The 57,671-nt window shown below is 70.4% G+C and carries 45 protein-coding genes and 1 pseudogene (1 of these 46 running past the window's edge); 23 read left to right on the forward strand and 23 right to left on the reverse strand.

The window, feature by feature from the left end; translation table 11 throughout:
* Both OOJ91_RS08765 and OOJ91_RS08770 read right to left on the reverse strand, forming a co-directional pair.
* Positions 1-66, reverse strand: partial view of a hypothetical protein gene (locus OOJ91_RS08765; protein WP_266244140.1) — the 5' end (the start) only. The gene continues 639 nt to the left of window position 1, outside the view; only the first 66 of its 705 coding nucleotides appear in the window; the start codon lies at positions 64-66; its stop codon lies off the left edge, out of view.
* Positions 63-848, reverse strand: coding sequence for an SDR family NAD(P)-dependent oxidoreductase (locus tag OOJ91_RS08770; RefSeq protein WP_266244141.1), 786 nt, complete (start codon positions 846-848; stop codon positions 63-65). The genes OOJ91_RS08765 and OOJ91_RS08770 overlap by 4 nt, the downstream gene beginning before the upstream one ends.
* A gap of 35 nt (positions 849-883) precedes the next feature.
* Between OOJ91_RS08770 and OOJ91_RS08775 the strand changes: the two genes are divergently transcribed.
* Entirely contained in the window at positions 884-1,399 is a 516-nt protein-coding gene (locus OOJ91_RS08775; protein ID WP_266244142.1) for a MarR family winged helix-turn-helix transcriptional regulator, read from the forward strand.
* Between the two features lie 169 nt (positions 1,400-1,568).
* Here the strand turns inward: OOJ91_RS08775 and OOJ91_RS08780 are convergent, their stop codons facing one another.
* The 3 genes from OOJ91_RS08780 to OOJ91_RS08790 form a co-directional block, all read right to left on the reverse strand.
* On the reverse strand, positions 1,569-2,816 hold the full coding sequence (locus OOJ91_RS08780) for an MFS transporter (protein ID WP_266244143.1): 1,248 nt from the start codon (positions 2,814-2,816) through the stop codon (positions 1,569-1,571).
* On the reverse strand, positions 2,813-3,223 hold the full coding sequence (locus tag OOJ91_RS08785; RefSeq protein WP_266244144.1) for a MarR family winged helix-turn-helix transcriptional regulator: 411 nt from the start codon (positions 3,221-3,223) through the stop codon (positions 2,813-2,815). The genes OOJ91_RS08780 and OOJ91_RS08785 overlap by 4 nt, the downstream gene beginning before the upstream one ends.
* A 221-nt stretch (positions 3,224-3,444) precedes the next feature.
* A complete protein-coding gene (locus OOJ91_RS08790) occupies positions 3,445-3,906 on the reverse strand; it encodes an Lrp/AsnC family transcriptional regulator (protein ID WP_266244145.1) in 462 nt (153 codons plus the stop codon).
* A 111-nt stretch (positions 3,907-4,017) separates the two neighbouring features.
* Here OOJ91_RS08790 and OOJ91_RS08795 point away from each other — a divergent pair, with 111 nt between their 5' ends.
* Positions 4,018-4,899, forward strand: coding sequence for a PhzF family phenazine biosynthesis protein (locus tag OOJ91_RS08795; protein WP_266244146.1), 882 nt, complete (start codon positions 4,018-4,020; stop codon positions 4,897-4,899).
* An 85-nt stretch (positions 4,900-4,984) separates the two neighbouring features.
* On the opposite strand, the gene OOJ91_RS08800 is transcribed toward OOJ91_RS08795, so the two are convergent.
* From OOJ91_RS08800 to OOJ91_RS08810, 3 genes are all read right to left on the reverse strand, one after another.
* Positions 4,985-5,470 (reverse strand): DoxX family protein, encoded by a 486-nt coding sequence (locus OOJ91_RS08800; protein WP_266244147.1) that lies wholly within the window; start codon positions 5,468-5,470, stop codon positions 4,985-4,987.
* 80 nt (positions 5,471-5,550) lie between these two features.
* A complete protein-coding gene (locus OOJ91_RS08805) occupies positions 5,551-5,985 on the reverse strand; it encodes a YdeI/OmpD-associated family protein (protein ID WP_266244148.1) in 435 nt (144 codons plus the stop codon).
* A 28-nt stretch (positions 5,986-6,013) separates the two neighbouring features.
* The gene (locus tag OOJ91_RS08810; protein ID WP_266244149.1) at positions 6,014-6,406 is read right to left on the reverse strand and encodes a VOC family protein; all 393 of its coding nucleotides are present in this window, start codon (positions 6,404-6,406) and stop codon (positions 6,014-6,016) included.
* 131 nt (positions 6,407-6,537) lie between these two features.
* Here OOJ91_RS08810 and OOJ91_RS08815 point away from each other — a divergent pair, with 131 nt between their 5' ends.
* The 5 genes from OOJ91_RS08815 to OOJ91_RS08835 all read left to right on the forward strand — a co-directional run bounded on the left by OOJ91_RS08815 (position 6,538) and on the right by OOJ91_RS08835 (position 14,651).
* Positions 6,538-7,434, forward strand: a complete 897-nt coding sequence (locus tag OOJ91_RS08815; protein WP_266244150.1) for a sigma-70 family RNA polymerase sigma factor — start codon at positions 6,538-6,540, stop codon at positions 7,432-7,434.
* Positions 7,431-7,856, forward strand: coding sequence for a VOC family protein (locus OOJ91_RS08820; protein WP_266244151.1), 426 nt, complete (start codon positions 7,431-7,433; stop codon positions 7,854-7,856). Before OOJ91_RS08815 ends, OOJ91_RS08820 begins: the two co-directional genes overlap by 4 nt.
* Positions 7,857-7,927: 71 nt before the next feature.
* Entirely contained in the window at positions 7,928-8,764 is an 837-nt protein-coding gene (locus tag OOJ91_RS08825; RefSeq protein WP_266244152.1) for a maleylpyruvate isomerase family mycothiol-dependent enzyme, read from the forward strand.
* Between the two features lie 638 nt (positions 8,765-9,402).
* Positions 9,403-13,314, forward strand: a complete 3,912-nt coding sequence (locus tag OOJ91_RS08830) for a Pls/PosA family non-ribosomal peptide synthetase (RefSeq protein WP_439117032.1) — start codon at positions 9,403-9,405, stop codon at positions 13,312-13,314.
* Positions 13,311-14,651 (forward strand): M1 family metallopeptidase, encoded by a 1,341-nt coding sequence (locus OOJ91_RS08835; protein WP_266245316.1) that lies wholly within the window; start codon positions 13,311-13,313, stop codon positions 14,649-14,651. The genes OOJ91_RS08830 and OOJ91_RS08835 overlap by 4 nt, the downstream gene beginning before the upstream one ends.
* Positions 14,652-14,729: 78 nt before the next feature.
* Here OOJ91_RS08835 and OOJ91_RS08840 read toward each other — a convergent pair whose 3' ends face one another.
* Positions 14,730-16,031, reverse strand: a complete 1,302-nt coding sequence (locus OOJ91_RS08840; protein WP_266244154.1) for a low temperature requirement protein A — start codon at positions 16,029-16,031, stop codon at positions 14,730-14,732.
* A 277-nt stretch (positions 16,032-16,308) separates the two neighbouring features.
* Between OOJ91_RS08840 and OOJ91_RS08845 the strand changes: the two genes are divergently transcribed.
* Positions 16,309-18,453 carry a hypothetical protein gene (locus tag OOJ91_RS08845; protein WP_266244155.1) on the forward strand — a complete coding sequence of 715 codons (2,145 nt, stop codon included), beginning with the start codon at positions 16,309-16,311 and terminating at the stop codon, positions 18,451-18,453.
* Positions 18,454-18,619: 166 nt separating this feature from the next.
* Here OOJ91_RS08845 and OOJ91_RS08850 read toward each other — a convergent pair whose 3' ends face one another.
* A complete protein-coding gene (locus OOJ91_RS08850; protein ID WP_266244156.1) occupies positions 18,620-19,309 on the reverse strand; it encodes a DUF998 domain-containing protein in 690 nt (229 codons plus the stop codon).
* A 218-nt stretch (positions 19,310-19,527) separates the two neighbouring features.
* Here OOJ91_RS08850 and OOJ91_RS08855 point away from each other — a divergent pair, with 218 nt between their 5' ends.
* From OOJ91_RS08855 to OOJ91_RS08885, 7 genes are all read left to right on the forward strand, one after another.
* Positions 19,528-20,304, forward strand: coding sequence for an alpha/beta fold hydrolase (locus tag OOJ91_RS08855; RefSeq protein WP_266244157.1), 777 nt, complete (start codon positions 19,528-19,530; stop codon positions 20,302-20,304).
* A 124-nt stretch (positions 20,305-20,428) separates the two neighbouring features.
* A complete protein-coding gene (locus OOJ91_RS08860; RefSeq protein WP_266244158.1) occupies positions 20,429-23,266 on the forward strand; it encodes an ATP-binding protein in 2,838 nt (945 codons plus the stop codon).
* A gap of 512 nt (positions 23,267-23,778) precedes the next feature.
* On the forward strand, positions 23,779-25,029 hold the full coding sequence (locus OOJ91_RS08865) for a hypothetical protein (RefSeq protein WP_266244159.1): 1,251 nt from the start codon (positions 23,779-23,781) through the stop codon (positions 25,027-25,029).
* 19 nt (positions 25,030-25,048) lie between these two features.
* A complete protein-coding gene (locus OOJ91_RS08870; RefSeq protein WP_266244160.1) occupies positions 25,049-28,240 on the forward strand; it encodes a DUF6603 domain-containing protein in 3,192 nt (1,063 codons plus the stop codon).
* Entirely contained in the window at positions 28,237-30,765 is a 2,529-nt protein-coding gene (locus tag OOJ91_RS08875; protein ID WP_266244161.1) for a hypothetical protein, read from the forward strand. The genes OOJ91_RS08870 and OOJ91_RS08875 overlap by 4 nt, the downstream gene beginning before the upstream one ends.
* Positions 30,762-36,101, forward strand: a complete 5,340-nt coding sequence (locus OOJ91_RS08880) for a hypothetical protein (RefSeq protein WP_266244162.1) — start codon at positions 30,762-30,764, stop codon at positions 36,099-36,101. The genes OOJ91_RS08875 and OOJ91_RS08880 overlap by 4 nt, the downstream gene beginning before the upstream one ends.
* Positions 36,101-37,780 carry a hypothetical protein gene (locus OOJ91_RS08885; RefSeq protein ID WP_266244163.1) on the forward strand — a complete coding sequence of 560 codons (1,680 nt, stop codon included), beginning with the start codon at positions 36,101-36,103 and terminating at the stop codon, positions 37,778-37,780. The genes OOJ91_RS08880 and OOJ91_RS08885 overlap by 1 nt, the downstream gene beginning before the upstream one ends.
* Before the next feature lie 97 nt (positions 37,781-37,877).
* Here OOJ91_RS08885 and OOJ91_RS08890 read toward each other — a convergent pair whose 3' ends face one another.
* From OOJ91_RS08890 to OOJ91_RS08900, 3 genes are all read right to left on the reverse strand, one after another.
* Positions 37,878-38,183, reverse strand: a complete 306-nt coding sequence (locus tag OOJ91_RS08890; protein WP_266244164.1) for a hypothetical protein — start codon at positions 38,181-38,183, stop codon at positions 37,878-37,880.
* 71 nt (positions 38,184-38,254) lie between these two features.
* Positions 38,255-39,676, reverse strand: a complete 1,422-nt coding sequence (locus tag OOJ91_RS08895) for a dihydrolipoyl dehydrogenase family protein (protein WP_266244165.1) — start codon at positions 39,674-39,676, stop codon at positions 38,255-38,257.
* Position 39,677: 1 nt separating this feature from the next.
* Positions 39,678-40,238 carry a hypothetical protein gene (locus OOJ91_RS08900; RefSeq protein WP_266244166.1) on the reverse strand — a complete coding sequence of 187 codons (561 nt, stop codon included), beginning with the start codon at positions 40,236-40,238 and terminating at the stop codon, positions 39,678-39,680.
* 55 nt (positions 40,239-40,293) lie between these two features.
* Here OOJ91_RS08900 and OOJ91_RS08905 point away from each other — a divergent pair, with 55 nt between their 5' ends.
* Positions 40,294-40,959, forward strand: coding sequence for a TetR/AcrR family transcriptional regulator (locus OOJ91_RS08905; protein ID WP_266244167.1), 666 nt, complete (start codon positions 40,294-40,296; stop codon positions 40,957-40,959).
* Positions 40,960-41,013: 54 nt separating this feature from the next.
* Here OOJ91_RS08905 and OOJ91_RS08910 read toward each other — a convergent pair whose 3' ends face one another.
* From OOJ91_RS08910 to OOJ91_RS08920, 3 genes are all read right to left on the reverse strand, one after another.
* Positions 41,014-41,817 carry an NAD-dependent epimerase/dehydratase family protein gene (locus OOJ91_RS08910; RefSeq protein ID WP_266244168.1) on the reverse strand — a complete coding sequence of 268 codons (804 nt, stop codon included), beginning with the start codon at positions 41,815-41,817 and terminating at the stop codon, positions 41,014-41,016.
* Between the two features lie 8 nt (positions 41,818-41,825).
* Positions 41,826-42,206 carry a MarR family winged helix-turn-helix transcriptional regulator gene (locus tag OOJ91_RS08915; protein WP_266244169.1) on the reverse strand — a complete coding sequence of 127 codons (381 nt, stop codon included), beginning with the start codon at positions 42,204-42,206 and terminating at the stop codon, positions 41,826-41,828.
* Between the two features lie 251 nt (positions 42,207-42,457).
* The gene (locus OOJ91_RS08920; RefSeq protein ID WP_266244170.1) at positions 42,458-42,865 is read right to left on the reverse strand and encodes a hypothetical protein; all 408 of its coding nucleotides are present in this window, start codon (positions 42,863-42,865) and stop codon (positions 42,458-42,460) included.
* On the opposite strand from OOJ91_RS08920, the gene OOJ91_RS08925 reads away from it, so the two are divergent.
* Positions 42,864-43,001: a hypothetical protein gene (locus tag OOJ91_RS08925; protein WP_192580493.1), complete on the forward strand. Its 138-nt coding sequence runs from the start codon at positions 42,864-42,866 to the stop codon at positions 42,999-43,001. The two genes, OOJ91_RS08920 and OOJ91_RS08925, sit on opposite strands and share 2 nt — an antisense overlap.
* Here the strand turns inward: OOJ91_RS08925 and OOJ91_RS08930 are convergent.
* Positions 42,979-43,695, reverse strand: coding sequence for a DUF899 family protein (locus tag OOJ91_RS08930; protein WP_266244171.1), 717 nt, complete (start codon positions 43,693-43,695; stop codon positions 42,979-42,981). The genes OOJ91_RS08925 and OOJ91_RS08930 overlap by 23 nt on opposite strands.
* Before the next feature lie 137 nt (positions 43,696-43,832).
* On the opposite strand from OOJ91_RS08930, the gene OOJ91_RS08935 reads away from it, so the two are divergent.
* The gene (locus tag OOJ91_RS08935) at positions 43,833-44,753 is read left to right on the forward strand and encodes an RNA polymerase subunit sigma-70 (protein ID WP_266244172.1); all 921 of its coding nucleotides are present in this window, start codon (positions 43,833-43,835) and stop codon (positions 44,751-44,753) included.
* 28 nt (positions 44,754-44,781) lie between these two features.
* On the opposite strand, the pseudogene OOJ91_RS34555 reads toward OOJ91_RS08935, so the two are convergent.
* Both OOJ91_RS34555 and OOJ91_RS08945 read right to left on the reverse strand, forming a co-directional pair.
* A pseudogene (locus OOJ91_RS34555) lies at positions 44,782-44,895 on the reverse strand (3-isopropylmalate dehydrogenase); the annotation flags it as partial.
* 181 nt (positions 44,896-45,076) lie between these two features.
* Positions 45,077-47,776 carry an RICIN domain-containing protein gene (locus OOJ91_RS08945; protein WP_266244173.1) on the reverse strand — a complete coding sequence of 900 codons (2,700 nt, stop codon included), beginning with the start codon at positions 47,774-47,776 and terminating at the stop codon, positions 45,077-45,079.
* 620 nt (positions 47,777-48,396) lie between these two features.
* Between OOJ91_RS08945 and OOJ91_RS08950 the strand changes: the two genes are divergently transcribed.
* The 3 genes from OOJ91_RS08950 to OOJ91_RS08960 all read left to right on the forward strand — a co-directional run bounded on the left by OOJ91_RS08950 (position 48,397) and on the right by OOJ91_RS08960 (position 51,352).
* A complete protein-coding gene (locus OOJ91_RS08950) occupies positions 48,397-49,491 on the forward strand; it encodes a LacI family DNA-binding transcriptional regulator (RefSeq protein ID WP_266244174.1) in 1,095 nt (364 codons plus the stop codon).
* 743 nt (positions 49,492-50,234) lie between these two features.
* Positions 50,235-50,720: an SRPBCC family protein gene (locus OOJ91_RS08955; protein WP_266244175.1), complete on the forward strand. Its 486-nt coding sequence runs from the start codon at positions 50,235-50,237 to the stop codon at positions 50,718-50,720.
* Entirely contained in the window at positions 50,717-51,352 is a 636-nt protein-coding gene (locus OOJ91_RS08960; RefSeq protein ID WP_266244176.1) for an SRPBCC family protein, read from the forward strand. Before OOJ91_RS08955 ends, OOJ91_RS08960 begins: the two co-directional genes overlap by 4 nt.
* A gap of 69 nt (positions 51,353-51,421) precedes the next feature.
* On the opposite strand, the gene OOJ91_RS08965 is transcribed toward OOJ91_RS08960, so the two are convergent.
* Positions 51,422-54,118, reverse strand: a complete 2,697-nt coding sequence (locus OOJ91_RS08965; RefSeq protein WP_266244177.1) for an AAA family ATPase — start codon at positions 54,116-54,118, stop codon at positions 51,422-51,424.
* Positions 54,119-54,229: 111 nt separating this feature from the next.
* Complete coding sequence (locus OOJ91_RS08970; RefSeq protein ID WP_323178472.1) at positions 54,230-54,706, reverse strand: VOC family protein; 477 nt, start codon at positions 54,704-54,706, stop codon at positions 54,230-54,232.
* Between the two features lie 95 nt (positions 54,707-54,801).
* Between OOJ91_RS08970 and OOJ91_RS08975 the strand changes: the two genes are divergently transcribed.
* The gene (locus OOJ91_RS08975; RefSeq protein ID WP_266244178.1) at positions 54,802-55,602 is read left to right on the forward strand and encodes a helix-turn-helix transcriptional regulator; all 801 of its coding nucleotides are present in this window, start codon (positions 54,802-54,804) and stop codon (positions 55,600-55,602) included.
* Positions 55,603-55,844: 242 nt separating this feature from the next.
* On the opposite strand, the gene OOJ91_RS08980 is transcribed toward OOJ91_RS08975, so the two are convergent.
* Complete coding sequence (locus tag OOJ91_RS08980; RefSeq protein WP_266244179.1) at positions 55,845-56,273, reverse strand: carboxymuconolactone decarboxylase family protein; 429 nt, start codon at positions 56,271-56,273, stop codon at positions 55,845-55,847.
* Positions 56,270-56,734, reverse strand: coding sequence for a MerR family transcriptional regulator (locus OOJ91_RS08985; RefSeq protein ID WP_266244180.1), 465 nt, complete (start codon positions 56,732-56,734; stop codon positions 56,270-56,272). The genes OOJ91_RS08980 and OOJ91_RS08985 overlap by 4 nt, the downstream gene beginning before the upstream one ends.
* Before the next feature lie 92 nt (positions 56,735-56,826).
* Here OOJ91_RS08985 and OOJ91_RS08990 point away from each other — a divergent pair, with 92 nt between their 5' ends.
* Positions 56,827-57,333 carry an Lrp/AsnC ligand binding domain-containing protein gene (locus OOJ91_RS08990; protein WP_266244181.1) on the forward strand — a complete coding sequence of 169 codons (507 nt, stop codon included), beginning with the start codon at positions 56,827-56,829 and terminating at the stop codon, positions 57,331-57,333.
* Positions 57,334-57,671: the final 338 nt, after the last annotated feature.

The following is a 57,671-nucleotide window of genomic DNA, read 5'->3' on the forward strand; positions in this document are numbered from 1 at the left end:
GATCGCGATGGGCGGCAGCGGTGGCCCGGCCTGGGGAATGCGGGGGGCCGCGACTGTTGTGGTCATAGGGTCATTCCTCCGGTGATGTCGAGGGTGGTGCCGGTGGTCCAGGACGAGGCGTCCGAGGCGAGGAACACCACGGCCTCGGCGATGTCAGCGGGGGTGCCGATGCGGCCGAGCGGCACCTGCGCCGCGACGGCCTCCCGTTGGGCTGCCGACATCCGGCTGCGCAGGGTCGCGGTATCCACGATCGACGGTGCGACGCAGTTGACCCGGATGCCCGCGTCGGCGTACTCCTTCGCCAGGTGTTCGGTGAACATGACAACGCCGGCCTTGGCAGCGGCGTAGGCGGCATTCGCCCGCGAGGGGCGGCGGCCGGCGCTCGAGGCCACCGTGATGATCCGCCCGCGCTGACCCTCGATCAGGCCCGGCAGGGCTGCCTGCACGGTCAGGAACACCGAGGTCAGGTCCGTTTCGATAACCTCGCGCCAGCGGTCGGGCGTGAGGGTGGCGGTCGGTGTGGGCTGGCCGGCTCCACCGGCGCAGACCACGAGGATGTCCACGGCCCCGAGCTCCCCCGCCACCTCGGACACGACCGATTGCAGATGCCCGCCGTCGCGCACGTCGCCGACGTGGGCGACGGCAACCCCGCCGGCGGCGCGGATATCGGCCACCACCCGCTCCAGAGAGCTTTCCGTACGACCGTGAAGCGCGACGGACGCTCCCCTGGCGGCAAGCGCGCGGCTGATCTCGGCCCCGATCGAGCCCGACGCTCCGGTCACCCAGGCGACACGTCCCCGCAACGAATGAGTGTCTGACAGACTAGTTCTCATCACAGAATCATTCATATCACAGAACTATTCTGCGCTGCTAGGGTTACGGGGTGGATCACGACAACCTGGCGACCGGGGCCTGGCGAGGATCGCCAGAGCGTCTCGGGTTCCTGCTGTCCCAGGTCGGCGGACTGGCATCCGCCCGGTTCGCGGAGCGGCTGGCCGACCTCGACCTACAGCCCTCGGATGTCGGCATCCTCCGCCTGATCGCTCGCGACCCCGGCCTGAGCCAGCAGGCGCTTGCCGACAAGCTCGGCGTGGTCCCCAGCCGGGTCGTCGCCCTCCTCGACGCCCTGCAGAAGAAGGGCCTGGTCGTGAGGCAGCGCAGCACGAAGGATCGCCGCAATCACGAGTTGAGCCTCAGCGACGCGGGCCGAGCCGTGATGGCGCGGATGCGCGAGATCGGCGCCGCGCACGAGAACGACGTGGTGCACAGCTTGACCTCGGACGAACGGCGAACGCTCACCACCCTGCTCCTGAAGATCGCCGAGAGCCACCAGCTGACCCCCGGCGTGCATCCCGGGTACGCAGGGCCAGCCACCAAACCCTCCCGCCAGCGCCCCTAGGTGTTCTGCCCAGGTTGGGGACGCGGCTGGCGGGTGGTCCGCCGAGCGCGGTGTGGTTGCACGTCGAGCGCGAGGATCGACTGCTCGGCTTCTACCGCGGCGCCTGCGGATCCACGGATGCGCAAATACCCACAGTCGAAGGTCGGCGTGAGACCGAGAACCTCGCCGATCAGCACCGCTCCATCGTCGCTTCCTCACTGTTGGTGATCTCGTACGACCGCGCTTCCGGCAGTTTCCACGACACGATCAGCGTGGCTGCCAGCGCACACAGACCGCCGAAGACGAGTGCCGGTCCGGCGCCCACAGCCGATGCGAGCAGGCCGGCGCGGGCGTCGCCGATGGCCGGCCCGCCGTTGCCGACGATGCCGTTGGCGGCTGCGATGCGGCCGCGGTGCTCGTCGGGGGACGCCAGTTGCACAAGGGTTCCGCGAGGGATGCCGAAGAGGATGTCGGCCGCACCCCAGGCGATCATGCAAACGTAGGCGGCGAGCAGGCCGGGTGACAGTCCCAGGCCGACGACCGCGACACACCAGAGCACGGCGGTCACGGTCATGCTCGCGCCCGGGCGGTTGGCCCGGGTGATGCCGCCGGAGGCGAGGGCGGCAGCGACGCCCCCCACACCCAGACAGCTCATGAGAATACCGAGGGTTCGCGCGTCACCACCGAGGGACTGGTTGAGGGCCGGCATGAGTCCGATCGGAAAGGCGAGCACGGTCAACGCCATGTCGATACCGAACGCCGACAACAGTGGTCGGTGCCGGCCGACGAGCTTGAGGCTGGACAGCATCGCGGACAGGTGCGGCTCTGGTGGCGCATTGGCGATCAGGGTGGGGAGGCCGGCGATACCGATCAGTCCGAAGACGTAGGACACCACGTCGATGGCATAGCAGGAACGCAGGCCCCAGGTCGCGACGACGACGCCGGCCAGGACGGGCCCTGCCAGCGCGGTCAACTGCCAGCTCAGAGTGTTCAGGGCGCGGGCGGCCGCCACCTGGTCGCGGGGAACGAGCAGCGGCAGGATGGCCTGCCGGGCGGGCTGCCCCAGGGACGTCACCGAGGCTTGCATGACGACCACGACGTACAGCAGCCACACCTGTCGCCACCCTGCTAACGCCTGCACCGCAAGCAGAGCCACCAGAAACGCGTTGGCCAGCGAGGACGCGAACATGATGGTGCGTCGGTCCCGGCGGTCGGCCAGGGTCCCGCCCAGCGGCGTCAGAACGAACAGCGGGATTGCGCGCAGAAGAGCCAGCAGACCGGTGGCCGCGGGCGAGTGCGTGATCTGCCATATCTGAAAGAGCACCGCGAAGGTCGTCATCGCCGAGCCGACGCCGCTGGCGAGCGAGCCGGCGTAGAGGCGTGCGAAGGCAGGGCTCGAACGCAGCGGGCGCAGGTCGACGACCAGCTTGCGGATCACGGAAGTTCGTCGGCGAGGCGGTCGGCGAATGACCTCTCGCTCAGGGCGTTCGTGAGCAGCCGACCGACGTTGACGAGAGCGCCCCCGAGTTCCTCGTTGAGTGCGGTGACTGCCCGCTCGGTGGCCTCCCACTCCGCGCGGGCGAAGGCGACCGAGTCGACTCCGGCCGCGGTCAGCGAGATCATCTTCGTGCGGGCGTCCTGACCCGGCCGGGAGGCCACGAGGCCGGCCTCGACCATCGCGGCTATGCGCTGACTCATCGTCGCGTGGGTGACCCCGTGGGTCGCGGCGAGCGACTTGATCGTCATGCCCGGGTGGTGCTCCAGCGAGAGCAGGACCGGGCTCCAGTTCGAGCGGAAAGACTCCAGGCCGCGCTCCCGGTAGAGCTGCAGGATCGCCTGGTCCATCGTGCTGAGACCACGAAGCAGAGGGGATATGAGACTCCGCCACTGAGCCTCGCCGGCAGTTGTCATGCCGCCATTATAATGGCGGCATTACAGCCCCCACAAACCGCGCCGGCGCCGTGGAAACCGGAGGTGCAGGCTCCGACGCATCGGGCACAAGCAAGCATGTGGGCCGTCCGCTGGGTGCTGGCCCGTTGTGTGCCGGTTGTTGCATCTGGCCTGGATCACTCGTGCCGTGCGTCGACCGGAAGCGGCGGCGGCGGATTGTCCGCCACGATCTCGTACACGAGGTCGGTAGCGATCGAACCGATCCGGGCCAGATCGGAGGTGATCGCCTCAAGATCCTTCATGCTGGTGGCAACGATCTCCATCAGGTAGCAGAACTCACCGGTCACCCGCAGGCACCGCACGATCTGCGGGTGCCGCTGCAGCGCACTCGATACCTTGTCGTAGAGCGAGCCGTGCACCTTCATCCGCACGATCGCACGCAGCGAATAACCGAAGGCCTCGGCATCGACACGGGCCTCGTACGACATGATGATCTTGTTTTCCTCGAGGGTGCGCAACCGCGCCCGCGTGGCCGAGACGCTGAGCTGGATGGCGCCCGCCAACTCGGCGAGAGTCGCCCGACCGTTACGTTGCACGGCCGCCAGCAACGCATGATCCACAGCATCCAGATCCCGCACGGGCCCCTCGTTCGCTATCCGATGATATTGCCGCAGATGTAGCGGCGGCAGCCACGAGATTCCGCAGATCCGGCCTGCCGTCGAGGACGATAGCGACCGAGACTGATAGCCATGACCCGCTTCTACCTCGTCGACGTCTTCGCGGACCGTCCCCTGACCGGCAATCCGTTGGCGCTCGTACCCGATGCCGACGACCTGTCCACGCCGCAGATGCAAGCCATCGCCCGCGAGTTCAACCAATCCGAGACCACGTTCCTGCTGCGGCCCGATGAGGAGGGAGTCGACTGGCGTCTGCGGTCGTTCACCCCAGCCGGAGCCGAGGTCGACGGCGCCGGGCACAACGCGCTGGGCGCCTGGCTGTGGCTGGCCGAGCAGGGCCTGACCGGCGACCAACAGGCCGTGACGATGCGGCAGCGGATCGGCGCCGAGATCCTCCCGGTCGAGATCCTTCGCGCGCCGGGCGAGCGGATCCGCATCGTGATGGATCAGGGCGCGCCCGAGTTCGGCGAGCACCTCACCGACGGCGAGCGGCTGACCGCCGCCCTCGGGCTCGAACCTCGGCACCTCTCCCCCGATGCCGCCGCCCAGGTGGTCTCCACCGGCGTCGCGCACCTGCTCGTCCCCCTCGCCACCCGCGAGGCGGTCGACGCGGCCGTCGCCCACAGCCGCGACCTGGCCCTGCTCCTGGCCGAGGCCGGCGGCGAAGGCTGCTACCTCTACACCACCGCCGACGACGACCAGGTTGCCGCGTACACCCGGTTCTTCAACCCCACCGTCGGTATTGCCGAGGACCCGGCGACCGGCACGGCGGCCGGCCCGCTCGCCGTCGCGCTCGTACGGTCGGGGCAGGCGCCGGCCGGCTCCCCCGTGCTCATCGAGCAGGGCCACCGGCTCGGGCGCCCCAGCCGCATCCGGGTGGATGTGACAGGCGACCGGGTGCGCCTGTCCGGCTCTGGGCTGGTCACGGCGCACGGAGAACTCCGCCTGGTGTGACCGACGACGAGGAGAAGCTGCGTCGTCTCCGGCCGTGAGCGCCGAGCAGCTGCGCCCTCCAGCCGCTCGACGACCGCCGCGGACGTCACCTGCGAAGGACCGGACCTGACCGGCCGTGCGAGCCTACCGACCTGCGATCACTGACGCGCTCGGATCCCGTAGGTGCGGTGGGCGGGTTGTCACCGGGCGCTCGCAGGAGTTCTCGCCAGTCGGCAGGCCAGTTGGCCAGCGCGAGAATGGTCATGATGACGAGGTGGGTCGGCGCTGCCCAGCTCTCCCCCGCCGGGTCGTGGTTGACGATGTGGGTGGTGGCCGCCCCGGTGAGCACGAACATCAGCGTCGCGGCACCGAGGAAGCGAGTCCGTCTGCTGGGGATCACGAGCAGGAGGGCGGCGACGCCTTCCAGGGCGCCGACGACGAACCGCATCCAGGACGGATACCCCCAATCGACGAACTTCACTGAGTACGCCGAGCTGAAGATCGTGTCGCCCGGCCAATACTTGGTGACGGCGCCCAACGCGAACTCAGCGGCCAGAAACCAGTACACACCGGTCATGAAGCGCTTGAACATGTTTCTCCCGTTCGGGAAGGTGGACAGAGTTGAGCCTCCGCGCGGCGACTGCCTCGCCGGCGGAGCCTCGCTATCGGGATTCAGCCGCGCAGGGCGGCGATGGCCTTCTCGATGCGCCGTTGGCGCGTCTCGGACTTCTTCGCGCTCTCGATGGCGCGGACGTGCTCGCGCTTGTGGCTGTAGGCGAGCTTGTCGTAGGCGGCGCGTGCGTCCGGGTTGTCGTCCAGGGCTCGGGCGAAGTCCGCGGGCTCCACGACGACCCGCGGCTCGGTGTCCAGCTCGACCTCGACCTCGACTGCGTCGCCGATCGCGACACCCGCGGCCTGCCGGTTGGCGTTGCTGAGGCCGAGCAGGTGGCGGCCGCGCATGATGGCGACCCGACTCGTCCAGGAATGCCCGTTGACCGTGATCCTCACCGGCGGCCGCGCGCCCCCGCCGAGCGCTACCACGACCTCGGGCGGGACTTCCAGCCCGCGCATGGGCTCGGGCGGCTCGACGAGGGTGCGAAACTTCACGACGTGCTCCTTACCGACGGTACGGAGGTCAGGAGGCGTAGGTGGTGACCTTCCACAAGTAGCCGTCCGGGTCGCTGAAGTACCCGAAGTATCCGCCCCACTGGGCAGCGGCCGCCGCCCTGACCACGCTACCGCCGGCGCTCGCCGCGTTGCCGATGATCTCGTCCACCGCCTGCCGGGAGTCGGGGTTGAGGTGGAACGAAGCGCCCCGGAAGCCGGATCCCTCCGCGGGAACGCCGGCGTCCTGCGCCGCCGCCTCCCATTCGTAGAGCGCCAGCTGCTGAGATCCCTCGCCGAGGCGGAATGAGACGAAGTTGCGGGTGTCCTTGTCGATCGTGAAACCGAGGGCCTCAGCGTAGAACTTCTTGGCGCGGTCCAGATCCTTGACGCCGAGCATGATAGCGCTCACCGGCAGTGCCACGATTCTCTCCTTGCGATGTCGCTTGGCTGGACGAACTGCAGGCCGAACATCGGTGCTGGGCCTGGTCTGTCACACCGGCTCGGGTTAGCCGGTCAATGGGTATGACCGGCCCGGACGGAGGAACGTGACAGATGGCTGAACAAGAGTGGCTGAGCGAGCGGTTCGCCGAGCACCAGGACCGCTTGCACGCGGTGGCCTACCGGATGCTCCGCTCGCGCAGCGACGCCGAGGACGCGGTGCAGGAGGCGTGGCTGCGGGTCAGCCGCGCCGAGACCGACCAGGTGGAGAATCCGGCCGGGTGGCTGACGACGATCGTCGCCCGGGTGTGTCTGAACATGCTCGAAGCACGCCGGTCCCGGCCTGAGGAGCCCGCCGGGGCGCTGCCGCCCGAGCCGGCCGGACCGCAGCGGAGCGCGCACCCGACCGGTCCCAGCGACCCGGAGAACGAGGCGCTGCTTGCCGATTCAGTCGGTGTCGCGCTGATGGTCGTGCTGGACACGCTCAGTCCCGCCGAACGGCTCGCGTTCGTCCTTCACGACGTCTTCGACGTGCCGTTCGGCGAGATCGGCGCCGTCATCGACCGCACCCCGGTGGCGGCCCGGCAACTGGCCAGCCGAGCCCGGCGACGGGTGCAAGGAGCAGCCGCCGCGTCCGACGCCGCACGGTCCCGCAAACGGGACATCATCGCCGCCTTCCTGACCGCCTCCCGCAACGGCGACTTCGAGGCACTGCTCGCGCTGCTCGACCCGGACGCCGTGACCGGCGAGGCCCGCGGCGCCCACGCGGTCGCGGGCTTCTTCGCCGGACGAGCCCAGGCCGCCCGGCCCGCACTGGTCAACGGAGTTCCCGCCGCCGTCTACGCACACCGCGGCCTACCGAGGGCCGTCATCACGTTCGCCATCAACAACGACAAGATCACCTGCATCGCCATCGAAGCCGACCCGGACCGCCTCCACGAGCTCGACATCGTCTTTCTCAGCACCGCGGACACGTCACGCCCGCACCCGAGCGGCGAGAACGAAGCATGACCGGCACGATTCTCACGCTTGCGTACTGGACGCTCGCCGTCCACGACCTTGACGCAGCGCTCGATTTCTACCGCGACGTGCTCGGCTTCCAGACGCGGGATGACGTCGAGATCGAGGGGATGCGATCGGTAATCGTCAGCCCGCCGACGCAGCCGGACGTACGAATAGTCCTCGAACCACCCGGCGGGAACCGGGGCGCCCGGGCGGCCGAACGGCGGACCATCACGGACCTCATGGCCGACGGCCTGCTGTGCCGCCTCGTCTTCGTCACCGACGACTGCGACGCCACCTTCGAACATGTCGAGGCCGCCGGCGCCGACGTGATACAAGAGCCGATCAACCAACCCTCCGGCGCCCGCGACTGCGCATTCCGCGACCCCTCCGGAAACATGCTGCGCTTCACCCAACCCCACGGCCGCTGAGCCCTCCCGGTCAGCGTGCTCCGCTCGACCAGTTTCCGCCGCGCCAACCTGTACGACAGCGAGGTGACATTGTGATCGAAGCTCCCTGGCTCGGCCCCCGCATCGACCTGCGACCGCTGTTGGCCAAGCAGCAGTCCGCGTTCCTCACGCTCCTCGAACAACTCGACGACAACGATTGGACACAACCGACCATCTGCCCTGGCTGGGCGGTCCGAGATGTCGCCGCCCACGTCCTCGGAGACCACCTCGGCCGGTTGTCCACTCACCGAGACGGTAACCATCCACTGAAGCCCGGGGACGGCGAACAGTTCCCCGCTTTCCTGCACCGCATCAACGGCGAATGGGTCACGGCGGCACGCCGTATCAGTCCTGCCCTGCTCATCTACTTGCTGTCCACCGTCGGCGATCAGATCCGTCGGTTCTGGCACAGCGTCGACCTCGACGCCCTCGGCTGGAACGTCAGCTGGGCCGGACCCGATCCGGCACCCTTATGGCTCGACATGGCCCGCGACTTCACCGAGTACTGGACACACCACCAGCAGATCGCTGAAGCCACTGGCCGAGCCGGCCTCACCCAGCCCGAATACCTCGGTCCTGTGCTCGACACCTTCATACGAGCGCTGCCACACACCCTGCGTGACCTCGACACCACCACGGGATCCACGCTCCAGGTCACCGTCACCGGACCAGCCGGAGGAACCTGGACCTGCACCCGTGGATCGACGCGATGGGCAATCACACGCGGGCGTCGACCCACCCCGGACGCGACAGTCGTGCTCGACAGCGACACGGCGTGGCGGTTGTGCACCCGCGGCATCTCGCCGCGCCAGGCCGCACAGCGGGCCCACACCGAGGGGAACCAACAGCTCACCGACGCAGCCCTCAACATCGTCTCGATCATCTATTGAGGGGTCGTCAGGGGCTGTCGACGGAGGCACGCGTCGGCGGGGTCGGGGCAGTGGTGGGTGGGATGCAGATCCACCCACCGCTGCCGACGCGTTGTGGCGGATTTCGTGTCGCAGGGACCCCGGTTGAGGTTCAGGACCAGTAGGCAGGGGTCGAGGTCGACATCGGCGTCCGGCGTAGTCGGAGTGCAGGACATGGCTTCGACCAGCTCGGCGTAGGTCAGGTCACCCGCGCCGTCGACCACCGCCGCGGGCCGGCGCCGGATTTGCGCGACGATTCGATGCCACAGTGGACCCTTCCCCACGGGCGATGTGTGCGGATGGCGATGGCCTGACTCGTGAAGGGCTCCCTGGGGTCTTGCGGATGAACACCGGCAGGCGCTCGGAAGGACCTTGATCACGGGCGCGTTCACCCTGGTGAACACCACGGCCCACCGGCCAACGCTGTACCCGAGTGTGCTCGGCCGGCGGCATGTCGCGCCGATCGACGTTCCCGCAACGAGTCCGTGTGGTGGTGGACACGAACCCGTCGCCTGCGGCCGGGTGCGACGTAGCGTTGAGGGCTGCCCAGGGCCGATCCGCAGACGGCATGCCTGGTCGACGCCGATCCGCGAGACGAAAATGGTGAACGCCGGGTGCCCGTGACGAGTGAACCCCAGGTGGTCGCGCTACCGCCGTCAGCTGCCGCACCGACGATCCCTGCGGTGTTCCGATCCGCCTCGGCCCCGGCCCGCCGCACGCTTGTCGACATTCTCGACGACTCCGCGGGCGCGCACGGAGACGCCTGTGCGCTCGACAGCGGTGCCACCGCGCTGACGTACCGCGACCTGGCCGGTGAGGTCGAGGCCGTCCGCAGGACGCTTGCCGGGCACGGCATCGGTGTCGGCGACCGCGTGGGCGTCCGGATCTCATCCGGTACGGCCGAGCTGTACCTGGCGATCCTCGGCGTTCTCGCGGCGGGTGCTGCCTACGTGCCTGTCGACGCGGACGATCCCGAGGAACGCGCCGAACTCGTCTTCGCCGAGGCGGGGGTCGTCGCAGTGCTTGGTGACGGCCTGGCGGTGTCGCTGCGTCGTACCCCCGTGGGTCGGGTCGGTAGGCCCGGCCCGGCCGACGACGCCTGGATCATCTTCACCTCCGGCTCGACGGGCACCCCGAAGGGTGTGGCGGTCAGCCACGGCGCGGCTGCGGCTTTCGTGGACGCCGAGGCGCGGTTGTTCCTCGCCGACGAGGCAAGCGAGGCGATCGGCCCGCAGGACCGGGTCCTGGCCGGGCTGTCGGTGGCCTTCGACGCGTCCTGCGAGGAGATGTGGCTGGCGTGGCGGCACGGCGCGTGTCTGGTGCCGGCCGCGCGGTCGCTGGTCCGCAGCGGCGTCGACCTCGGTCCCTGGCTGGCCGAGCAGCGCATCTCGGTGGTGTCGACGGTCCCGACGCTTGCCGCGCTGTGGCCGGTCGAGGCGCTGGAGGAGGTCCGGCTGCTGATCTTCGGTGGCGAGGCCTGCCCACCGGAGCTGGCGCAGCGCCTGGCCGTCGAGGGCCGCGAGGTCTGGAACACCTACGGGCCGACCGAGGCGACAGTGGTCGCCTGCGCCGCGCGGATGACAGGCGAGGGACCGGTCCGCATCGGGCTGCCGCTGGCCGGCTGGGAGCTCGCCGTTGTCGACGGGTCAGGCGCTCCGGTGGCGATGGGCGAGACCGGCGAGCTGGTCATCGGCGGGGTGGGACTCGCCCGCTACCTGGACCCGGGCAAGGACGCCGAGAAGTTCGCGGCGCTGCCCTCGCTCGGCTGGCAGCGGGCGTACCGCAGCGGTGACATCGTCCGGGCGGAGCCCGAAGGGCTCCTGTTCGTCGGCCGCGGTGACGAACAGGTGAAACTCGGCGGACGCCGCATCGAGCTGGGTGAGATCGACGCCGCGCTGCAGGCGCTGCCCGACGTCGCCGGCGCCGCCGCGGCGGTGCAGCGCACCGCCGCGGGCAACCAACTACTGGTGGGGTACGTGGTTCCGCACGACGGCGTCACCTTCGACGCGGCGTCGGCGGCGCTGCGGATCCGTGAGCAACTGCCGGCCGCGCTCGTGCCGCTGCTGGCCGTGGTGGATGCGCTGCCGACCCGGACGTCGGGCAAGGTGGATCGGGCCGCGCTGCCGTGGCCGCTGGCCACCCCCCAGGACACCGCGGGTGACCTGACCGCGACGGAGGAATGGCTCGCCGGTGGTTGGGCGGAGATCCTTGGCGTACGTCCCACCGAGGCCGATGCGGACTTCTTCAATCACGGCGGCGGGAGCCTGAACGCGGCGCAACTTGTGGCGTGGATCCGGCGCCGGCACCCGCGGGTGTCGGTGGCCGACATCTACCTGCACCCGAAACTGTCGCGGCTCGCGGCGGTGCTCGACGCGCTCGACACCACGGCGGCGACGCGCCGGGAGGTCCGGCCGACGCCGAGGCGTGCCGGGTTGATCCAGGCCGCGATGGTGGTGCCGATGCTGGCGCTGGTCGGGCTGCGCTGGCTGACAGTCCTGGCCGCCCTGGGCAACGTCCTCGCCCTGCTCGCGCCGGCGCCCTGGGCACCTGTCGTGTCCTGGTGGTGGGTGGCGCTGGGCTGGCTTGTGCTGTTCAGCCCGCTCGGCCGGATCGCAGTGGCCGCCACCGGAGCGCGACTACTACTGCGCGGGGTACGCCCCGGCAGCTACCCACGCGGTGGCGGCGTGCACCTGCGGCTGTGGGCCGCCGAACGCCTCGCCGAGCTGACCGGTGCGACAAGCGTCGCCGGGGCATCCTGGATGATCACGTACGCCCGGGCCCTCGGCGCGCAGGTCGGGGCCGACGTCGACCTGCACTCCGCGCCGCCGGTGACCGGCCTGCTGAAGCTCGGGCGCGGCGCGGCGATCGAACCGGAGGTCGATCTGTCCGGCCACTGGGTCGACGGCGATGTCGTCCGCATCGGCAGGGTTCGCGTCGGCGCCGACGCCCGGGTCGGGTCCCGCAGCACCCTGATGCCTGGCGCTCGGATCGGCAGGGGCGCGCGCGTCGCCGCGGGCTCGACGGTGGCCGGCGCCGTGCCGGCCAACCAGCACTGGGCCGGCTCACCTGCCGCGGCAGCAGTAGCCAAGGATTCAGACGGGTGGCCCGGGCAGCGTCCCCCACGATCGCGGATGGGTGCACGCCTCTGGCCGCTCGCGTACGCGATGACAGCCCAGTTGTTGGGGCTGGTCCCGGTCGTGGCCGCCCTGCCGGCACTCGCCCTGATCGGGTGGACGCTTGCCGTCCGACCAGCGGTCGGCGCGGTGCTTGCCGCCGTCGCGGTGGCGACCGTCGCCTACGTCGTGGGCTACGCGCTGCTGGTACTCGGGGCCGTCCGGGCGCTCAGCGTCGGCCTGCGCGCCGGATACCACCAGGTGCAGGGGCGGGTGGCGTGGCAGGTGTGGACGACCGAGCGGTTGATGGGGATGGCCAGGGTCGGGCTGTTCCCGCTCTACGCCAGCCTCTTCACGCCGGTGTGGCTTCGACTGCTGGGCGCCACGGTGGGGCGCGGGGTGGAGGCATCCACGGTGCTCGCACTGCCGGCGATGACAACTGTCGCCGACGGGGCCTTCCTGGCCGACGACACAATGGTCGCGACGTACGAGCTGAGCCACGGGTGGTTGCGGGTAGCCCCGGCCCGCATCGGTAAGCAGGCGTTCCTCGGCAATTCGGGAATGGCGGCGCCCGGGCGGTCGGTGCCGAAGCGGGGCCTGGTCGGGGTGTTGTCGTCGGCGCCGTTCAAGGCGAAGAAGGGGTCGTCGTGGCTCGGCGCACCGCCGATGCCGCTGCGCCGGACTGTGGAAGCAGCCGACACCAGCCGCACCTTCGACCCGCCATTCCGGCTGAAGCTGGCCCGGGCCGCGATCGAGCTGTGCCGGATCGTTCCGGTGATGTGCGCCGGTGCCCTGGCGATCGGCGTCCTGGCCGTACTCGCGCTCGTCTGGCGGACCGCCGGGTGGTGGGCGGCCGCGTTTACCGCCGGGCCGGTGCTGCTGGGCGCCGCGATCGTCGCCGCCGCCGCCGCGACGGCCGCGAAGTGGCTGCTGGTCGGGCGCTTCCGGGTCGCCGAGCGCGCGCTGTGGACCTCCTTCGTCTGGCGCAACGAACTCGCGGACACGTTCGTCGAGGTCCTCGCCGCGCCGTGGCTGGTGCGCTTCGCCACCGGCACGCCACTGCTCACGGCGTGGCTGCGCACGCTCGGCGCGAAGATCGGCCGGGGCGTCTGGCTGGAAACCTACTGGCTGCCCGAGTACGACCTGGTGCGACTCGGCGACGGCGCGACTGTGAACCGCGGTTGTGTGGTGCAGACCCACCTGTTCCATGATCGGGTGATGAGCATGGACGAGGTGACACTGGGCGTGGGCGCCGCGCTGGGCCCGCACGGCATCGTCCTGCCGGGCGCGAGCATCGGCGCGCGGACCACAGTCGGGCCCGGTTCGCTGGTGACCCGCGGCGACGCTGTGCCGTGCGACAGCCGGTGGTGGGGCAATCCGATCACCACCTGGTCGGCGCCAGCGGCACGGTCGGCATGAATCCGAACGTGTCGGCGTCGAGCGGCGCAACGCCAGGCGCCGCCCACTCCGGCGACTCCTACCTGCCCGAGCACGGCAACGGCGGCTACCGGGTGCTGCACTACGACCTGGACCTCGACTACCGGGTCGTGTCGAACAGGCTCGCTGGCCGGGCGGACATCACCGCGGCGGCGGTGCAGTCGCTCTCCCGGTTCACCCTCGATCTCGGTCGGCTGCGCGTGCAGGACGTCCGGGTGGACGGGCGCCCGGCGAAGTACCTGCACCGGCCGGACAAGCTGCAGATCAAACCCGAGCGGCCGATCGGCGCCGGGGACACCTTCCGGGTGGAGATCCGGTACGCGGGAAAGCCGGTGCCCATCTCCGGCCGGTGGGGCGAGCTGGGGTGGGAGGAACTCACCGACGGGGTGCTCGTGGCCAGCCAGCCGAACGGATCGCCGTCGTGGTTCCCGTGTGACGACCAGCCCGGCGCCAAGGCCACCTTCCGCGTGGCGGTCACGACCTCCTCCCCGTACACGGTGCTGGTGACTGGTGATCCGGTGCTCCAGCGCCGTGGCGCGGGCGGCACGACGTGGGTGTACGAGCGCCGCGAGCCCACCTCGCCGTACCTGATGAGCGTCCAGATCGGACGCTACGAGGTGGTGGATCTGGGGGTTGGTGACGTGGTGCAGCGCGCGGCGATTCCGCCCGCGCTGCGCAGGAACGCCGCCCACGACTTCGCCCGCCACGGCGAGATCATGTCGGCGCTGCAGCGGCTCTTCGGGCCGTACCCCTTCAAGCAGTACGTGGTCGTGGTCGCCGACGACGACCTGGACGATCCCGTCGAAGCGCAGGGCATGGCGGTCTTCGGAAGAAACCACGTCGACGGGCGGCGCACTCACGAGCGGCTCGTCGTGCACGAGCTGGCCCACCAGTGGTTCGGCAACAGCCTCACGGTGGCCGACTGGCGGCACATCTGGCTCAACGAGGGCTTCGCCACGTACGCCGAGTGGCTGTGGTCAGGCGTCTGCGGCGACCTGCCGACGGACGCCCTGGCCACGCGGTGGTACGCGTGGGTCGCGGCTCGCCCGCGCCACGTCGTCGTCGCGGATCCCGGCGTCGAGCGGATGTTCGATCCGCTTGTCTACAAGCGCGGCGCGCTGACTGTGCACGCCCTGCGCAAGAGGGTAGGCGACGAGTCGTTCTTCGCGCTGCTGCGAGCCTGGGTCGCCGAGCACTCACACGCGACGGTGACGACCGGGCAGTTCAGGCTGCACGCTCAGCGCTTCGCCCGCGAGCCCCTGGACGATCTGTTCGCCGCCTGGCTCGACAGCCCGACGCTGCCTCCCCCACCGCGCTGACCACGTCGGCCGCGACCACCCCGCACGTTCGTGTGGGTCAGGCGACGGACCCTTGCGCCGGCCGCGGCGTGTCTGCGTTCACTGTCGCAGATTGGGCGGGTGCGGCCGTTCGGGCGGTCTTCCCCTGGCGTGGATGGCGTCGGTGGCGGCGATGCCGGCGAGGACGACGACTGTGGTGACGGCCACGGCCAACGGCGGCAGGAACATCATGACTGGCGAGGCGGCGGCGAGCGCGATCGCGCCGAGGATCCGTGAATGCGACACCCGGTCGAACACCGCTCGTTCCACCAGGGCTCGTCCGATCAGGAACAGCATCGGTCCGCCGAGGACAACGAGAATCCACGCCGCGTTGGTGTGCCCGAACGGGTGTTCGATCACGATTTCGTATCCGACGGCGACGGCGACGATTCCGGCCACCATGAGGACGTGGGCGAGGAACGCCTGCCGAATGAGGTGAGCAGGCTCAGCGGCAGCTTTGATCGCTTCGGGCAACAGCTGGCCCGCCCGGAAGAGGTAGACGCGGAACAGCAGCACGGTGGTAATGAATGCGACCGCGAAGGCCGCCGCGGCGCCGACGTGCCGGAAGGATGTGTCGCTGTAGGCCGAGCCGGTCGTCAGAATCAGTTCGCCGAGAGCGATGATGAAGAATTGTCGGTAGCGCTCGGACAGATACTCGGCCAGGACCGGCCACTGCTGTTGGGTCGGACGGGACCACGGCGCGGGATAGAACAGCAGCAGTGCCGCGCAGTCGATGGCGATCGCGAGCGTCCACAACAGCCCGCGGGCCAGGCCCGTCCCGATCGCGCCGGCGATCCACGGTACGGCCGACAACGTGAACCAGAAGAACACCCCGGCCGCCCGACGTTGCGCCTCGTGGCCGCGCAGGATCGGCACGATGATCAGCCCACGGATGATGTGGACCCCGACGTACGCGCTGGCGAAGGCCAGACCGCTGTCACCGAACGCGTGCGGCACCGCGACCGCCATCACCAGCGCGCCGAGCATGGCCGTGTAGACCAGCAATTGGAGCTGCGGCCTCTGCGGATCGTAGAGATCGGTGACCCACGCCGTGACGAACCACAGCACCATGAAGGCCAGCAGCAACAGCAGCGTCTCGCCGGCCTCGACGAGGACGACCCGCCGCTCGGTGAGTTCCTCGACCAGTCGCTGTGAGACCCGATTGAGAGCAAAGACGAAAACCAGGTCGAAGAAGAGTTCCAGCAGACTTGGTCGCTGCGGTTGCCCCGGCTTTCGCAGCAGCGCTGCTGCCCTTGTCGACATGGGCCGCCCATTTCTGCCGGCTTCGCCTGTCCGAGTATTGGTACCACGCTCGGGAGGTCGTCGAGTCGATACCCGAAAGAATGCCCGTGGACCACACACCTTTCGAAAGTCGTCGCGATCCCTTCTTTCCGCTGCGCGCGTCCGCCACCCCCGCGACCGGCGGTGATTCCGCGCTGGCCGCCGGCACGCCCACCCACAGCTCACGGTTGTTCCTCCCTGCACGGGGTACGCCCGCTGCGCCATGCGGGCGCCGTCGGATCAGCCGAGCGGGTCGGTGTGCGCCGCGTACACGCCGGGGGGCCGGTACCGGATGGATCAGCGAGGGGCGGGCGGGCGCGCTGGGGCTGGCGGCCTGGTGCAGCTTCGGGTGCACGGGGTGTCCGCCATCGGCCCGGACGACCTGCTGGATCGACCGCACGTGCAACAGGTGGCAGGTGACCACCGCGGCGGCTTCTACCGACCCCGCCCGGGTAACCACGAGGGTGGCGACGCGGACGGCGTGACGCTGGAGGCGTACCGCTGGAACAACCTGCCTGCTGGCACCGCGGCGCGAACCCTGTCGATGGTGATCCTGCTGCCCTTCATGCTGATCAACCTCGCCATCTGGATGCGTCCGGCCGGTGCGCGCTCCGACCCGGTGATCAAGGCGCTGTGCCGGTTGTTGGCACTCACCCTCACCGGGATGTACGTGCTGAGCATCGTCGGGATCGCGCTTGACGTGATCGCGTGGAAGTGCATGTCCTCGCCCGAATGTCTGGCCGGACGCAGTTGGCTCTCCTGGCTCGGGGGCCGTCCGGCGGGACTGCGCCTCGCGGTGCTCGCGCTCGCTCCGGCTGCGGCAATCGGTCTGCTGTGGGGGCTCAGCGCTCGCCCGACACTTCCGTTCTCCGTCTCCGGTGCCGCCAACCAGACCTTGTCGGCGCACCGGCTCACCGCCGTCGGCCGCTGGGACAACGAGCCGCTGGTCGGCCGACTGCGCTCGATTCACGTCGCGGCGGCCTTCGCCACGCTGGACCTCAGCCTGCTCGGCGCCCGGGCCGCTCAGGGTCTCTCGATCGGCACCGTCGCGCTGACGGCGGGTGCCGGGCTTCTGCTGATCACGTGTGCGATCCTGCTCTGCACTCCACCCCTGACAGCGCCCGCGGACAGGCGGCTCGACCGCCTGGTCAGCGTGCTGCGCACGATCGCCCTCGGCCTGACCGTGCTGGTCTGGATCCACGTTCTGTTCAGCTCCGCCTCCTGGCCGGAGCGCAACGGGCTACCCGGCTACAACCTGACAGTCGTCGGGCTGTTCATCGGCCAGGCGGTGTTGCTGGCTGCCCTGGGGGCGGTGCTGTTCTGGCACCGGGATCGACAGCCGGACGGAGCGCTGTCGCTCGGGTTCGGCGCCCTGGCGGCGTCCGTCGCCGCGATCAGCCTGGCGCTCACCTTCTCCGCCGAACTCGCCTATCGGGTGTCCGATGTCCTGAACAGAGGCGCACCGACCGCTGAGGCGCTCGTCACCAGCCCTCCGCGTGCCTGCATCTGGGCGATTCTCGGCTTCACGCTTGCGGTGCTGGCGACGCTTGTCGTCGCCGGCGTGGCATCGCTGGTGTCCCGACCGGGACGGAAACGCGCCGCGGCGTCGATAGTCGCTCGTGACTTCCCGGACGCGCCGAACGATGCCGGGCCACGGCTGCGGCAGGTGCGCAAGGCCATCGCGCACGCCCGGTTCACCGAGCGGCTGGTGCCGCTCGCGGTGCTCTACGCCTGCCTGGCCGGAATCGGCATGACGATGGTCGCGCTCGGCCTGCTGCCGACACCTCCGGGCGACCTGATCCAGCGGTACGTGGGACTGCCGGCCAGCTTCGTGGACTTCGGCATCGGTGTCGGCAGCTACCTGATCGCCGCGATCATCGTCGGACTGGTCATCGGCGGGATCTTCGCCCACCGCACCCCCGGATTCCGCCGGTACGTGGGCGTGCTGTGGGATCTGGGCACATTCTGGCCCAGAGCCGCGCACCCGTTCGCACCCCCCTGCTACGCCGAACGGGCCGTTCCCGAACTGACCTGCCGAATCACCCACCTCGTCGATTCCGGCAATACGGTGGTGCTCAGCGGACACAGCCACGGCTCCGTCCTGCTCGCCGCGACAGTGCTTCAGCTGCCGCCACGGGTCACCGAACGGATTGCCCTGCTGACCCACGGCTCGCCCCTTCGCCGGTTGTACGCACGGCTCTTCCCCGCGTACGTCAACGACGAGGTGATTCACGAGGTCGCCGACCGCGTCGACTGGCGGTGGGTGAACCTGTGGCGGGACACCGACCCCATCGGCGGCCGCGTTTTCCCCCCGCCGCGAACCGACGAGGCACCCGGCGCAGCCGGCCGGGAGGCGACTGTGGACCGACGGCTTCGCGACCCACACGACGTCATCGCTCCGGCTGGCGACCTCTTTCCACCAGCGGTCAAGGGACACAGCCCCTGCGAATCCGACGAGGCGTTCGACGAGTGGGCGAGGAACCTCGCCGACCGCATCCGCTGAGCAGGCACTGACCCACACTCGGACCGTTCGCCCGTTGGTGGCCCACCGGGCGCACGGGTCTGGCGCAACGTCACCAGCGGCATACGGGGTTGGCTTCGCCGGCATCGCCCAGAAGCCGGCTTGTCCGAGCCCGGTCCTGAGCGACCCCGACGACGGTAGGGATGCCTCAGCCGCCGAGCGTGTCGCGCCGCAGTCGCAGCGTGACGGCCGTCAGCCAGAGCCAACCGAGTCCTATCGCGGCGGTGAAGGCGATGTTGACGGGTGCCTTGCCGGCTCCCGAGGCGATGCCGACGAACGCGGCCAGAAAGAAGACACCCATGCAACGGCTGAGGACTGCCCAGCCGCGGTGTCCGCCCCGGCTGAAATGACGGGCCATGACGAAGCAGGCGACGACGAAGCCCACGAAGCCCACGAAACCGCACAGCAGATGCAGCAGACCGTGCCAACTGACCGGACCAGGTCCATCGGGCGTACCGGCGGGAAACCCGAAGGACGGGTCGGCGGTGAATGCGGCGGCACCGATGAAGCTCACCCCGTAGAGCGCGATGAGGCGTGGTGCCCACCGGCCGCCCGGCTTCCCGCGTAGGCAGTCGCGGACTCCGACCGCGCCGAGGATGGTGAGCACACCGGCGAGCAGGAAGTTGGTGACCTGGATCCACCCCAGGGCGCCATTACTCAGAAGGCTCACCGCGTGCTGCCGGATGTCGAAGCCGTCGCGGAGGATCGCCTGGGCCGTGGCGACCACGACGTACAACGGGCCAGCGAGGGCCCCGTACGACAGCAGGACGCGGGCGCCTCTCGAAGACGTGGCGGGGAAGAACGTCCGGATCCGGGCCGGCGCCAGGGTCTGGTTCATGGACTGCTCCTTAGGTCGACAACGATCATCGAATTGGCTGAGGTTCGCCACCCAAGCCTCGTCCGGCGACGGATCCGGGTCATCCGTACGGACCACGGAACCCGCCGCCTACGGGGCTGGGGAGCACCCAGACCGATCTCCGTGGTGACCACGGATGCCATCGACCCCGCCGACGTCCAGGCTCATTCCAGGCAATCCGACGTCAAGGAGACAACAACGTGAGCAGGACAATCTCAGCCGACGGAACCAGCATCGCCTTCGACCGAGTGGGACAGGGCCCCGCACTCATCATCGTCGGCGGTGGACCAACCGATCGATCCGCCAACAACCAACTGGTCGAATTGCTGGCTCCGAACTTCACGGTGTTCAACTACGACCGGCGCGGACACGGCGGCAGCGGCGATACCAGACCGTACGCCGTCAGCCGTGAGTACGAAGACCTCGAAGCGCTTATCCACGAGGCCGGCCAGGCCGTCCACATGTACGGCACGTCAGGCGGCGGCATGATCGCCCTGGAGGCGGCCGCGCGTGGGCTCGCCATCAACAGGCTGGCGGTCTGGGAACCTCCGTACATCGTCGACGACAGCCGCGCTCCGGTGCCCGCCGACTACCAGCAGCAGCTCGTCGACCTGCTCGCCGAGAACCGCCGAGGAGACATGGTCGAACTGTTCTTCACCACAGCAGTCGGCATGCCCGCCGAGCATGTCACCCCGATGCGTCAAATGCCGTTCTGGAAAGACACCGAAGCTGTCGCACACACCCTCGTGTACGACGCGATGATCACCGGCGACTTCTCCCTACCCGCCGAACGAATCGCTAACGTGCCGGTACCAACCCTGGTGGTCGATGGCGGAACCACCCCGTGGCTCACTGCGGCCGCTGGCGCTCTGGCAGACGTCGTCCCCAACGTGCGACGAGCCACCCTGTCCGGCCAACCACACAACGTCGACGCCGCCGCCATCGCACCGACGCTCGCCGAGTTCCTCGTCGACTGAAGGCAGGTGGCCGTCTCGGGCAGCACACCCGCCAACTCCCGAGCAGCAGGACGCGGGCTGACGAGCCCGCGCCCTGCTGGGCGTCAGGACCGAAATCTCGGTAGACGTCCGTCATGATGATGCGGTGCAGACGCCACCTGTCCCCGCGATAACCGCGCGCGAGGCCGAGGTTCTCGACGCGCTCGCGGACCGTTTGTCGAACGCCGAGATAGCGGCCGACTTTCACCTCTCGGTGCGCACTGTGGAGAGTCACGTCGCGTCGCTCCTTCGCAAGCTGGGTGCCCAGACTCGCCGCGACCTGGCGACGCTGGCCCAACGTGCCCGGACGACACGCGCCGTGGTCGAACCCATCTCGCCCGGCCGAACGACGCCCGTTCCGGCCGCCGCGACCGAGATCCTCCGGTCCGAGCCCGAACCCGCGTCGCCAGCGCCCCGGGTGGTCGGGCTGCCGCGCGTGGCCACCACCTTCGTGGGCCGCGGTCAGGAGCACGACGATGTTCTCCGGCAGTTGGCACACAACCGCCTCATCACACTCCTCGGTCCCGGTGGCGTCGGCAAGACCCGCCTGGCGGCGGTCATCGCGGAAAGCGCCGCTCCGGCATTTCCGGCTGGCTGCGCCTTCGTGGATCTGGTTCCCGTCCGGGACGGTTTCGTCGCTCAGGCCGTGGCCGCGGCATTCGGGGCGACCGCACGTGCCGGTGTGGCACTCGAAGACGTCATCTGCGAACGCCTCGGTCGGGAACGGGTCCTCCTGGTCCTGGACAACTGCGAGCACCTGCCTGACGCGGTGGCAGGCTTCGCGGAGCGGATTCTGGCAGCCTGTCCGGGAGTACGGCTGCTTCTCACCAGCCGCGAACGCCTCGGGGTGGCCGGCGAGCAGGTTGTCGCTGTGGCGCCGCTGCCGTTGGGTTCCGACGCCGAAGCGCTCTTCCAGGATCGCGCCACCGCTGCGGATCCTGAGTTTGCCGCCGACCCTGCGACGATTTCCGAAATCTGCGCCCAGCTCGACGGCATACCGCTGGCCATCGAGCTCGCCGCCGCCCGCAGTGCCTCGCTTGGCGCGAACGGCCTGACCGCCGGGCTGCACGACCTGCTGCGCCTGCTGGCGGGCGGGCGCGGCGGCAGCGAGCGCCATCGTTCCCTGAGCGCCATCATCGGCTGGAGCCACGAACTGCTCACCGATGAGGAGCAGCGGCTCTTTCGCCGGCTCGCCATCTTCCTCGGCCAGTTCGACCTCGACGCGGCCGAAGCAGTTGCCGGCGACCTCGGCCGGGGGGCCGTAGCCGACGTCCTTGGGCATCTCGTCGACAAGAGCCTGATCGTGCACCAGCGTGGCGGCGCGGGCCGATGGCGCATGCTGCAGACGGTACGTGCATTCGCGGCCGACCGACTGTCGGCGAGCGCCGAACATACCGACGTACGCGTGCGGTACCTGAATTGGGCGAAAGCGTCGGCTACTCAACTAGAAGCGCAACTGGGCGGCGATTGGCGTCCAGGCTTCGACGCGATCGTGGACGACCTGCGCGTGGCGCTGATTGACAGACCAGACAACTGCACGACGGTAGCGCACCAGTTGGCGCGGAGCCTGGGACACCTCAGTTACGCGCGGAGATTTATCGCGGACTCGCTGTCCCACTACCTACTGGCAGCAGAACTCGCCCCGACTCCCATCGAGGCCGCCCGAGATCTACGGGACGCGGCAGCTTGCTCCCTGGACACCATCTCTGGTGACCAGGTCTTCCAACTGCTGTTGGCTTCGGCAGAGCGGTCCGCAGCGGGAGGCGACGGCAACGCCCAGGCCACCGCCATGGCCCGCGCGGTCGAGATGGCCGGCCGCTTCCCGGCATCGTTTCCTGAGGACATCGCGCATCATCGGCTGCGCCGCCTGCTCGACGACGCGATCGCCGTCGGAGACCAACGACAACCGGTTGTCGCGGCAAGCATCGCCGCTGCCGCTGTCTGGATCGCCAACGAGGAGAAGTTCAACCCCGACCCGGAATTGGCCGCCGTCGCCGAGGCCACCGCGAAGGCAACAGGCGACCCCGTCCTCATCAGCGCGAGCCTCGACGGGGTCGGCACCGCGGCCTCCCTGGCCGGTCGCCGCCGGGAGGCTCACCAACTGACCCGCCAACGCCTGGAACTGATCGAGGCGATGGACCGCAACGCCCCACACTCGGCAGTGGAGATCATTGACACCCTCCACGTGGCGACGACCGATGCGATCGCCATAGGTGACCTGCGCGCGGCAATGGCAGCCGCCCGACTTATCGAGAATGACGACCTCATCGGTGACCACCCGTACCTGGCAGCCAGCCGGCTCATCCCGACGTTGGTGCTGATCGGGGAATTCGACAAGGCTCTGCGGAGTGCCACTCGAATGTGGGACGGCTGGGAGCGACTCGGCCGTCCGGCTGCGGGATGGCTCACGCCTGCCGTCGCCGCAATCGCCCTCGCACACGGACTGCGGGGCGACATGGGTCGGTTCAGGTTGTGGCGTTCGCGCACCGCCGACGTCGCCGGTGCGGCCTACGCCGCACAGGTCCGACTGACGTCGTTCGGCACCTTCGTCGACGCCCGGGTGGCGATCCAGCTCAACGACAAGCTTGACGCGGTGGAGAAGGTGAAACGAGCGTTCGCCGCGTTCCCACGCGGGCGGTATGAGGCTTATGCCCAGGCCGCTGGCGCGGAACTGGCCGTGATAGCCGGGCTACCCGACGCCGCCGAACGGTTGACGGCCGCTGCGGCCGCCACGACGGAGAGCTATTGGGCCGCCGCCTGCATAGCCCGCGCTAACGGTCGCTACCACAACGACCAGGACGCTCTCATCGCATCGGTCGACGGATGGGAACAGATCGGCGCACGGTTCGAACGCGCCTGCACCTTGCTCCTGATCCCTCATCGGGCCGCCGAGGGCCGGGCCGAACTACTTTCGCGCCAGATGCCAACGCCGCCGCAATCCTAGATGTGGTCAAATCCGTGGAGAAATAGCTGGGGTTCACCGCTCTCAGAGCGGCCGGCGCGGTGGCGACGACGTGCAGGTCGGGTTTGATCTGGGTAGTGGTGGCGTGTCCCCGGCGGTAAGGGCGTCCGGCGTAGGCGCGGGCTACCCCGTAGCCGAAGTGCCGCTCGACCCAGGTAAGGGTGGTATGACGCCGCCAATACTTTTCGTGAGCAGGAATAGCGGTTTGGTCAACTGGGGTCGAAGCTCTCCGGCCCGCTCCGTTATCCAATGACCGAGATGAACGTGCAGCCGTCAGATTGAATCTCGCCACTCATGTCCTCGTGAGCAGGTCAGTCAGTCGACGTGGGCGCAGGCCGTATCGCTCGCGATCTTCGGCGCTGAGCTCCACCACGCCGTCGGCGCCGGAGTCGGCCATCCGACCGGCCACAGGATGGCTCGTGCCGCACCACCGCGGGCAAGATGGCACTCGAGATCTCCGCCGGCCGCACCGCCGATGAGGGGAGGAGCCGCCGATGGCAGTGACCAAGTTCTTCGTCCTGGTGGCCGGGTACGACTACGAAGGCCGTGGCAGCGAGACGGGTCTCGCGTTCGGGACCATGTGCACCGGCCGGGTCAGGGAACGCATCGAGACCATCAACGGCAGCGTGGGTGAGCCGGACGCCCTGGTCACAGTGGACACCACGCTGCGGTTTCTGCGCTTCTCCGTGGAGACCGGCAAGATCGAGGTGATTGATCGGGCGTTCGTCGCGGGCCAGGGTGTCAAGCGGACGACGGTGGCGGAGCGGGACTGGAAGCCGCTCAGCTCCGTCGGGACCGGCGATGCGTTCGACCCCGCGGTCTTCGCGAGCAAAGGCCCGTTCCGCGCCATCGACGTGGCTTCGGACTACACCCAGCTGGACAAGAAACAACCTCGTTTCAAACAGGACGGCACCACGAGCGGCATCATGTCGATCGCCGACGTCTATCGCTCGGTGCACAATGCTCCGGACGGCTCGGTCCTCGAGGTGAGTTTCTTCTCCCACGGCTGGATCGAAGGGCCGATCCTCGTCAACAGCTCCAATCTGTTGCGGGATCCCAAGCTCCGGGACACCACCGACAAGGACGGACGCGCGTCGATCGACTTCAACGTCACCATGGGTGAGCCGGCCGACGGCACAGTTACCTCGATCTCGCGCCTGTTCCGGTTCATGGCCAGTTTCGATCCCCGGGGCGTCATGCGCGCCTGGGGCTGCAACTTCGACATCGAAGTGAGCCTGCTCCTGCAAGTGATCAAGCGGCTCAAGAAGCAGAAAGCCGCCGTCCGCGACGACACGGTCATCGAGCTCGAGTTCGAGGACAAGTGGCTCGCGCGCTACGGGGTCGTCGACCCGGGCCCGGCCCCGGTGTTCTTCCCGGCCGACCAGACAGTCAAGAGCTTCTCCAGAACGTTCGGCGACGTGAAGCGATTCGTCCGGCGACGGCTGGCAAGGGGCTATGCGTTCAAGTTCGTCGAGTCGAGCCCGATGCTGGCCGGCTTCGGCGCGCTGCCGGGGACCTCGGGCGACGACGAGAGGTCCGGTTTCTTCATGATGCGGGTGTGTGAACGCCAGGGCAAGAAGACCGGCCCATCGAACAAGATCCTCGAGTGCCCGGACGGCTACGGGTTGGTCTTCCGGTTCTACAAGACCCACCTGGGCGTCGAGGTGGACAGAAAGGGTTACGGGATCTTCGACGTGACCACGGTCCAAAGGCTGAACGCGGAGATCACCGCGGGAACTCCCTAGGCGCGGGAACAGGGGCACGATGCACGACGCATCGACTTTCGAGCGACTCCTCGACACGATGGGAAGGGCGCTTGCCGCCCTCCCCGAGAACCTCGCGCCGAAACGGTTCCCCCGGTTCCTCATGGAGCTCGGGCTCGACGGCGCGCTGGACCTGTCCGGCGATGCGGTGTTCCAGGGCAAGCTCACCGACGCGTCGCACGCCCTCGACGCGCTGCTGCCCGCGCTCGACGCGCTCTACGACGGCCTCGCCGCGGGCGACGCAGAGCTGACGCTGCGGGCGGGCGGCGACGTTCTCGCCGCCGTGACGGCGGCGACCACGGCGCTGGACTCCGTCGCGGCCGACCTCACACGAGCCGCCGCATCCACCCCGCTCGCGGCCTCGGCGGCGAGCCTGGCCACCGAACTCGTCCCGCGCCTGTTCGAGTTTGCGCTTGTCAGCGAGCTCGAACGCAGTCACCCGACGCTGCTGGCGGTGCTGGAGCTCCTCACCGTCGTCGACCGGACGGTCGTCGAGGTCGGCACCGGTGCGACGGCGGCGCTTGTCATGCGGCGACGCACGCATGTCGACCGTCTCGCGCCGCTGGTCGCCGATCTGCAGGCGGTCCTGCGAACCGGCTATGGATGGGGGACCGAGACGGTCCAATGGGACCTGTTCCTCTGGCGCCTGGGCCAGCTCCTGCACGCGATCGACATCGCGGCGGGCGACCTGCTCGACGGTGACACCGGTCAACAGGTGCTCGGGCTCGACCTGTCCGGCCTCACCGTCGGCATCAGCACCGATCGGCACCCGCCCGGGCTCGCGGCGACGCTGGCGGCGAGCGCGACGGATTCGGCGACGATTCCGCTCTCCGCGCCGTCCCCCGGCTGGCGGGTGGAACTCGCCCTTCAGGGCGCGTACCGGGAAGGTCTTGCCCTGATGTTGTTGCCGCCCGCGCGGCTGCAGCTGGCCGGCGCCGTCCCGCCCGCACCCGGTGGCGTCGCGGTGAAGATCCATGGCACGGCCGCCGACGCCGGGAAGCCATTCGTCCTGCTGGGAATCGGGGGTGCCAGCCGTCTCGAGGCGATGGCCATCGAGGCGTCGATAGGCGGATCGTTCGCGGCCGACGGCTCGGCCGGGGTGACAGTTGATCTCCAGGTCACCGGCGGCGGGCTGGTGCTGTCGTCGAAGGGCGGCGACGGTCTCGTCACCCAGGTCCTCCCGCGGGAGCTGCGCTGCGCCTTCGACTTCGGCTTCAGCTGGTCCAGTGAGCACGGCCTCACCTTCCGCGGTGCCGCGGGTCTCGACGCGACGCTGCCGGTGGGCGTCTTCCTCGACGGGCTCACGGTGCCGGCGATCCATCTGGGTCTGCAGGCCGGCGACCCGGGACTGCGGGCCGAGGTGTCGGCAAGCGTGGGGCTGTCCATCGGTCCCGTCCAGGCTCTGCTGGACCGCGTCGGCATGTCGGCGGTCGTGACGTTCCCCGACAGGGGTGGCAACCTCGGAGTCGCCGATCTGCACGTCGGCTTCAAGCCGCCGTCGGGGCTGGCGCTGACGGTGGACGCCGGGCCGGTGACCGGCGGCGGGGCGCTCGTCCTCGACCCCGCCCGTGGGGTGTACGCGGGCGAGATGCAGCTGCAGTTCGAGCAGATCGCGGTGCGCGCCGTCGGCCTGCTGACGACCGGCCCGTCGGGCTATTCGCTGCTGGTGCTGGTGTCGGCGCAGTTGCCGCCGGTACAGCTCGGGCTCGGGTTCATGCTTGTCGGCGTCGGTGGCCTGCTCGGCATCCATCGCACCGTCGCCGTCGAGGCCCTGCGTGCCGGCCTCAAGGCGGGCACCCTGGGCGCCGTGCTCTCTCCGCCGGACCCGAAGGCCGACCCGGCCCGGCTGATGGCGAGCCTGGCCGGCCTGTTCCCGCCGGCGGCGGGCCGGCACGTGTTCGCGCCGACCGCGCGGATCGTGTGGGGTAGGCCGACGCTGATCACCATCGATCTCGCGCTGGTGTTGGAGCTGCCGTCGCCGGTACGGCTCGTCGCGCTGGGACGGGTACGGGCGCTGCTGCCCGAGGAGAGCGACCCGGTGGTACGCCTCCAGGTCGACGTGCTGGGTGTGATCGACTTCGACCAGCAGAGCGCAGCTGTCGACGCGACGCTCATCGACTCCCGCATCGCCCAGTTCGCGCTCACCGGCGATCTCGCGCTGCGCATGAGCTGGGGCCCGAATCCCACCTTCCTGCTGGCGGTCGGCGGGTTCCATCCACGCTTCGCCGCGCCGCCGGGGTTCCCGGCGCTGGACCGCGTCGCGGTCGCGCTTGCGAGTGGGGACAACCCGAAGCTGCGGCTGGAGGCATACCTCGCGCTGACCTCCAACACTGTGCAATTCGGCGCGCGCGTGGACGTCGGCGCCCGCGCCGGCAGCTTCAGCATCGGCGGCTTCCTGGCCTTCGATGCGCTGGTCACCCTCTCGCCGCTGGCGTTCCACGTCGACATCGCGGCGAAGCTGGCGGTCAAGGCCGGCAGCCACACCTTGTTCGCGATCAATCTCGCGCTCACCCTCACCGGCCCGCGCCCGTGGCACGCGCACGGTCGCGCCTCGTTCTCGATCCTGTTCTTCGACGTCTCGTTCGGGTTCGACCTCACGGTCGGTGACCCCGCGCCCGCCGCGCTGCCGAACCCGGTCGACGTCGGCCCGCTCCTGCTGGCGGCGCTCGCCGACCCGCGCTCCTGGAACGCCCAGCTGCCCGTCGGCGCCGACGTGGTCACGCTGCGCCGACTGGAGCCCGGCCCGGCGATCCTCGCGCACCCGCTGGCGACGCTGCAGGTCCGCCAGCGCGTCGCTCCGCTGGACCGTACCCTGGACCGCTTCGGCGCCGGCGTCCCCAGCGGCGCTCAGCGCTTCCGCATCACCCAGGCCACCATCGGCGGCGTCCGCACCACGCTCACCCCGCTTTCGGACCGCTTCGCGCCCGCGCAGTTCACGGCGATGAGCGACGATGTGAAGCTCTCCGCGCCGTCCTTCGAAGCGATGACCTCCGGTGCCGCGCTCGGCGCCGACGGCTATACCACGGGCGCTCCCGTCACCGTCGGCGTCGTCTACGAACAGGCCCTCGTCACCGCCGAGAACATCACGCCGCCCGGCCACCAGCGGCTCCCGCTCCCACCCGATGTCTTCGCCACCCTCACCGCGCCGACGAGTGCCCCCGCCGCCGCCTTCGCCCTGCGAGATGCCGTATGACCTCTCCCGCGCCCGCCGCGTACACCTTCCTGCCCTGGGTCCAGGGCGGCGTCAGCCGCTCGATCGCCGCCGCGGACGAGCCGGCCGCCACGCTGCCCGCGCGCGTGACCCTGCCCGTGTCGCTGCACCTGGACCCCGCCGGCGACGTGCCGGTGTCCGTGCGCCTCTACGGGCCGGGCGACGTGACAGGCCTGACCGCCGCGCAGATCGTCCGCCGCGACCCGGCACCGGGCACCACCCGCTTCGAGCCCGGCTACCTGCCACAGGTCCAGTTCGCGCGCGCCGACCTCCCCTGGCTGTTCACTCCCGCCGCCCCCGACACGACCAGGACGAGGCTGCGGCCGTGGCTGGTGCTCGTCGCGGTCCGGCGCGGCGCCGCGGCACGCCTGCGGCCCGGCAACCCGCTGCCGGTACTTGAGCTCGACAACCCGGCCGCCGAGCTGCCGGATCTCGCGCAGTCCTGGGCGTGGGCGCACGCGCAGATCACCGGGCTCGCCCCCGGCGTCCGGCCCGCCGACGCCCTCGCCACCGACCCGGGCCGGGCCGGCTCCCGGCTCGTCTGTGCCCGCAAGCTCGAGGCCGGCACCGCCTACCTGGCCTGCCTGGTGCCCGCGTTCGCCGTCGGAGTCCAGGCCGGCCTCGGCCTGCCCGTGCCGGACGAGGCGAAACTGGACCCGGCCTGGGGCGCGACACCGACCGGCCCGCTGCGGCTGCCGGTCTACGACTCCTGGGAGTTCGAGACGGGGCGCGAGGGCAGCTTCGAGACGCTGGTTCGCAGGCTGCATCCGGCGCCGTTCGATGCCACCACGTCACGGCCGCCGGACCTCGACCTGGGCGCCGCCGGCAGCGGCCTGCCCGCCGCAGGGGTGATCGGCGTCCAGAGCGCGTTGCGCGCGCCAGGCCCGGACGACCCCCCGGCGTGGCCGGACACCGCCCGGATGCCGTTCCAGACGGCGCTCGAACGCCTTCTCGGAACAACGGCGCCGGACACGTTGGCGCCGCCGACGTACGGCCAGGTGCAGGCTGGTGTGGGCGGCCTCCCGCCGGCCGGCGCGGAGCCGGCCTGGCTGCGCGAGCTCAACCTCGATCCGCGCCTGCGGGTCGCGGCGGCCGCCGGCACCCGGGTCGTCAAGGACCGCCAGGAACGCCTGATGGCCCGCGCCTGGGAACAGGCCGGTGCCGCCGCCGAGGCCAACGCCGTCCTGCGTGGCTCGCAGCTGGCGCGCGAGCTCGGCGGCGTGGTCATGGACCGGCACCTGACGCCGCTGTCCCCGCCGCAGCTCGTGACCATGACCCGGGCGGCGCACACCCGCATCGCGCTCGGCGGCGGAACCGTGGCCGACGCGCTGCAGGCCAGCCGCATTCCGGCAGCCGCCGCGTCGGGTGCCATGCGCCGCCTCGCCAGCCCGGAGGGGGCGCTCGCGCGCCGGGCCGCGCAGACCCGCCCGGTGGACATGCTCGCCGCCATCGACCAGGTCGCGACGCGGCCGCCGCCGGCGCCGCCGACCGGCATGGTGATCGTGTCCCCCGTCGCCCTGCAAGCCGCCGTCGCCGTGCCGGCCGCCGTGGACACCCGGCCGGCGATCTCCGCAGACGTGCTGCGCGCCCAGCTTCTCGAGCGCCTCGCGCCCGAGAAGACCGTGCTGGCGCGGGCGATGGCCCGCGTGGCCGCCCCCGCGGACACCTGGACGCGGCCCGATCCGCTGGCCCCGGCGGCCATCGCACCTCGCTTCCCCGAGCCGATGTTCGACGGCCTCCAGCGGGTGGCGCCGTGGTTGTTCCTCCCCGGCGTCGAGGACGTCGAGGCCGACGGCGTGGCGCTGCTGGAGACGACGCCGAAGGTCATCGAGGCGTACCTGGCCGGGCTGAACCACGAGTTCAGCCGGGAACTGCTGTGGCGGGAGTTCCCCGGCGTGCTCACCGGCACGGCGTTCCGCCAGTTCTGGGACGTCAGCGGTCGGCCCGGCGATGCCGAGGCACTCGCCGACATCCCGCCGATCGCCCGGTGGGCCGGTACGCCTCTCGGGCGGCACCTGCGAGGCGGCAGCGGCCAGCTCGTCCTGCTCGTGCGCGGCGAGTTGCTGCGACGCTACCCGACCACCACGATCTACGCCGCGCAGGCGACCGGGGCGGGCGCGCTGGACGCGACGACGCGGCTACAGCCCATGTTCCGCGCCGCGCTGCCGCCGGACATCGTGCTTGTGGGTTTCGGGCTGAGCGAGGAGGCGGCCCTCGCCGCGCCGGGCTGGTACTTCGTCTTCGAGCAGTACCCCGGCGAGCCGCGGTTCGGCTTCGACGAGGTCGCCGGCCCCGGCGTCCCGGCCACCCCGGACGCGCTGGCCTGGGCGCACGTGCCGGTCACCGCATCCGGGCACGCCGACGTGAGTAAGCCGTTGCTGTCGGCGTCCGCAGGGCTGCAGGCCCAGTGGGGCAAGAACGCTGCCACCACTGCGTTCGTGACCTTCCAGCAGCCGTTCCGGATCGCCATGCACGCCTCGCGCCTGATTGCCCGGAGGACCACATGACCGACCTGGCGGCCATCGCCGCGGCGCGCGCCACGGGCCGCGCGGCCGAGGCCGACGCTCTCACCCTGGCCGACCAACTCGTCGCCGCCAAGGCCGATCGCGCGCGGCTGCGCGGCGACCTCGCGCAGCTGCCCGGCCGCGTCGCCGCGCTGCAGAACGCGGTCGCCGAGGCCCAGGCGCGGGTGGTGGCGGCGACGCAGTCGTGGGACTCGATCAACGCGCAGGCCGCGCCCGTCCGGGCCGCGGCGGCCGCCGCCCACACCGCCGCCCAGAGCGCGCAGAGCCGGTGGGACAGCGCCCTTGAGTGGCTGGCGGAGGTCCAGCGGGAGCACGAGTCGGCGGCCGTGATCGCCGCCGCGCAACGGGCCGCGTTCAACGCACAGCAGACCGCGCTCGCCGCGCGCAACCAGGCCGCGACGGCGGACGCCGCGGCGGCGGCGTTCGACGCGCCGATCGCCGCCGCGGCCACCGAGCTTCAGGCGGCGCAGGCAGAGCTCGCCGGCGCCCAGCAGCAGCTCGCCGCGGCTCAACAGCAGCTCGCCGCCGCGCAGGCGCGCCAGGCGGGGGTCGAGGCGCTGCCCGGAACGCTTACCGCCGCCATCGCCACGCAGCGTACGAAGGTGACCGCCGCCTGGCAGCAGTGGGACGCCCTGATCGGCGCCGCGCTCACCGCCATCGCCGGCGCGGCCCCGACCGACGTCGAGCGCCTGCGCGGCGAGCTCATCGCCGGCGACAGCCCCGACGACCTGGTCGCGCTGCTCGCCGCCGACGTACCGCTGGCGCTGCTGCCGGTACGGCTCGAGACCCGCTTCGACGGCACCGACCTGCTGGTGCGCGTCTACCCCGACACGCTTCACGTCGACACCCACGAACCGGAGCTGACCGCCGAAGAGCTCGCGTGGGGCAAGGCGTACCTCGAACGCGAGACGGCGAGCGGCGTGACGGCTCCCGCGACCCTCGAGGCCTGGCGCGCGTTGATGACCCGCTTCGGGTCGCCGCGGGCGGCCTGGATCGCCCACGCCGCGGCCGCGCCGGTGCCGCCCCAGCGCGCCGAGGCGTGGACGCGCGCAGCGCGGACGAATGTGCTGCCCGACCGTTGGGTCGCGCTTGGCTACCGCGGCGGCGCCCGTCAGTTCGCCACGCTCGGGCGCCCGATCGCGGACACCCTGGCCCTCGGTCCGGACCCCCACGACACCGCAGCGGGCGATCCCGCGGCACCGCTCGGGCCGGCCGCGCAGTGGCTCGTGGACTTCGATCGTGCCGTCGAGCGCGGCATGGCGCTGCGCATTCCGCTCGGCGCGGCCTCCACCGGCCTCGACCGGCTCCTGGTGCTCGGCGTCCGCGTCACCGCCGACGGCACCGAGGGCGCGCGGCGGCTGTCCGCGCTGCTCGACGCCCATCACTACACCGACGGACTCTCGCTCATCCCCCCGGGCGCGCCGACCAACAACACCGAAAGTGTGCGCTCGGGGTGGATGCCCGCCGGCGGTGACCCGGCCGTGAGCCTGCGCAACGAACGCGGCGCCGCGCTCACCACACCGAACTCGGACGGCGCGGTGCTGACCCGCGCGCTCGGGATCGCCACCGACCCGCTCGGCCACGTCGACGGCGCCGGGGGCGGCGCGGTCGGGCTGGAGCGCCTGATGCGCGTGGCGCTCTGGCCGGTGACGTGGGGCTACGCGCTCGAGCACCTGCTCGGTCCGATCTCCGACGACGCCGTCGCCCTCGCCCGCGGGCACTTCCTGACCAACGTGGCGGCCGGCGGCGGGTTGCCAGTCGTGCGGGTCGGCCGCCAGCCGTACGGTGTGCTGGCCGCGACCTCGCTCGCACAGTGGCGGCTGCTCGACCCGCCCGACCTCGACGCGCTGATGGTGCCGCTGCTCACCGGTCTCGCCCCCGCCTGGCGCGCCGCGCTGGACCGGGTGCCGTCCGTCCGGCCCGGCGTGGACCTCGGCGCGGTGCTGGCCGGCAGTGTGGCCATGAGCCCGGTGTCGGTCCACTATGCCGCTCGCGTCGTCACCCGCCCGGCACCCGACTTCGGCACGATCCTGCGCGTCGCCCAGGCCCTCGCGCCGATCCGGGCACTCGGCCTGACGCTCGACCCGGCACTCGCCGTGGCCGTGTTCGACAGGCAGTTCGCCGCGCTCACCGGCCCACTGGTCGCCGATGCGCCGTCGGAGACCGCGGCGGTCCCTGCGGCCCAGAACTACATCCGCTGGCTCGTCCTGAGCGGACTCGACGCCGTGCGATCCAGTCCCCCGCCGGCCGGCGCGAACACGCTGTTGTTCGCGCTGCTGCGCCACGCGCTGCTGCGTGCGTACGCGACGGCCGCGCTGCGCATCGTCCGCGCCCGAGGGCTGGCGCAGCCGGGAGAGGGCGACGAGCCGGGCCTGGCCGCCGGGGTGCCGCCGTCGCCATGGACGCGCCTCGCCGCGCCGCTGGACGGCGTCACCGCCGCCGGCCAGACACTGGCTCAGCACATCGACGCGCTGCGGGCCGTCAACAGCGCCGCCGGTTCGCCCGCCGCCGCCCAGCTCACCGAGCTGATGGAGGTGCACGGGGCGCTGCGCCAACTGCTGTCCGTCCCGAGCGCCGCGCTCGCGCGGATGACCGCCGGCGTGCTGGACCTCGCGTCGCACCGGCTCGACGCCTGGGGCACCGCGCAGGCCTCGCGCCGGCTGGCGACGCTGCGAACGCGCAAGGCGGGCGTACGCCTCGGCGGGTACGGGGTGGTGGAGAACCTCCGCCCGGCGAGCACCCCGACGGCGAGCAAGGGCTACATCCACGCGCCCTCACTCGGCCAGGCAGCCACCGCGGCCGTGTTGCGCTCCGGGCACCTCGCCCACCTCTCCGACGTCGGCGCGCCGCTGGCCGTCGACCTCTCGTCGCGCCGCGTGCGCGTCGCGCTCTCGGTGCTCGACGGCGTACGAGCCGGCCAGCCGCTCGGCGCAGTCCTCGGCTACCGCCTGGAGCGCGGTCTGCACGACAACCACGCCGAGCTCGTGCTGGACCGCTACATCGCGGCGCTGCGCGGGCTCGCTCCCCTCGACGCGCTGACGGCGGCCGAGCACGACCTGAACGCGGCGCAGGACCGGCAGGCCGGGGCTGCCCAGGTGTTCGGCTGGCTGCAGGCACAGGACCAACAGGCCAAGGCGGCCGACCTCGCACTCCAGGGGCAGGTCGCGTCCGCGCAGACGGCGCTCACCGCGGCGCAGACCAGCGCGGCGTCGCTCGGCGGGCAGCTGGAATCGGCACAGAATCACCTCGAGTGGCTGCAGGAGCACCGACCCGGTGGCTTTCCCTCGATCCTGATCTGGCGCGACGACGTCAGCGCCACCGAGGCGACCATCAACGCGTTGCGGCCCCAGGTCGCCGCGGCGAACGCCGCGGTCGTCACCGCCACGACCACCCTGGCCCAACTGCACGCCCAGCAGCAGGCCTCCGCAGCGCTGGTCGCCGCGCTGGAGCAGCAGGTCGGCGACCAGCAGGCCGCGGTGGACGCCGCCAACGCCGCCGTGACGGCCGCCCAGGCGCACGTGGACGACCTGCGCGCACACGAGCCGCCCGTGTCGGAGGCGCTGCGGGCGAACAACGTCGCCGACGGGCTCGGCCTGCGGCGGCGCTGGCGCGCGGGGACCGCCGCGAACCTGTGGAACGACACCACGATCCCGTTCGGCAGCGCCGGCCTGCCCGGGCGGACGACGCCTGAGGGTCAGGCGGTCGAGGCCGAGCTGCGCGCGCTCGACGACACCGTCGACGCGCTCGCCGACCTGCTCACAGCCGAGAGCGTCCACCATGCGGTGCAGGGCAACGCGCAACGCGCCGGCGCCACAGTCGACGCACTCTCGCGCGGGGACGCCACCGCGCCCGACGTGGAGGTCGTGCGCACGCCGCGCAGCGGGACCGCCGTCACGCATCGCCTGCTCGCGCTCGCCGACGCGCCCGCGGGCAGCGGCTGGCCCACGGACGCCACCCAGGTACGCGCGAAGGTCGAGCCCGCCCTCGAGGCCTGGGCGGGCAGCCTGCTCGGCCCGGCGAGCCGCGTACTCATTCGGGTGCGCTCGGGGACGACGGTGTCCACCACCGACCTGAGCGTGCTGAAGCTCTCGGCGCTCGACGCCCTTGCGCTGAGCCCGGCCGGCGGGCCCACCGGGCAGACGGAGGTCGAGCAGGCGCTGAGCGCCCGCCTCGGCGGCCCGCTGGTGCCGGACCGCGACCCGACGTGGACGCCGGCCCAGCTTTCGCTCGCCGAGTTCCTCGAACTCGCGCGCGCGGCCCGCGAGCTGATCGAGGGTGCGCGGCCGCTGGACGCGCGCGACCTCGCGCTGCCCGGACCCACGACCGACCCCGGGATCGACCTGGCCGACCTGGCCGCGCGGGCCGCCATCGCCACCGGCGCGCTCGCGGACACGCGTACCAAGCTCTCCGCGGCGCTCGCCGGCGGACCTCCGGACGCGCTGCGAGCCGCCCTCGCCCGCGCCGCGAAGCTGGGCGTCAGCACGCCGCCGGAAGCGGCCGGCGCCGCCCTCGCCGAGCTCGACCGCCGTGCCGCGGCGGTAGCGGCGGCGAGCACCGACGCCGCGCGGGTCGCCGCCGCGCTGGGTGACGGCTTCCGGCTGCTGCCGCGCGTCACCGCCGGCGCCGCGGCCGAGTTCGTGGGGTCGCTGGCCGACAGCGCGCCGCTGCAGGGCGGCGACCCGCTGGCGTCGGTCACCTGGCTGCAGCGGGCCGCGCACGTGCGCGAGGGCGCCTCTCGGCTGGAAACCGCGCTGATGTACGGCGAGGCCACCGCCGGCGGCCAGCCGATGCGCCTGCGGGTCGCCCAACTGCCGCGGCGGGCCGGTGACCGCTGGGTCGGCCTGCCGGCGACGACCCAGCAGCCGATCGGGTCGGGCCGGCTGTCACTCGTCGTGCAGTCCGCCGCCGCCGCACCGCCTGCCGCCGGTGCGTCCGTCGCCGGGCTGGTCGTCGACGAGTGGACGGAGGTCGTCCCCGACCGTACGCAGGTGACCGGCCTCAGCTTCCACGTCGACCAGCCCGACGCCCGCGCGCCGCAGGCGATTCTGCTGGCCGTCCCGCCGACCGAGGCGCACGTCTGGAGCCTTCCCGCGCTCGAGGCGACGGTGCTGGAGACACTCGAGCTGGCCCGGTTGCGGCTGGTCGACGGCGAGGCGTTGGCCGCCGGTCCCACCGGGGCTCCGCCTCCCGGCCCGCCGCCGCTGCCGCTCGGGCAGTACCTGCCGGCGATCTACCTGGCCTCCGCGCCCGCGTCGGACACGGTGACCACCGACCTCGGGCACGTGGCCGCCACGACCGTCGCACAAGGGGGTACCTGATGGCCGTCGAGCCGACACGCTGGGCCCGGCTGGAGCCCGCCGCCCGCGACCCGGAGCTCGCGCCGGGCCTGGAGGCGCGCGTCCACGATCCGCTCTGGCTGCTGGGACGCCAGTGGCAGTTCGGCGAGTTCGCCGCGAGCGACGCCGGCAGCGCGATCCTCGCGCAGGTCACGGCGTCGGTCGCGCCGCTGAGCAAGCTGCGGCCGGGCCGGCTCACGCCGACCCCACGCATCGGCAACTACTCGGCCACGGCGATGCCGTTGGAGGCGCTCGTGGAGGCCGACGACATCCACGCCGCACCGACCGCGCGCATGCGCGTCCGCGCGGGACAGCACTTCGAGCGACTGCTCGCCACGCGCAGCCTCGGCACGTACGTGAGCGGCTACCGCACCGCCTATCCGATCGCGGCGACACCCGACCCCGGCGACTCGCCCAGCCGGCGCTTCCTGATCATGGTGGCGGGCCGCGCCATCGACGGCGAGAAGCTGTACCGCGACCTCAAGACATCGCTGCGGGCGACGCCGCCCGCGCTGCCCGCCACCCCGGTGATCCCCGCGGCAGACGCCGCCGCCGTGACCGTGGCGGCGCAGGCCTGGGTGACGTGGATGGACGCGCTCGTGTTCACCGGCTCCGGTGCGCCCGCCGCCTGGATGCCCGACCGCCTGGAGTACGCGTTCGGTACGGCATCCGCGGACGGGATCACGCTCGAAGCCGCCGAGTACTCCGACGGGCGGCTGGACTGGCACGCGTTCGACGCCACCGGCACGCCGGCCGTCCCGCCGGTGGGGCGCGGCACGCTCGGCCCGGTGACCGTCGTCCCGGCCGCCGTCACCTACCCCGGCATGCCGGCTCCGCGACTGTGGGAGTTCGAGGACGGGCGCGTCAACTTCGGGGCTGTCGACGCGCACCCCGAAGACCTGGGACGCCTCCTGCTGGCCGGCTTCGGGCTCATCTACGGCGCCGACTGGTTGCTCGTCCCGCTCGAGGCCGCGATCGGCAGCGTCGTGCGGATCACGCGGCTCGACGTGCGCGACACGTTCGGTCGCACCACCACGGTCGGGCCGACCGCCCCGGCCGGCGACTGGGGCATGTTCGGCCTGTCGCGCGCGGACGGGACGCCGGACACCGCCCTGCTGCTCGCGCCCACGCTCGCCGCGAGCGTTCAGGGCCGCGATCTGGAAGATGTCCTACTGCTGCGCGACGAGGCGGCGAACCTCGCCTGGGCGATCGAACGGATTACCGAGGGCGAGGACGGCCGTCCGGCCGATCGTGCGCAGGCGGCCTACGAGGCGGCCCCCGCCGACCCACCGCCGGGGGCCGCCGGCACGCTGCCGTACCGCCTGCGCACCGACCCGCCGGCACACTGGTTCCCGCTCCTGCCGCAACGCCGGCTGCCCACCGACCCGTCGATGAGCTTCCGACTCGGCGCCATCCCGCGCCAGCAGCCCGCCGCGCCGCTGCGCCCGCGGGGCCGGCTGCTGGCCCCGATGGTCAAGGACCCGAGCCTCAGGCTCCGCGAGGAGGAGGTCCCGCGCGAAGGCGCACGGGCGACCCGCGCCTACCAGCTCGCCCGTTGGATCGACGGAACCACGCTGCTCTGGCTCGGCAGGCGCAAGAGCGTCGGGCGCGGGGAGGGCTCCAGCGGCCTGCGCTTCGACACCGCCGACCCGCCCGCCTGAGTCCCGGGCCCGGCGGCTCCACCGGGGGCCGGCATGCCTCCGGCTACGGATAGAGGCGGATCAGCTTTTCTGCCTAAGCCCCGGGAACTCGTGATCCTTACGCCTGCTCGATGTCCGAGAACAGCCCCTTGAACGTGACCTGCGTCCCCACGAGGGTGCCGAAGACATCAGCGGCAACTGTTGTCGCGACCGCTGCGGAGGCGTCCTCGTAGCTGTCGAAGTAGAGGTCGAGCGTCCGGTAGGCGGGGGTAGCGGTGCCATCCTCCTTCGGCCACACTTTCGCAGACTCGAGTCGCCGCAGCTTCGGGAACTTCGCTGCGGCAGCCTTCACGTCCGCGTAGGCCCGCTCGAAGTCGTCGGGGCTCGCAGGGTTATCGATGACGATAGTGATCTTGGTGGGCAAGGGGTTCTCCTCGAAGTGAAAAAAATGTTCGTTCTATCGAACAGCGCCGGGACGAGCGGCTCGGTTCACCGTCAGCGGCCGTAGGTCTCCAACAGCCGCAGCCACACCTCGCTGACAGTCGGGTAGGCCGGAACCGCGTGCCACAGCCGGTCCAGCGGGACCTCGCCGACGATGGCGATCGTCGCGGCATGGATGAGTTCCGCGACGTCCGGGCCGGCGAGGGTGCAGCCGATGATCACCTTTCGGTCCTCGTCGACGACCATGCGGGCGTGTCCCTTGTAGCCATCGGCGTGCAGGGAAGCTCCGGCGACTGCCGCGAGGTCGTAGTCCACGACCCGGATCCGTAGCCCAGCGGCCTCGGCCGCAGCCGCGGTCAGCCCGACCGACGCGATCTCCGGGTCGGTGAAGACCACCTGCGGCACCGCACGCTCATCGGCCGTCGCCACGTGCCGGCCCCACCTGCCGTCCTCGACCTTCTCACCCTTCGCCCGGGCCACGATCACGTCGCCCACCGCCCGTGCCTGGTACTTGCCCTGATGGGTCAGCAGCACCCGCCGGTTCACATCGCCGGCAGCGTACAACCACTCCCCGCCACCCACGACGCGCAGCGTGTCGTCGACCGCCAGCCAGGCACCCGGCGCCAACCCGACCCGGTCGAGGCCGATGTCCTCGGTGTTCGGTGTACGACCGATCGCCACCAACACCTCGTCGGCCTCGACCCGCTCACCGGAGCCGGTCTTGATGTGGAGGGTGCCGCTGTCGTCGCGGCGGACGGACACGGCCTCCGCGCCGAGGCGTACCGACACACCGGCCTCGCGCAACGACTCCGTGACCAGCTCACCGGCGAACGGCTCCGCCGACGGCAACACGCCATCGCGGGCCAGCACCGTCACCGAGGATCCCAGGGCGGCGAACGCGGTGGCCATCTCGGCCGCCACCACACCACCACCGATGATGGCGAGTCGGCGGGGAACCGACCGGGCCGAAGCCGCCTCGCGGCTGGACCAGGGCGCCGCCTCGCGTAGCCCCGGGATATCCGGCAACAGGGCGCTGCTGCCGGTCGCGACGACCACCGCGTGCCGCGCGGTCAGCGTCGTGGTGACACCGTCGACGCCTGTCACCTCGACGACCCGGGCGGAGCCGATCCGCCCGTGGCCGCGGTGCAGGGCGATGCCGGCCGACTCCAGCCAGGACACCTGCCCGTCGTCCTGCCAGTGCGACGCGAAGGAGTCCCGTCGGGCGAGCACCGCAGCCGCGTCCAGGTTTCCGGTCACCGCTTCACGGGCTCCCGGCAGTTGGCGGGCCGCCCGCAACGCGGACGCGCTGCGCAGCAACGCCTTGGTCGGCATGCACGCCCAGTACGAGCATTCACCACCGACCAACTCCCGCTCGACGATCGCGGCGGTCAGCCCGCCCTGCACGACCCGATCGGCCACGTTCTCACCGACCGGACCGGCACCAATCACGATGACGTCGTACTCGGTTGTGGTCATTTCAGTTGCCCTTCGCGGCGCGGCCGAGGCGGATGGCGGCGATGAGGAAGAAGATGGCACCGGGAATGGCGTAGCCAGCAGCGTTGGTCAGCGACGGGTTGTCCGCGGAAGCACCGGCGATGAAGAACCCACCGGCCAGAACCGAGATGCCGCCACTGATGATCATCGGCCACTGGCCGCCCATCTTGCGACGAGTGACCCCCACGATCAACTGAACCAGACCAGCCACGACCGCCCAAGCGCCCCAGACTCGCAGGACGGCGGGAATACCGGACGCCCCGGCGACACCCACGCCGACCGCCGTGACCAGGCTTACCGCGATGTTCACGTACAGCAGGGTCGGCGCGCCCGTGGCCCGCGACGAACGGAGGTCGTAGATGGCGGCGCCCACGTCGAACAGCGGGTAGAGCACGAACAGCGTCACCGCGAGCGGGCCGATCTCCTTGGCGGTGGCGATCGTCACGAGTGCCCACACGATGGCGAACGCGAAGCGGACGAAGTACAGCCGCCGCAGCGCGGAAGCCGTCTGGGAAATACCGGGCGAAGCAGCGATGGTGGTCACGGGTGACCCTTTCAGCGGAGGGGTTAGAGAGACCGATCGTTCTGTCTTGTCGAGCATGACAGAAGCGACGCGCATCGTCAAGACCGAACGTTCTATCCGCTACGATGACGATATGACGCCCACCGCACCCGGTGCTCGGCCCTCCGAGGCGCGCCGCCGGCTCCTCACCACGGCAACCAGGATCTTCTACTCGGAGGGCATCCATTCCGTCGGCGTAGATCGGATCATCGCCGAGGCGAAGGTGACCCGGGCCACCTTCTACCGGCACTTCCCCAGCAAGGACGATCTCATCCTGGCCTACCTTCGTGAGGTGCATGAGATGGATCGCGGCGCGGTCGACACGGTCATCACCACCACCTCACGGCCGGTCGGCCCACTCCTGGCCATTGCCAACTCCATCGCGCAGAGCATCCAGTCCCCGGGGTTTCGAGGATGCGCGTTTCTGAATGCTGCGGCGGAGTATCCCGACACGGAACATCCCGTGCGTCAGGAGATCGTCGCCCACCGGCAATGGTTCCTGGACACGCTCACCACGCTGATGGCGCAGGTCCAGGAGGAGACGGCAGAGTCCGCCGCGCGTCACTTCGTCATGCTCCGCGACGGCGCCATGGCAGCCGGATGCCTCTTCGACCCCGCGAAGGTGTCCGAGACCTTCCTCCGCGGCGTCGAAGGACTTCTCCGGATCACTGCCGAGCGCCAGCCGACCGAATCCGAGGGCTAGTACGGCAAGCGCCTGGTCGCAAACGGTCGTGGCTTGGTTGAGCTGGTCTGCGGGTTAGAGCGCGCCGTTGCGGACGGCCTCGTGGATGGTGCTGATCGTCGGTGTGAAGCCGAGGCTGCGGGCGAGGCTGACATCCATCTGCCCCTTCCACGGCTGACTGAGCGGTTCGGCGGAGGAGCTGTAGGAGTAGCCGACGATCTGGGAAATCTCGTAGATGCTTGAGGGCGACTCGTCGGCGATGTTGACCGTGCGGTTGTCGAACGCGCCCGTGAGGGCCAGTGCGAACGCCGTGGCGATGTCGGCGTGGTGGACGACGCTCAGCCTCTGTGCCGGGTGCCACCCCATGCCTGCCGCGAGTTCGGGCAACGATTCGAGGTGCCCGTCCTGGTCGCCGTAGATGAAGGGGAGCCGCAGGATGCCCCAGGTGAGCCCGCTGGCGCGCAGCAGCTGCTCGGCTTCGATCTTGCTGGCGGGGTAGGCGAGCGCCGGCGCGACGGGGTCATCCTCACGCCCGGGGTGCGTGCTGTCGGCATCGTAGATATTGGAGGTGCTGGCCAGCAGGAACCGGGCCTCCGGCGCGTGCTGTTCAACGGCGGCGATCAGGTTGCGAGTGCCGTCACGGTTGACGGTCCAGATCTGGTCGTCGTCGCGGGTGCGGAAGACGGCGGCCAGGTGGATGACCGCGGTGACACCTTTGACGGCTGCCGGCAGGGAGTCGGGGCTGAGGATGTCACCCTCGGCGCGTTGCACGCCTTCGGGGACTTCTTTTCCGGGACGGACGAGGGCACGGCACTCGACGCCCGCCGCACTGAGTCGCCCGAGCAGGCGGGGGCCGACCAGGCCCGTTCCGCCGGTCACGAGAATCGTCACGATCCGCTCTCCTTCCTGTAGTCGATGAGTCGTCTGGTCGCGCCGCTGAGGACGCGATTCATGGTCTCGATGTCCGCGGGGTCGACCCCGCCGAAGGCAACCTCCGCGATCAACGCCATCGGATCGGGGAGCGAGTTCCACAGGTTCACGCCGGCCGGCGTGATGTGCAGCAGTTTCTGACGCTGGTCGTCCGGGTCGGGCGTCTGTTCGATCAGCCCTTTGCGCACGAGCGCTGCGATCACGGCGCTGAGGGTCGCCCGTTCGACCTCGAGTTCACGCGTGAGGGCCCGCTGGCCGACCGGCTGGCGGCCACTCAGTCGATACAGCACGTACCACTGGGTATTCCCGAGATCGTAGGGGCGGAGCACGGATTCCATCAGAGCCCGGCTAGCGAGGAAGTACTTCTTCGCCCAGGCGCCCGGAGCATCCAACTCGTGGACGGCTATTTCGTTAGGCACCTGACAACATTGTCAGGTGCCTAACGAAATGTCAAGAGCGGGCCGAGTCGGGGAAGGGGTCCGGAGACCTGCTTCCAATACCCGCCCGCCGCCTCACCCTCGAACTCCAACCAAGATCACGAGTGGCGGCTGCCGTTCTCGTCACTTGATCTGCCGGCTGGCTTACTCGGCTAGCTCATGAAGAAGATCATGGCCGCGAGGCTTGCCCCCATGGCTAGGTGCTCCCAACGGAGCAGGTCCGTGATCGGTCGATTGCGCAGCCGGACGAGTGCGGCCGCCATCCAGCAGAGGTAAGCCGCCGTGGCGGCGCGTAGCAACACGAGCGCCGCGTCATGGCCGGTGACGATGCCGTGGTCCATCCGGGGCCCGGCGGCCATGTGGTGGGTAGCCATCGACCCGCCGTGTTGATGCATCAGCACGGCGAGCGCCATGAGCACGGCCCCGGCCGTACGGTGCCACTCCACCTCCGGGCCGCGCTCGGTCGGACCGCTGGTGACGAGTGCCACCGCGAAGGCGAGGAGCAGCAGCGCGCCCGCGTACTGCACAACCGGTGCGGCGTCGAGGGTCACCGCGACCATGACAGCCACCATCGCACCCGCGAGCATCCGGGCCCTGCGGGACGCGCCCGCCCGCGGCACGACGCAGCAGCAGGCCGACACCGCGGCCGACCCGAGCATGATCATCTCGAGCGTCAGGACGTCACCGCCGGCGTAACGCCGGGGCGTGACCATTGGGCGGTGGGGCGGCCGTTGAGCCGCCACGGGTGACCACTGACCCGCGGCCAACCTTGGGGTGAGTTTTCCCAGTTCTCCTGCCGGCCGTACACGGTGAGGTCCAAGGCGTGGTAGCTGGTCGTCAACGCCTCCACGCCCCGCCCGGTGGTCCAGTAGGTTTCGTAGACCTGGTCGCCGTCGCGCAGGTAGCAGGCGATGAACCCAAATGCGCGACCGTCGGCCAGAGCCGGGTCGGAGTCTCTCGCCGAATACCAGGGGAACGGGTAGCCCATGAACTCCGCGAACGGGGCACTCTCGTCGTAGGGGCCCTGGCAGAACACGGCGTAGGTGACGTCCCGGGCATGCAGGTAGTCCAGCATCTGCATGTGACAGGTCGAGAAGGTGCACCCCTCACACTGATCCTCGTACGGATTGCCGTCGTGCCACATGTGGAAGTAGGCGATGAGCATCCGACGGCCCTCGAAAACCTCCACCAGCGGGGTGTCCCCCCCGGGGCCCTGGACCGTCACCGTCGGCATCAGGGTCATCGGCAGCTGACGACGAGCGGCTGCGATCGCGTCTCCTTCGCGGGTATGGGCCTTCTCCCGGACCAGCAGTTCGTTGCGCTCGCGCAGCCAGGTCTCCCGGTCGACGACCGGGGGCGTGGCTGCGCTGGACGCGGGGGTTGCCGTCATGGCTGTCTCCTTCGTGGGGTGGGGATTGGTCACAGGTACAGACGACCGAGTCGGCGATCGTCATCGGTGACCGATGACGGATGGGGTCCGCAGTCGTCAGTACGGTTGTCAGGACCACTCAGCCCCGGGGAGATCACATGTCCGACACGCCTGACGAGCAGGCGGTCTGGCTGCAGCGCGCCTTCGACGAGCACCGGCGCGAGCTACACGTGCACTGCTACCGCCTCGCAGGGAACGTCACCGACGCGGACGACCTGGTGCAGGAGGCCTTCCTGCGTGCCTGGCGGGCTCGCGACCGCTTCGAGGGTCGGGCGTCGGCGCGCACCTGGTTCTACCGGATCGCCACGAACGTCTTCCTCGACAGCCGCAAGGCGGCCGGTCACCGGACGGTTCCGTATGGTGACCCGCTGGAGTGGTCCACCGAGCTCGGCCCCTATCCAGACGCCCTGTTGGCCGACGATCCGCAGACCGGTCTCGCCGCCCGGGAGACCGTCGAGCTGGCCCTGATCGCAGCGCTCATGTACCTGCCGCCGCGGCAGCGGGCGGCCTTCGTGCTGCGCGACGTCTACGGCTGGACGCCGCAGGAGATCGCCGGCGCGCTCGACAGCGCCGTAGCGGCCGTCAACAGCCTCCTCCAGCGGGCCCGCCACACCCTCCGGCGGCGCGCTCCGTCGGACCCACAGGACTGGCGCCGCCCGCAGCTCACCAGCGAGGACGAAGAGATCCTGCGCCGCTACGCCAACGCGAAGGACCCGGAGACGGTCCGGGCACTGCTCGCCGAGGACGTACGGATCACGATGCCGCCCGAGCCGCCGGTCGTCGGGATCGACGCGGCCGCGGAGTTCCTCGGCCGACCGCTCGACTGGCGTACCTTCCCCACCTCGGCCAACGGGCGCCCGGCGCTGATCAACTATCTCCGCCGGCCCGGCAGCCCGCACTATGAGGCGCTGGTCGTCGACGTACTCCGGATCGAGAACGGGAAGATCGTAGAGAGCAACGCCTTCATCGGTGCCCGTCACGTCGCCGCCTTCAGCATGCCCGCCACGCTCGAGCCCTAGACGAGTAAGTCTCAAGCTAAGTGGCCGAGTCTGCGCTGCCCCTACCGGCGATGTCCGGCGCGGAGCCGTGCACCGGCTCGAACAGGCTCGGATGATCGCACTCGGGGCGCGTTCGACCGTCCGTGCACTCAGCCGCGACGCCTCGGGCCTGGCTCACGAACGGGTAGCGAGCGGACCAGCCTGGCGTCTGTCCGGATCGGTCGCTCGTGTCCCACAGTGATGGGATCGCGCCGACCCGGGCGCACAAATCGTGCCCCCGAGTCGGCGCGACAATCGGCAGCCCGTTACCGGCGGCCGAACGTGACACTCACCTCCGGCGCTGGTCAGGAGGCTACGAACTGCCACTGCTGGTTGGTCCCGCCGTTGGCGGTCCATTGCACGACCTGGGCCCCGTCGTTTGTCGAGGCGGCGTAGACGTCGGCTGCCAGTCCGCTGCCGCGGGCGACGATTGTGTAGTAGCCGTCACCTGTGGGTCGTAGGTACCACGACTGGTTGGTGCCGCCGTTTGCCGACCATTGCTGTAGTTGCAGGCCCTGTGTGGTGCTGCCGGCGTTGACGTCGAGCATCTTTCCGGAGGCGGTGTAGCGCAGGGTGTAGGCGTCCTGGGTGGTGCTGATCGTCCAGGTGGGGGTGCCGCTCTGCTGGATCGCTTTGGCGCCGTCGGCGGTGGAGTTACCGGCGATGGCGAGGGGCTTGCCGCTGTTGCGGTTGACGATGCGGTAGGTGCCTGCTGCGGGTCCGGTTGCGCCGCTTCCACTGAGGTTGAGGTATTCGACGGAGTCGGTGAAGACGGTGCTGCCGGACTTGGCGGTCGACAGTTGCAGGTAGACGCGGCTTCCGGTGGCGGGCGCGGTGAAGGACACCGGTTGGGTGACCCGCGTGCCGAGCGGGACGGTCAGGGTGCTGTTGCCGGACGCGACGACCGCGCCGGTCGGGCTGTCCAGGCGGGCGGTCCAGGTGAAGCCCACCGAGGTGTTGGTGAAGTCGTCGTTGAACACGGTGACGTTCCGGGTCACCGTGGTGTTGCGGGCGTAGCTGGGCACCGCCGACGGCAGCGGGAAGCTGCCGTTCGAGTCCGAATTACCGGAGGCGGACCAGTACGGGAGGTCGACCGCGGCCACCGGGTTGAACGCCGCCTGCACCCGCTGGATCTGCGCGTTGCTCCACGGGTCGCTCAGATTGTCCACGCCGTAGATCGGATGACCACCCTCCTCCGGGGTGAAGTCGGTGGACCGCACGCCCGGCACCACGCTGGCCCAGGCGGACAACAACGTGTACGGACGCAGATCGGTGGCACCCTTGCCGCGCTTGGCCAGGGTTGCCGTGGCGAACCACTCGAAGCCCTGCTTGTTGTTGCATGCCGGCCAGATGAACTCGCCCTCGCCGTCGGGCCGCCCATTCACGGTGATCAGGCCCTCCCCGTACCTGCCGAAGCCGTCGACGTAGTGCGGGATCACCGCGAAGTTGGCGTACGTCATCCCGGGATACAGGCTGACATTCCCGCCGACGCCCACCTCGACAATGACCGGCCGGGTGCCGTCGGCGCCGTTCATCGCCGCGTACAGGTCCTTCTCGAACTGCTCGGAATCCTGGCCGCTCTGGTTCGGCTCGTTGTTCTGACTCCAGCGAATGATCGCGGGGTGGTTGCGGTCGCGCAGGACCAGCGCTCGGGCGTGGTTGACCATGTTGTCGTGCCCGACGGAGTTCTGCCACTCCTGCGAGGATTGGGAGCCGCGAATCGCGACCTCGTCGATGATCATCAGGCCCATCTCGTCGGCGACATCCAACATGTACGGGCTTCCGGGCTCCTGGTGGATGCGCACCACGTTGTAGTTCAGCCGCTGGTAGTTGTCCACCGCCTGTGGCCAGCCGCCGTTGCCTGACGACGGGGGCAGGAAGCCGGGCAGGGTGTGGTACGCGTCGCCCTTGCCGCCGTTGTTGATCCGGTCGTAGTCGCCACCCTGGAGGTTGTCGCCGCGGAAGTTCACGCGCACGCCGTTGAGGTAGTAGTAGTCACCGTTCTGGGTGGCCTCCCGGAACCCGAACCGGGACGTGGCGTCGCTCGTGCGGCCGTCGTCGGTGACGGCATGCACCGCCAGCCCGTGCAGCTGCGCTCGGTACCCCGACCGGTACGGCACGTTGGGCCACCAGTACGAGGTGCTGTCGAGGTTCCACGCGACAGGCCCGACGGTCACGGTCGCGGTCGAGCGGGCCGCCACGGTGACCGTACGGCTGGGCAGATCCGGGTAGCTGAAAGCCGTTCCGTTGTTGGACGACAGCGACCCGGTCAACGTCACCGACCGGGAACTGTCAGACGTGTTCCGCACCGTCACGTCGTAGGTAAGCGTCTTGTTCGCCACCGACGTACGCACGAATGTGTCGCTGACGTACACCGCCGGGTACACCCGCAGGAACGCGGACCCGAAGATCCCCTGCGGGATCGCCTCGGACCACGTGGCGGCGTCGGGCACCAGGTACCGGCCGTTGGATGCCTTCAACGCGCCGCGGCCCTTCACGTTCACCGTGACCGTATGGGTGGTGCCGGGCGCCGCGTATGCGCTGATGTCGAAGTTCGACGGGGTGAACGCAGTCGTCTGGGTGGCGACCACGCGGCCGTCGACGGAGAGTGTCGCCTGGTGGTTGACGGCGCCGAACTCGATCCAGGTCGACTGCGGCTGTCCCGAGTCCGGCACGGTGATGCTGCGCGAGTACACCGCCTCGTTCACGGTGGTGAAGCCCTGCTTGTACCAGCCGCCACCGGGCACCGCGATCGTGGTCGCCGCCCGGCCCGCAGGCGTGAAGGTCCACGTCCCGGCCAGGTCGACCGAGGTGATCGCGGCGTTACCGGCTGCCACACCGTCAAGTCCGGCGGCCGCGACACTCTGCGGCGCGGCCAGGGCCGACCCGGGGGCCACCAGGGGCAGGCCACCAAGCGTCAGCGTCAGGCCGAGCGCCACGGTTGCGGCCAGCCCTCTGGCCGACGCCGACAATCGGCCACCCCAGCGGACGTTCGTACGATGCACGGTTACCTCCTGTGACTCACCCAGCAGCTTCGCAACACCGGTTCAGGGCACAGCCTCAGGCCGATACTCGAATCGATTCGACAAATCCGCCGGCGTCGCCGACCACCCAGGGAAGGGCGGTTGCGGCCGAATACATAGATATGCATTAATGGGCGTGTCGAGCGTGAAGTCAAGGTTTCAACACGGTTACTTCCTGCTCTCGACGCCTCACAAGCTTCCGGTGGCCGCCGATGAGTACGACCCTTCCGGAGTCCCAGGGCATCACGCTCGGGCGCTCCGCGTCACCGGCCTACCAGCGCGACGCCGGTCGATCAGCGAACCGATTCGCCTCTGCGGCGCCCGGCCGCGTGACACGCCGAAGGCGTGGACAGCACTGTGGTCCTCGGTGAAGTCGGCGGGCGTCCCGGCCCGCCTCGTTCGGTTCGAACCTGGGGTTAGGGTGTGGCAGGGAAGGTGCTTCGCCAGCGTCAGGGGCGGGTTGCGGGATCGTGATGGCGAGCGTCTGAGTGCGCAGAAATGACTGCGCAATCAGGCAGACATGACTGCGCAATCATACAGGACTATGGCCGGCGATGGGAGGTGCCGTGACGCGACTGGTGAGGCCGGGTGGAAGCCCTCCGATGCCGCGTAGCGTGGACGTCGCGCGGCTGGCCGGCGTCTCCCAGAAGACGGTGTCCAGGGTCCTCAACGACGAGCCGTATGTCTCGGCCGACGTGCGCCGACGTGTCCTGGACGCCGCCGCGGAGCTCGGCTACCGGCGCAACCAGGCGGCCCGGGCGCTGGCCTCCGGGCGGACCCGGTCGATCGGCGTGGTGACGCTTGGCAGCGCCTTTTACGGTCCCGCGTCGTGGCTCATGGGCATCGAGCGAGCGGTCCGGGAGATGGGCTACACGCTGCGGGTGGCCACCACGATCGAGGGCGACCCGGGCGGCATCGCGAGCGCCCTGGCGTCGCTGTTGGACCAGGGCGTGGACGGCGTCGTCATCTCCGAGCCGATCGACGAGGGCGTCGGCCTCATCAGCGTCGACGTGCCGGTCCTGGTCCTCGGCGCGCCGCCCACCTTCACCGCGCCGCAGGTGGTGACCGCCAGGGTCGGCGCGGGTCGGCTCGCGCGGGCCGCGACCGAGCACCTGCTGGAGTTGGGGCACGCGACCGTCCATCACCTGGCCGGCCCGCAGCGGTGGTATTCGGCACGGGACCGCCTCGCCGGCTGGCGCGAGGCGCTGCGAGCCCACGGCGCGGACGAGCCGCCGGTCGTCGAGGGCGACTGGTCGGCCGCATCCGGCTACGCGGCAGGTCGGGAACTGGCCGGCGACGGCACCGTGACCGCGGTGTTCGCCGCGAACGACGACATGGCGATCGGTCTCATCCGCGCGCAGCTCGAGGCCGGGCGCCGGGTGCCCGAGGACATCAGCGTCGTCGGGTTCGACGACATCCCGGTCGCCGCCTACGTCAGTCCCCCGCTCACCACCCTGCGGCAGCCGTTCGACGAGGTCGCGCGGCAGGGCCTCGCGCTGCTGGTGCAGGTCATCGAGAAGCCGGACGTCGAGCTTCCACCGGCGGCCGACCAACCGGTCGAGCTCGTCGTCCGCGCCTCGACGGCGCCACCACCGCCCCGGCTGATCCCGGGACGTGGCCGCCGAGCGATCCCCCATGCCCACGGCGGCCCGCACGGGCAGCTCGCCGGCAGCGAAGTCCCATCCACCCAGCCCTGATCAGCGTCGATCCGTCCACCTACGGCGGCACGTCACCCGAGACCCGCACCGGCCGTCGTCGACGAGCGGCGGTAGCACCCACGTACGGGCGAAGATCGGAATCTCCTTGGACCAATCGACGCCCCGGCTATCGATGCCGCCACGGCCACACCCGCACAAGACTCGCCGACGATCCCCGCCTCCCCAGCGGGGCCCAAACTCCACATGACCTGGTGAGCCGCAGGCCCCGACACTGCCAATCTCCGACGGTAAGCGCGCCGCGGACGGACGCCATTTCCTGTCTACCGAATTGGAGCCATGCGGCCGGTCATACCAGCAGGCATTCCAGACTCACAGTCACAGATATGCCTCCGCCTGCGCCAACACGTCCGCTGGGCGGCCGTGCTGCCGTCCCCCTCACGAGGTGGACGGATCGGCGTCGCGACGGCGGAGCGCGCGAGAGGCACCGCGACGACAACCCACGTGCCACTCACGCCGAAGCCGAGCATCAGCACGGCAAGGAGTCCCGAGATGATCCCCAGCAGCACCGCTGCGACTCGACGAGAACCTGTCGGGCTGAGGCCGGCAGCAGGCACGGAGGTAGGGACCTGCACCGTGGCCGGCCCACGTACCGCGAACTAGGTAGTTCTTGCCGATGTGTAGCGGTTGGCGTCTTGGCACGATCGCATCTGTCGGGTGTGGATCTAGCGGCTCGCTCTCCTGCCCGGCGATCCGATGGTCAGTGACCGCAGAGAGGCTTCACGATGGAGAACATTACGGACACCGACGAGGCCGGCATTGACGTGTCGGCCCCGGTGGTCAGCCGCCACAGCGTCACGGTGACCGCGTCGGCGGAAGCCGTGTGGCGGATCCTCACCGACATCGACGCGTGGACAACCTGGCTGCCGGAAATCCCGTACGCACGCGTGGAAACACCCGGTCCGCTCGCCCCGGGGTCCGTGTTCCGCTGGTCGGCCGCGGGCATGGAGATCGAGTCGACGATCGTCCAGGTACGGCCGCGAGAACGCCTCGTGTGGCGGGGATACGGCGACGGACCGGACGGGGTCCTCGGTGTCCACGTCTGGGCGCTCACTCCGGCCGGCGACGGTGTGGAGGTGTCGACCGAGGAGTCCTTCGCGGGCCCGCCTGTCGATGCCGACCCTGGGCCGTTCCAGGAAGGCCTCGACAGGACCCTCGCCATGTGGCTGGAACGACTCAAGGGCACCGTCGAGGCGGTGTCCGCCTCGTGAAGAATCGTGTGTTTGCCGTCGCGACGGCAGTGGTCGTGGCCGGCCTCGTGGGCACCGCAGGTGCGCCGGCTCGGGCCGAGGTCAGGCGCGATGTCGGTGCCGACCACGCGACGGTGCGATGTGCGGGAAGGACTGTCGACACCACGGCGAAGATTCGCTATCGGACGGAGACGACGATCGACGCTCCGCTACGGACCGTCTGGAAGTTGCAGACCGACGTGGAACGCTGGCCGTCGTGGCAGAAGCCCGTCTTGTCCAGCAAGCGGCTCGATCGCGGCCCACTGCGTCCCGGATCGTCGTTCCGGTGGACGACACCGGTCCCCGAGACCGCGCTGAATCCCGCCACGACCCTCGTCGTCACGTCCACCGTCCGCCAGCTTCAACACCAGAGGTGCCTTCGGTGGGACGGCCCGGCGATCGGAGTAGGGCTGCGCATCGACGAGGGGGTGCACGTGTGGACGTTCACCGAGATCGACGGCCGGGTTCTCGTGCGTACCGAGGAGACGTGGCGCGGTGACCAGGTGGAGCAGGACGTCGATCTCTCCACCGCGGCCCTCAGGGCGGGCCTGGAGACGTGGCTGACAGAGCTGAAGACGCGTGCCGAACGGGAGTGTGATCGGCCCCGGCGCTGAGGTGACCCAAGGGCCCCGCCGGTCGCGTACCGGCGAGGCCCTTTCGTCGCTCGGTCGGCCCGGGCCTTGTCAGCGGAGTAGTTCTCGTAGCTGCCGGCGTGAGGTGATGCCCAGTTTGCGGTAGAGGTTGCGTAGGTGGGCGTCGATCGTTCGCGGGCTGACGAACAGCAGCGCGGCGACTTCCTTGGTGCCTGCGCCGGAGGCGACCTTGCGGGCGACGAGTAGTTCGCGGGCGGTCAACCCCGCGAGCGGGTCGGCGTCGTCGGCCAGGGTCGGCTCGCCGATGGCGTCCAGTTCGCGGGCGGCGCGGCCGGCGAACCCCCGCGCGCCGATGGTGGAGAGCAGTTCGTGCGCGGCGCGCAGTTCCACCCGCGCCTCGGCGCGACGGCCGACCCGTCGCAGCCACTGCCCGTAGAGCAGTCGGGCACGCGCGTAGTGGACTCGCATCCTGCTCCCGGCGAACCGGCTGATCGCGGCGCGGTAGTGGTCCTGCGCGCCGAGCCCCGGGTCGAGCAGCGCGCTCGCAAGTAGATGCGCACCTGTCGTCCACGCGTTCGGGTTGACCCGTGCGACATCCCCGATCCATTTAGCCGATTCCTTGGCTTCTTCGGGACGTCCGACGTACGCGGCGGCTTCGACCAGCTCGTGGTGGAAGACGGAGGCGGCGTACGCCCCGCGCCGGTGCTGGTCCCGTACGAGCAGCAACGCGTCGATCGCGGCCTGATGGTCGCCGCTGCCGTTGCACAGGACGCCGATCGCGTAGTGCAGCGCGGTGGGTTTCACCCCCACCCAGTCGCGCAGCTTCTGCCGGACCTCGCGGAACCGATCGACGTCCCCGCTCCAGGCGGCAAGCATCAGGTCGGAGCCGACGAGGTTTGACGTCCCGGCGGCTTCGTCGACCGCACGCGCCTCGATGATGCAGACCTGCGCGTCGGCGAAGCGACCCACGATCGTCCGGGCGACCGCCTGGAAGCGCAACGCATGGGGAAGGATCGCGTAGGCGCCCTGCGCCCGGGCGAGTTCCACCTGACGGTCGGCGATGTGCTCCATGGCATCGCAGTCACCGATGTCGACGCTCAACACACAGGCACGTTCCATCCACCATGGATCCGCGCCGGGCGTGCGGGCGTGGTCCCGGAAGGCGTCGACCGTACGGCGCATCAGGGGCATCGCCTCCTCCACCGGGCGGAGATGCTGCTCGACCAATGCCCGCAACAGCAGGTCGACCGGACGTGGCGGCTGACGCTGGGGCACCCGTTCCCGGATGTGCAGGGCGAGCCGCCGTAGCCTCCCCGGCTCGTCGACGCTGAACATGAGCGACGCGAACGCCTCCAGGTAGGTCTCGCGGACCTCGTCGGGCCCCACGCCGTCGGCCGCGTCGATGAGCGCGATCGTCGCCGGGATGGTGCGCGCCACGTGATAGTCGATCGTGGCGCGCAGCAGCCGCGCGGCGTGGCGGTCGGCGGGGTCCGGGTGGAGACGCTCGGCCTCGTCCACCAACTCCCGGGCGGCAGAAGGTGCCCCCGAGCCCAACCGAGCCCTGGCCGCAGACAACAACCGGCGGGCCCGCCGCGACCGGCCGGGTGTCAGTCGGGCCGCGCGCTCGAGGAACGCGGCCACGGCCGCGAGTCCGCCGCGGCGCTGTGCTCGTCCGGCCGAACGCTCCAGCTCGGCCGCGATCTCCTCATCCGGACCGGTGATCGCGTTCGCCTGGTGCCAGACGCGACGGTCGGGATCGACGTCGGCGTCCGTACCGGCGGCGAGCGACGCGTGCGCCTGCCGTCGCGCCCCGGCGCCAATCGACAGGTACACCGCGGAACGCGCCAACGGATGCCGGAAGTGCACCCGGGGCCCGGCCACCAACAGGCCGCTGTCCTCGGCCGCGGCCAGGTCCACGGCGTCCAGCCCCTGGATCGCCATCGCGCGGCGCAGCAGAACGAGGTCGCCTGTCGGCTCCGCCGCGGCCAGCGCCAGAAGCGAGCGCGTGGGTGCCGGCAGCCGCAGGAACCGACTCACGAACCGGTGCTCCACGGCGCGGTGCCCGGCATCCCCGGGTAGCCCGAACGGTCCGGCGTCGCGGGCGAACTCCACCAGGGCGAGCGGGTTGCCGGCCGCTTCGGCGAGGATCCGTTGCACGATCGCCGCCTCGTGGCCGAATGGTGCCCGATACCGCAGCAGGGTGAGGGATTCCGAATCGGTGAGCCCGGTGAGAGTGAGGGCGGGTAGGCGACCGAGTGCCGACACCGAGGCGGCGTCGCGGCCAGCGAACACCATGGCGACCCGCTCCGCCGCAACGCGTGCCGCGACGAAGGCCAGTACCTGCCGCGAGCCGGCGTCGATCCACTGCACGTCGTCGACCACGCAGAACACCGGCCCGCGCCGGCCTACGGCACTCAGCAGGCCGAGAACGGCCAGGCCGACGAGCATCGGGGTCGGCGTGGCCCCGGCCTGCAGCCCGAACACCGCGTCGAGCGCGCTCCGCTGCGGTACGGGGAGCCCAGCGCGGTGGTCGAGCACTGGCGCGCACAACTGGTGCAGCGCCGAGTAGGGCAGCTCGCTCTCGAACTCGACACCACCGGCCCGCAGCACCCGCCAACCGTCGAGCCGCGAAGCGGCCGCATCGATGAGCGTCGACTTGCCGATCCCCGCATCACCGAGAACGAGCATCGCCCCGCCACGGCCCCGCGCCGCAGCTGCCGTCACCGAGGCGATCTCGTCCAACTCCGCCTCGCGAGCGACGAACAATCCCGACCTGATATCTGTCATCAGCTTCTGCGTGTCGCCGGACGAATGGTGCCCTCCGGTTGTTCGGCCCCACCGATGGTATCCAGAGCAGGGCACCGACCGGGACGGGCGCAGGGTCCGGAGTCGGCGCTCCTACGAGGGCAACTCGAACAGTTCCAGCTGGATGCCGTCGGGGTCACGGAGATAGAGGATCTTCGTCCCGGCCAGCGCCCCCGCTTCGACGCCATCGCCGTCCTGGAGCACGACCGGGTCGGCGTTGACGTGCACGCCCCGCCGCACCAGGTCGCGGTGCGCCGAGTCGAGGTCGTCGACCTCAAAACACAGGTGCATCACCCCAACGTCGGAGTTGCGCCCGGTGAAGGGCCTCGGCTGCGGGCTGTCGTACTGGATGAGTTCCAGCAGGACGTTGTCACCGGCCAACGCGAAGGATGCCCGCATCGACGCGTTCTCGACCTCGACAACCGCACCGATCGCCGGGTTCGTCGCCGAGATCGTCACGCCGTTCGGCGCGATGCCGAGGACGTCCTCGTACCACCTCACCGACCGCGCCAAATCGCTGACTGGCACTCCGATGTGATGCATTCTGGTCACTCTGCTCATGATCCCCATCCTGAAGGGCCGAGCCAGCACTGTGGAAGGCACAGGTCTTCCGCGTACCGCTGGTACCACCCAGCTCCCTGGACCGATGGCGGATCATGGGGTTCATGAATGACCTCGGAGCCGCGCTGCGGGCCTGGCGGGATCGCACGGACCCGGCCGCTGTCGGTCTCACGAACGCCTCTCGTCGCCGCGTCGTCGGGCTACGACGCGGCGAGCTGGCAGCACTGGCCGACATCTCCCCCGAATACGTGGCACGCCTCGAACAGGGCCGGGCCGCCACACCATCGGCGCAGGTGTGCACCTCCCTGGCCCGCGCGTTACGACTCTCTGACGACGAGGAGGCGCACCTGATGCGCCTTGCCGGCTTCGCCGCGGCCCCGGACCGGATACCCCATCTGATCCCCAGCAGCCTGCACCGCGTCATCGACCACCTCGGCGACACCCCGGCGGCCGTCTACGACGCCGTGTGGCGGCTGCTGCACTGGAACCGGCTGTTCGCGGCTGTCTTCGGCGACCCCACGGGCGCCATCGCCGACGATCGCAACGCCTTGATCGTCCAGTTCGAATCGCGAAACCCCCGAGTCCGCCAGACCGACACCGAGCGCGCCTACTTCGAGCAGTCGTTGGTGGCCGACCTGCGCGCCACCAGCGCCCGCTATCCGAACGATCCCGACGTGGCGGCACTGATCTCGCGGATGGCCGGGAACGACAGGTTCTGCCGCCTCTGGGCCCTCCGCGCGGTGGCCAACCACGAGAGCGCGCACAAGACCGCAGTACACCCGGACGTGGGTGCCATCCCGCTGGACGCCAACGTTTTGACCACCCAGAACACCGACCTGCGCCTCGTGGTCCTCACGCCTCGGCCCGACACTGCCGCTCGCGAAAAGCTGGATCGACTGGGTTGACGCTACCCCCACCGTCAGCATGCTGATCTGCATGGTCATGACGGCATAGAGGCAGGTCGCCGCCAGATAGGTACGGTCCAAAAGCGGCGACCGACCCAAGCCTGCCTCTGGGGGTGGTGATGACGAGCCGGGCGGCGATGTCGCGCAGGCTCATCTCCTGGTCGTGCAACTGAGGGCCACACAGAGGGGGCCAGCAGCGCTAGCGGCTGCTGGCCCCTTCTGAAAGAGGTGGGGCAGTCGGGTTACGCCGGGTCGTCACGCGTGGCGAAGACTTCGCGGGCTGTGAAGGTGGCGTTCAGGGCGCGGGGGAAGCCGCAATAGACCGCAGTGTGAAGGATGGCCTCGCTGATCTCCTCGCGCGTCAGGCCGACGTTGAGCGCGGCGCCGATGTGGACGTTCAACTGCGGCTCGCATCCACCCAGAGCGGTGAGGACGCCGATGGTGACCAGCTGCCGGCTTCGGGGGTCGAGTCCGGGACGGTCATACACGTCGCCGAAGGCGAAGGCTGCGACGTGGTGGGCCATGGCGGGGTTGATGTCCGCCAGTGAGTCGATGACGGCCTCGCCCTGGTGCCCGTCGATCCGGGACAGCACGCTCAGGCCGTGCTCGCGGCGGGCAAGGTTTTCAGGGCTGTTGATGTCGTACTGGGCAGTGCTGGTGGTTCTCGTCATGGCTGGGGTGCTCCTTCATAGGTGGCGATCTTGTACTCGGTGGCGGCGAGGGCCAGCTGCAGCTGAGCAATCTGTGAGCGCAGGGTGTCTCGGTGCTCCAGCATCATGTCGAGGCGCTCGGGCACGGTGGACTGGCCGGCGTCAACGAGGCCGATGTAATGGCGCAGGTCACTGATCGGCATGCCGGAGGTACGCATTCGCGTGAGGAAGACCAGACGTCGCACTGCCGCAGCGTCATACTGGCGGTGGCCGGCGTTGTTCCGCGCGACCTGGACCAGGCCGATCCGTTCGTAGTAGCGCAACGTGTGGGGATTCACTCCCAGGTGCTCTGCCGCCGTGGCGATGTCCCACTCGGTTGCATCGTCAGCGCGAGCGAGCTCGCGCAGCGACTCGAAGGAAACACCACCTGGCGGGTCCACTGCGAGGCGCAATGCCTCCCGGAGTGCGTCATCAACTTCCATGCCCTGCACGCTAGGGCTGTGAGCGCGCTCTAACGCAAGGATCGCGTCAACTAGCCGCCACGGTCGGCCGGGGCCGCGGTCGCAGCGTCTTCTTGAGCCGGGGCACCTTCGTGAAACGGCGGTTGTGGTCGCCGGCGGCGACCGCGCCGCCGCACGAGCGGCAGGGCGAGCGGGCTGGGCGTCACACTTGGGGCAAGCGTGCTGTTCGACGTCGTCGGCGTCCGACCGGTCGATATTGCCTTGCCGCCCACGGCCATGGCGACAACACCTCCGCGCGCACCGGCACGCCGATCGGCGCCTCGCCGACGGCCCGTCGCCGCACATTCCGGGGGACCGCGGTGGGCTGCGCCGTCTTGGCCTACGTGATGGTCGACTCGTCGTCGTGGATGGGGGATTCGGCGCAGGACTTCGCCGCGCTCCCGGAGATCCTGGCGGCGCACATCATCGCCGGCAGCGCCTCGGTACTGGTGAAGGTCAGGACCGCGAATACCGAGCAACTGCAAGAACTGCTGCGCCGCCTCCACGCCATCGATCGGGTCAGCGGAACGCAGGCCACCGTGGTCCTCAAGACCTTTTCGAGCGACCGCCCTCACCGCTGACTGGTGACCAGCCGTGACCCCCGCGAATGCCGGCGCCCGCCCTGGGGAAATGATCAAGCCTGATGCCGACGGCCAGGCACTCCAGACCGTAGACAAGCCGGGGCACTTCCGTACCTGGTGGGAGGTCCCAGGCGGCGACGTCGTGCCGAGCCCAACGTCACGCTGGGGCTGGAGCGCCTTCCCTCTTCGGGGTGCGTGGGCTGGGCAGCAGCGACGCCGACACGGCGAGGGCGAGGTGTGAGTTCAGGTTCAGCTCGAAGCGGCCGTAGGGGTTCACGTGGGCCCAGAACAGCGGAGATAGTGCCGTCGGTCGGCGTCGGCGAGCCGCTTCTGCCACT

Origin of the sequence: Micromonospora lupini (genome assembly GCF_026342015.1) — a bacterium.
GTDB lineage: Bacteria > Actinomycetota > Actinomycetes > Mycobacteriales > Micromonosporaceae > Micromonospora > Micromonospora lupini_B.

What these genes read in the sequence shown, in the direction of transcription:
- OOJ91_RS08770 (WP_266244141.1), bottom strand. Translation starts at nt 848, where the DNA reads ATGAATGATTCTGTGATGAGAACTAGTCTGTCAGACACTCATTCGTTG.
- OOJ91_RS08785 (WP_266244144.1), bottom strand. Translation starts at nt 3,223, where the DNA reads ATGGACCAGGCGATCCTGCAGCTCTACCGGGAGCGCGGCCTGGAGTCT.
- OOJ91_RS08795 (WP_266244146.1), top strand. Translation starts at nt 4,018, where the DNA reads ATGACCCGCTTCTACCTCGTCGACGTCTTCGCGGACCGTCCCCTGACC.
- OOJ91_RS08800 (WP_266244147.1), bottom strand. Translation starts at nt 5,470, where the DNA reads ATGTTCAAGCGCTTCATGACCGGTGTGTACTGGTTTCTGGCCGCTGAG.
- OOJ91_RS08815 (WP_266244150.1), top strand. Translation starts at nt 6,538, where the DNA reads ATGGCTGAACAAGAGTGGCTGAGCGAGCGGTTCGCCGAGCACCAGGAC.
- OOJ91_RS08820 (WP_266244151.1), top strand. Translation starts at nt 7,431, where the DNA reads ATGACCGGCACGATTCTCACGCTTGCGTACTGGACGCTCGCCGTCCAC.
- OOJ91_RS08835 (WP_266245316.1), top strand. Translation starts at nt 13,311, where the DNA reads ATGAATCCGAACGTGTCGGCGTCGAGCGGCGCAACGCCAGGCGCCGCC.
- OOJ91_RS08850 (WP_266244156.1), bottom strand. Translation starts at nt 19,309, where the DNA reads ATGAACCAGACCCTGGCGCCGGCCCGGATCCGGACGTTCTTCCCCGCC.
- OOJ91_RS08865 (WP_266244159.1), top strand. Translation starts at nt 23,779, where the DNA reads ATGGCAGTGACCAAGTTCTTCGTCCTGGTGGCCGGGTACGACTACGAA.
- OOJ91_RS08870 (WP_266244160.1), top strand. Translation starts at nt 25,049, where the DNA reads ATGCACGACGCATCGACTTTCGAGCGACTCCTCGACACGATGGGAAGG.
- OOJ91_RS08875 (WP_266244161.1), top strand. Translation starts at nt 28,237, where the DNA reads ATGACCTCTCCCGCGCCCGCCGCGTACACCTTCCTGCCCTGGGTCCAG.
- OOJ91_RS08880 (WP_266244162.1), top strand. Translation starts at nt 30,762, where the DNA reads ATGACCGACCTGGCGGCCATCGCCGCGGCGCGCGCCACGGGCCGCGCG.
- OOJ91_RS08885 (WP_266244163.1), top strand. Translation starts at nt 36,101, where the DNA reads ATGGCCGTCGAGCCGACACGCTGGGCCCGGCTGGAGCCCGCCGCCCGC.
- OOJ91_RS08895 (WP_266244165.1), bottom strand. Translation starts at nt 39,676, where the DNA reads ATGACCACAACCGAGTACGACGTCATCGTGATTGGTGCCGGTCCGGTC.
- OOJ91_RS08905 (WP_266244167.1), top strand. Translation starts at nt 40,294, where the DNA reads ATGACAGAAGCGACGCGCATCGTCAAGACCGAACGTTCTATCCGCTAC.
- OOJ91_RS08915 (WP_266244169.1), bottom strand. Translation starts at nt 42,206, where the DNA reads ATGGAATCCGTGCTCCGCCCCTACGATCTCGGGAATACCCAGTGGTAC.
- OOJ91_RS08925 (WP_192580493.1), top strand. Translation starts at nt 42,864, where the DNA reads ATGACAGCCACCATCGCACCCGCGAGCATCCGGGCCCTGCGGGACGCG.
- OOJ91_RS08920 (WP_266244170.1), bottom strand. Translation starts at nt 42,865, where the DNA reads ATGGTCGCGGTGACCCTCGACGCCGCACCGGTTGTGCAGTACGCGGGC.
- OOJ91_RS08930 (WP_266244171.1), bottom strand. Translation starts at nt 43,695, where the DNA reads ATGACGGCAACCCCCGCGTCCAGCGCAGCCACGCCCCCGGTCGTCGAC.
- OOJ91_RS08935 (WP_266244172.1), top strand. Translation starts at nt 43,833, where the DNA reads ATGTCCGACACGCCTGACGAGCAGGCGGTCTGGCTGCAGCGCGCCTTC.
- OOJ91_RS08950 (WP_266244174.1), top strand. Translation starts at nt 48,397, where the DNA reads ATGCCGCGTAGCGTGGACGTCGCGCGGCTGGCCGGCGTCTCCCAGAAG.
- OOJ91_RS08955 (WP_266244175.1), top strand. Translation starts at nt 50,235, where the DNA reads ATGGAGAACATTACGGACACCGACGAGGCCGGCATTGACGTGTCGGCC.
- OOJ91_RS08965 (WP_266244177.1), bottom strand. Translation starts at nt 54,118, where the DNA reads ATGACAGATATCAGGTCGGGATTGTTCGTCGCTCGCGAGGCGGAGTTG.
- OOJ91_RS08970 (WP_323178472.1), bottom strand. Translation starts at nt 54,706, where the DNA reads ATGGGGATCATGAGCAGAGTGACCAGAATGCATCACATCGGAGTGCCA.
- OOJ91_RS08975 (WP_266244178.1), top strand. Translation starts at nt 54,802, where the DNA reads ATGAATGACCTCGGAGCCGCGCTGCGGGCCTGGCGGGATCGCACGGAC.
- OOJ91_RS08980 (WP_266244179.1), bottom strand. Translation starts at nt 56,273, where the DNA reads ATGACGAGAACCACCAGCACTGCCCAGTACGACATCAACAGCCCTGAA.
- OOJ91_RS08985 (WP_266244180.1), bottom strand. Translation starts at nt 56,734, where the DNA reads ATGGAAGTTGATGACGCACTCCGGGAGGCATTGCGCCTCGCAGTGGAC.